Source organism: Larkinella soli (assembly GCF_003703975.1).
Lineage (GTDB): Bacteria > Bacteroidota > Bacteroidia > Cytophagales > Spirosomataceae > Larkinella > Larkinella soli.
Map to the genome: position 1 here is coordinate 1 of NZ_QTJY01000023.1, position 57671 is coordinate 57671.

General features: G+C 58.6%; 48 protein-coding genes (1 of these 48 running past the window's edge). 10 read left to right on the forward strand and 38 right to left on the reverse strand.

Going from position 1 to position 57671, the window contains the following annotated elements; translation table 11 throughout:
* Window positions 1–187 precede the first annotated feature (187 nt).
* The 6 genes from DX909_RS26615 to DX909_RS26640 all read right to left on the reverse strand — a co-directional run bounded on the left by DX909_RS26615 (window position 188) and on the right by DX909_RS26640 (window position 9161).
* Window positions 188–1501 (reverse strand): bile acid:sodium symporter family protein, encoded by a 1314-nt coding sequence (locus DX909_RS26615; RefSeq protein WP_128548296.1) that lies wholly within the window; start codon window positions 1499–1501, stop codon window positions 188–190.
* Between the two features lie 19 nt (window positions 1502–1520).
* Complete coding sequence (locus DX909_RS26620; protein ID WP_128548297.1) at window positions 1521–3062, reverse strand: SusD/RagB family nutrient-binding outer membrane lipoprotein; 1542 nt, start codon at window positions 3060–3062, stop codon at window positions 1521–1523.
* Window positions 3063–3082: 20 nt separating this feature from the next.
* The gene (locus DX909_RS26625) at window positions 3083–6514 is read right to left on the reverse strand and encodes a SusC/RagA family TonB-linked outer membrane protein (protein WP_229311210.1); all 3432 of its coding nucleotides are present in this window, start codon (window positions 6512–6514) and stop codon (window positions 3083–3085) included.
* A gap of 217 nt (window positions 6515–6731) precedes the next feature.
* Window positions 6732–7733, reverse strand: a complete 1002-nt coding sequence (locus DX909_RS26630; protein WP_128548298.1) for a FecR family protein — start codon at window positions 7731–7733, stop codon at window positions 6732–6734.
* Between the two features lie 35 nt (window positions 7734–7768).
* A complete protein-coding gene (locus tag DX909_RS26635) occupies window positions 7769–8326 on the reverse strand; it encodes an RNA polymerase sigma factor (RefSeq protein WP_128548299.1) in 558 nt (185 codons plus the stop codon).
* Window positions 8327–8738: 412 nt separating this feature from the next.
* Window positions 8739–9161: a Dabb family protein gene (locus DX909_RS26640; RefSeq protein WP_128548300.1), complete on the reverse strand. Its 423-nt coding sequence runs from the start codon at window positions 9159–9161 to the stop codon at window positions 8739–8741.
* Window positions 9162–9264: 103 nt separating this feature from the next.
* Here DX909_RS26640 and DX909_RS26645 point away from each other — a divergent pair, with 103 nt between their 5' ends.
* Window positions 9265–10140, forward strand: coding sequence for an AraC family transcriptional regulator (locus DX909_RS26645; RefSeq protein ID WP_128548301.1), 876 nt, complete (start codon window positions 9265–9267; stop codon window positions 10138–10140).
* 37 nt (window positions 10141–10177) lie between these two features.
* Here the strand turns inward: DX909_RS26645 and DX909_RS26650 are convergent, their stop codons facing one another.
* Entirely contained in the window at window positions 10178–10561 is a 384-nt protein-coding gene (locus DX909_RS26650) for a hypothetical protein (RefSeq protein ID WP_128548302.1), read from the reverse strand.
* 197 nt (window positions 10562–10758) lie between these two features.
* Window positions 10759–12723, reverse strand: a complete 1965-nt coding sequence (locus tag DX909_RS26655; protein ID WP_128548303.1) for a heparinase II/III domain-containing protein — start codon at window positions 12721–12723, stop codon at window positions 10759–10761.
* Window positions 12724–12894: 171 nt separating this feature from the next.
* Here DX909_RS26655 and DX909_RS26660 point away from each other — a divergent pair, with 171 nt between their 5' ends.
* Window positions 12895–14109 carry a sterol desaturase family protein gene (locus tag DX909_RS26660; RefSeq protein ID WP_128548304.1) on the forward strand — a complete coding sequence of 405 codons (1215 nt, stop codon included), beginning with the start codon at window positions 12895–12897 and terminating at the stop codon, window positions 14107–14109.
* 110 nt (window positions 14110–14219) lie between these two features.
* Here DX909_RS26660 and DX909_RS26665 read toward each other — a convergent pair whose 3' ends face one another.
* The gene (locus DX909_RS26665) at window positions 14220–14600 is read right to left on the reverse strand and encodes a hypothetical protein (RefSeq protein WP_128548305.1); all 381 of its coding nucleotides are present in this window, start codon (window positions 14598–14600) and stop codon (window positions 14220–14222) included.
* A gap of 462 nt (window positions 14601–15062) precedes the next feature.
* On the opposite strand from DX909_RS26665, the gene DX909_RS29670 reads away from it, so the two are divergent.
* Both DX909_RS29670 and DX909_RS29675 read left to right on the forward strand, forming a co-directional pair.
* Window positions 15063–15440, forward strand: coding sequence for a hypothetical protein (locus DX909_RS29670; RefSeq protein WP_164851419.1), 378 nt, complete (start codon window positions 15063–15065; stop codon window positions 15438–15440).
* Window positions 15437–15784 carry a LytTR family DNA-binding domain-containing protein gene (locus tag DX909_RS29675; RefSeq protein ID WP_164851420.1) on the forward strand — a complete coding sequence of 116 codons (348 nt, stop codon included), beginning with the start codon at window positions 15437–15439 and terminating at the stop codon, window positions 15782–15784. The genes DX909_RS29670 and DX909_RS29675 overlap by 4 nt, the downstream gene beginning before the upstream one ends.
* A 27-nt stretch (window positions 15785–15811) precedes the next feature.
* Here the strand turns inward: DX909_RS29675 and DX909_RS26675 are convergent, their stop codons facing one another.
* The 26 genes from DX909_RS26675 to DX909_RS26800 form a co-directional block, all read right to left on the reverse strand.
* Window positions 15812–17812, reverse strand: a complete 2001-nt coding sequence (locus DX909_RS26675; RefSeq protein ID WP_128548307.1) for a right-handed parallel beta-helix repeat-containing protein — start codon at window positions 17810–17812, stop codon at window positions 15812–15814.
* An 88-nt stretch (window positions 17813–17900) separates the two neighbouring features.
* Window positions 17901–19901 (reverse strand): right-handed parallel beta-helix repeat-containing protein, encoded by a 2001-nt coding sequence (locus DX909_RS26680; protein WP_128548308.1) that lies wholly within the window; start codon window positions 19899–19901, stop codon window positions 17901–17903.
* Window positions 19902–19923: 22 nt separating this feature from the next.
* Entirely contained in the window at window positions 19924–21006 is a 1083-nt protein-coding gene (locus DX909_RS26685) for a sugar transferase (protein WP_128548309.1), read from the reverse strand.
* A 20-nt stretch (window positions 21007–21026) separates the two neighbouring features.
* Window positions 21027–22127 (reverse strand): DUF354 domain-containing protein, encoded by a 1101-nt coding sequence (locus DX909_RS26690; protein WP_128548310.1) that lies wholly within the window; start codon window positions 22125–22127, stop codon window positions 21027–21029.
* 9 nt (window positions 22128–22136) lie between these two features.
* On the reverse strand, window positions 22137–22904 hold the full coding sequence (locus DX909_RS26695; protein ID WP_128548311.1) for an AglZ/HisF2 family acetamidino modification protein: 768 nt from the start codon (window positions 22902–22904) through the stop codon (window positions 22137–22139).
* Window positions 22861–23532 (reverse strand): imidazole glycerol phosphate synthase subunit HisH, encoded by a 672-nt coding sequence (hisH, locus tag DX909_RS26700; RefSeq protein WP_128548312.1) that lies wholly within the window; start codon window positions 23530–23532, stop codon window positions 22861–22863. The genes DX909_RS26695 and hisH overlap by 44 nt, the downstream gene beginning before the upstream one ends.
* Window positions 23533–23577: 45 nt before the next feature.
* Window positions 23578–24744: an N-acetyl sugar amidotransferase gene (locus tag DX909_RS26705; RefSeq protein WP_128548313.1), complete on the reverse strand. Its 1167-nt coding sequence runs from the start codon at window positions 24742–24744 to the stop codon at window positions 23578–23580.
* 15 nt (window positions 24745–24759) lie between these two features.
* Window positions 24760–25914, reverse strand: coding sequence for an N-acetyl sugar amidotransferase (locus DX909_RS26710; RefSeq protein ID WP_128548314.1), 1155 nt, complete (start codon window positions 25912–25914; stop codon window positions 24760–24762).
* On the reverse strand, window positions 25911–27776 hold the full coding sequence (asnB, locus tag DX909_RS26715; protein ID WP_128548315.1) for an asparagine synthase (glutamine-hydrolyzing): 1866 nt from the start codon (window positions 27774–27776) through the stop codon (window positions 25911–25913). The genes DX909_RS26710 and asnB overlap by 4 nt, the downstream gene beginning before the upstream one ends.
* A 24-nt stretch (window positions 27777–27800) precedes the next feature.
* Complete coding sequence (locus DX909_RS26720) at window positions 27801–28652, reverse strand: glycosyltransferase family A protein (RefSeq protein ID WP_128548316.1); 852 nt, start codon at window positions 28650–28652, stop codon at window positions 27801–27803.
* 2 nt (window positions 28653–28654) lie between these two features.
* Window positions 28655–29557 carry a polysaccharide deacetylase family protein gene (locus DX909_RS26725; protein ID WP_128548317.1) on the reverse strand — a complete coding sequence of 301 codons (903 nt, stop codon included), beginning with the start codon at window positions 29555–29557 and terminating at the stop codon, window positions 28655–28657.
* On the reverse strand, window positions 29550–30434 hold the full coding sequence (locus tag DX909_RS26730; RefSeq protein WP_128548318.1) for a glycosyltransferase family 2 protein: 885 nt from the start codon (window positions 30432–30434) through the stop codon (window positions 29550–29552). The genes DX909_RS26725 and DX909_RS26730 overlap by 8 nt, the downstream gene beginning before the upstream one ends.
* Window positions 30431–31708: an O-antigen ligase family protein gene (locus DX909_RS26735; RefSeq protein ID WP_128548319.1), complete on the reverse strand. Its 1278-nt coding sequence runs from the start codon at window positions 31706–31708 to the stop codon at window positions 30431–30433. Before DX909_RS26735 ends, DX909_RS26730 begins: the two co-directional genes overlap by 4 nt.
* Window positions 31709–31747: 39 nt before the next feature.
* Entirely contained in the window at window positions 31748–32428 is a 681-nt protein-coding gene (locus tag DX909_RS26740) for an acyltransferase (RefSeq protein ID WP_128548320.1), read from the reverse strand.
* A gap of 3 nt (window positions 32429–32431) precedes the next feature.
* On the reverse strand, window positions 32432–33616 hold the full coding sequence (locus tag DX909_RS26745) for a glycosyltransferase family 4 protein (RefSeq protein WP_128548321.1): 1185 nt from the start codon (window positions 33614–33616) through the stop codon (window positions 32432–32434).
* Window positions 33598–34959 (reverse strand): lipopolysaccharide biosynthesis protein, encoded by a 1362-nt coding sequence (locus tag DX909_RS26750; RefSeq protein ID WP_128548322.1) that lies wholly within the window; start codon window positions 34957–34959, stop codon window positions 33598–33600. Before DX909_RS26750 ends, DX909_RS26745 begins: the two co-directional genes overlap by 19 nt.
* A 39-nt stretch (window positions 34960–34998) precedes the next feature.
* On the reverse strand, window positions 34999–36153 hold the full coding sequence (locus tag DX909_RS26755; protein WP_128548323.1) for a Gfo/Idh/MocA family protein: 1155 nt from the start codon (window positions 36151–36153) through the stop codon (window positions 34999–35001).
* A gap of 69 nt (window positions 36154–36222) precedes the next feature.
* Entirely contained in the window at window positions 36223–36807 is a 585-nt protein-coding gene (locus tag DX909_RS26760; protein WP_128548324.1) for an acyltransferase, read from the reverse strand.
* Window positions 36808–37962, reverse strand: coding sequence for a DegT/DnrJ/EryC1/StrS family aminotransferase (locus DX909_RS26765; protein ID WP_229311211.1), 1155 nt, complete (start codon window positions 37960–37962; stop codon window positions 36808–36810).
* Window positions 37963–37973: 11 nt separating this feature from the next.
* Entirely contained in the window at window positions 37974–39377 is a 1404-nt protein-coding gene (locus DX909_RS26770) for a nucleotide sugar dehydrogenase (RefSeq protein ID WP_128548325.1), read from the reverse strand.
* 63 nt (window positions 39378–39440) lie between these two features.
* A complete protein-coding gene (locus DX909_RS26775; RefSeq protein ID WP_128548326.1) occupies window positions 39441–41771 on the reverse strand; it encodes a GumC family protein in 2331 nt (776 codons plus the stop codon).
* 672 nt (window positions 41772–42443) lie between these two features.
* Window positions 42444–45290, reverse strand: a complete 2847-nt coding sequence (locus tag DX909_RS26780) for a TonB-dependent receptor (protein ID WP_128548327.1) — start codon at window positions 45288–45290, stop codon at window positions 42444–42446.
* 120 nt (window positions 45291–45410) lie between these two features.
* Window positions 45411–45773: a hypothetical protein gene (locus DX909_RS26785; protein WP_128548328.1), complete on the reverse strand. Its 363-nt coding sequence runs from the start codon at window positions 45771–45773 to the stop codon at window positions 45411–45413.
* A 75-nt stretch (window positions 45774–45848) separates the two neighbouring features.
* Entirely contained in the window at window positions 45849–46370 is a 522-nt protein-coding gene (locus DX909_RS26790) for a Spy/CpxP family protein refolding chaperone (RefSeq protein ID WP_128548329.1), read from the reverse strand.
* The gene (locus tag DX909_RS26795; RefSeq protein WP_128548330.1) at window positions 46363–46692 is read right to left on the reverse strand and encodes a hypothetical protein; all 330 of its coding nucleotides are present in this window, start codon (window positions 46690–46692) and stop codon (window positions 46363–46365) included. The genes DX909_RS26790 and DX909_RS26795 overlap by 8 nt, the downstream gene beginning before the upstream one ends.
* 12 nt (window positions 46693–46704) lie before the next feature.
* The gene (locus tag DX909_RS26800) at window positions 46705–47268 is read right to left on the reverse strand and encodes an RNA polymerase sigma factor (RefSeq protein ID WP_128548331.1); all 564 of its coding nucleotides are present in this window, start codon (window positions 47266–47268) and stop codon (window positions 46705–46707) included.
* Between the two features lie 207 nt (window positions 47269–47475).
* Here DX909_RS26800 and DX909_RS26805 point away from each other — a divergent pair, with 207 nt between their 5' ends.
* Complete coding sequence (locus DX909_RS26805) at window positions 47476–48291, forward strand: TerC family protein (RefSeq protein WP_128548332.1); 816 nt, start codon at window positions 47476–47478, stop codon at window positions 48289–48291.
* 84 nt (window positions 48292–48375) lie between these two features.
* Here DX909_RS26805 and DX909_RS26810 read toward each other — a convergent pair whose 3' ends face one another.
* A complete protein-coding gene (locus DX909_RS26810) occupies window positions 48376–49050 on the reverse strand; it encodes a hypothetical protein (protein WP_128548333.1) in 675 nt (224 codons plus the stop codon).
* A 155-nt stretch (window positions 49051–49205) separates the two neighbouring features.
* Here DX909_RS26810 and DX909_RS26815 point away from each other — a divergent pair, with 155 nt between their 5' ends.
* Together DX909_RS26815 and DX909_RS26820 are read left to right on the forward strand one after the other, a co-directional pair.
* Window positions 49206–50687, forward strand: coding sequence for an NADH-quinone oxidoreductase subunit N (locus tag DX909_RS26815; protein ID WP_128548334.1), 1482 nt, complete (start codon window positions 49206–49208; stop codon window positions 50685–50687).
* Between the two features lie 149 nt (window positions 50688–50836).
* A complete protein-coding gene (locus tag DX909_RS26820) occupies window positions 50837–52729 on the forward strand; it encodes an amidophosphoribosyltransferase (protein WP_128548335.1) in 1893 nt (630 codons plus the stop codon).
* An 81-nt stretch (window positions 52730–52810) separates the two neighbouring features.
* Here the strand turns inward: DX909_RS26820 and DX909_RS26825 are convergent, their stop codons facing one another.
* A complete protein-coding gene (locus tag DX909_RS26825) occupies window positions 52811–53821 on the reverse strand; it encodes an SDR family oxidoreductase (protein ID WP_128548336.1) in 1011 nt (336 codons plus the stop codon).
* Between the two features lie 138 nt (window positions 53822–53959).
* Between DX909_RS26825 and DX909_RS26830 the strand changes: the two genes are divergently transcribed.
* Both DX909_RS26830 and DX909_RS26835 read left to right on the forward strand, forming a co-directional pair.
* The gene (locus DX909_RS26830; RefSeq protein ID WP_128548337.1) at window positions 53960–54979 is read left to right on the forward strand and encodes a sugar phosphate isomerase/epimerase family protein; all 1020 of its coding nucleotides are present in this window, start codon (window positions 53960–53962) and stop codon (window positions 54977–54979) included.
* A 217-nt stretch (window positions 54980–55196) separates the two neighbouring features.
* The gene (locus DX909_RS26835) at window positions 55197–55721 is read left to right on the forward strand and encodes a hypothetical protein (protein ID WP_128548338.1); all 525 of its coding nucleotides are present in this window, start codon (window positions 55197–55199) and stop codon (window positions 55719–55721) included.
* A gap of 53 nt (window positions 55722–55774) precedes the next feature.
* Here DX909_RS26835 and DX909_RS26840 read toward each other — a convergent pair whose 3' ends face one another.
* Complete coding sequence (locus DX909_RS26840; RefSeq protein WP_229311212.1) at window positions 55775–57058, reverse strand: vanadium-dependent haloperoxidase; 1284 nt, start codon at window positions 57056–57058, stop codon at window positions 55775–55777.
* Between the two features lie 210 nt (window positions 57059–57268).
* On the opposite strand from DX909_RS26840, the gene dnaG reads away from it, so the two are divergent.
* Window positions 57269–57671: the start of a DNA primase gene (gene dnaG / locus DX909_RS26845; RefSeq protein ID WP_128548365.1), read on the forward strand. The gene runs 1589 nt beyond the window's last position; 403 of the gene's 1992 nt are visible here — the first part of the coding sequence; it begins with the start codon at window positions 57269–57271; the stop codon falls past the right edge of the window.

A 57671-nucleotide genomic window follows, 5' to 3' on the forward strand; every position in this document is an offset into this window, starting at 1 on the left:
GGGCGGAGTTGCGCAGGAACTGACGCCGGTCACCGGCGGGCGGGGTGAGCGGCTGGCCGACGGGCTGCACCAGAGGTTGGGAAAGGGTTGAGGGTTCGGGATGCCGCTTGAGCATCTCCAGCAGGGTTTGCACCTTTTTCATCGTAGTGATTAGAGAAAGATTCGGGCAATAACTATCATTTACAGGTTAGAAATCAACTTTTGAGGCTTTCGGCCGGTCGGCGGGTTCGGGCAGCGGCTCCTCCTCTCGGGGCGGGCGGCTGCGCCACCAGTTGGCGAGCATCGACCCGGAGGTGTTCATCAGCGGGCCGAAAATGGCCGGAGCGAGACCGGTCGTAGCCAGTTGTCCCATCTGGAGCGCCAGCCCGGAAGCCATGCCCGCGTTCTGCATCCCGACCTCGAAAGCCACCGAACGGCTCGACTGATCGTTCAGGCCCACGACCCGGCAGGTCCAGTAACCCAGCAGATAGCCGAGGGTATTGTGCAGAAAACAGGCCAGAATCAGCAGCAGACCGACTTCCAGCAGGCTCTGCCGACCGGCCGCCGTGATCACCGTCACGATCACCGTGATGCCGACCATCGACAACAGCGCCAGCACCCGGTCGAGCCCCTCGCGCCGGCCGCCGGCGGCTTTGTGAAACGACCAGCCGGCCAGCGCCGGAAACACCAGGAACCACATCGCGTTCCAGACGGCGCCTTCGGCCAGGTCGCCCTCGCCCATGTTCGCACCAAGGAAGTTTTTCAGGAGGATGATCCCGAAGTAAACAATCAGTTGGATGCCCACACTCCGGCGCGTCTGGTTACCGTAGGCGAAGGCGTTGAACGTCAGGCCGGCCACGATGGGCAGAATGGTGATGTTCAGAATCTCCATGACCATCTTCCAGAAATCGACCGGAACGAGCTGGCCCGCCAGCAGTTTCAGCAGCGCAGGCGTCAGAAAGGGTGAAAGCAGGGTCGAGAAGGCGGTTACCGTCACGGACAGCGGCACGTTCGCCCGGGCGATGAACGCCATGACGTTGGAAGCCAGCCCGCTGGGTGAACAGCCGACCAGCACGATGCCCATGGCGATGGCCGGAGGCAGCGGCAGGAACGTCGCCAGCACGAACCCGATCAGCGGCATGATCACGTAATGGCTCACCACCCCGACCAGCACCCCCTTCGGATTCCGGAGAATCCCGGCAAAATCTTCCAGGCTCGACTGCGACCCCATGCCGAACATGATGATCTGGAGCAACGGGATGATCAGCCGCTTCAGTTCGAAGCCGCCCCAGCGCTGGAACCACTCGGGATGGTACATCGCCGTCGCGACGGCGGTCAGGATCAGTACCGTGAAGGTCAGGCCGCTCCAGACCGGGTCGTGCCGGATGCCGAGAGCCAGCAGCACCAGCCCGGCCAGAACCGGCCCGCCCGTCGCACTCCCCTGCCCGAGCAGGGCCAGGACGGCCGCCACCGTCAGCAGGATGACCCCAGCGCCCAGCAGGTAAGGATATAGTCTTTTCATCGTCGGATCAGATCGCCGGTTATTTATCCCAGAAAACGCGGGTATCCAGATCGTCGGGACCCTGCCGGGCCACGGCCACGTTGTAGTTCTCCGCGTTCACCGACTTCTCGTTCAGCGGATAGGTCAGCCGGCGGATAAATTCGCCCTGAAGCGTTTTGCTCGGGTATTTGTTCGGCGTCAGGGCCGGAAAACCGCTCCGGCGCCAGTTGGCCCAGGCTTCGGGGCCGTTCAGGAACGAGGCCACCCAGTACTGGGTGTTGATCTGCTCCAGGGCTTTGGCCGGGTCGAAGGGGTTGGCGGTCAGGTAGGTCGTGATGTCGGTGGCCGGGACGGAGGCCGCGGCATCGTATTCCCGCATCTGGTTTAGGTGGGCCGTGACGCCTGCTTTGTAAAAATCCTCGGCTTTGCCCTGAATCCAGCCGCGCTGGGCGGCTTCGGCCAGCAATAGCTGCGTCTGGGCGTAAGTGACGTAATGCTGCGGGGCATCCACTTTCGCCACCGTGCGCCGGTTGAGCTGCGAATATTTCCAGCCGCCGGAGCCGACGTTGCCCGGGTAACCCGTCGCCGTCGCCAGCGTGCCGTTGTCGAAACCCAGCGGCATTCCGACCTGGGCGGCCGGGTTGTTGTCTTCGGTCGTGGCGGCCGGGTCTTTCGACGGTTCGGCGTATTTGGTGGCGATCGCCTTCAGGCGCGGGTCGGCGGTTTTCTTCAGATAATCCACGAAGGGCTGCGCCAGGTAGAAATTGGCCTTTTCCGTCCCGTTGAAGAGGTTCGCGTACGGGCTGGTGTATATGCTCGAATACTGAATCTTCGCATTGTCGTCGTTCGACTGGAACACCCCGCCCTGCACGGCCTTCTGCACGTAGGTCTGTGCCTTCTGGGCGTCGACTTTCGTATACCGCATCGCCAGCCGCAGGAGCAGCGCATTGCCGAGCCGCTTCCACTGGGCAATGTTGCCTTTATAGAACAGGTCGCCGGCTTCGATCCGCTTCGACGCGTCGAGGGCGGCCGTGGCCTGCTCCAGTTCGGTCAGCAGGTCGTTGTAAATTTCCGGCTGGGGGTCGTATTTGGGCAGGTTGATGCCGCCCAGAAACGCCTGCCCGGCTTCCCGGTAGGGCACGTCGCCGTAGGTATCGACCAGCACGCTGAAAACATACGCCCGCCAGATGCGCGACATATTATACAGGTTGCTGCGGGCCGGGTCGTCCTTCGTTTTGGCCATCACCTCCGACAGCAGCTTGATCGGGCCGTTATTGCCGTTGTTGGTGCCGCTGAAGAGGTTGTTCCAGTTGGCGCGGGAGTTGTCGCGGTAGTCCTGGTTGTAGTTGCCGCCGGTATTGACCCCGCCGAAGGGCGTCACGATCTGCTGCACGATGGCCGACTCATACATGATGGTCTGGGCCGAGAGGGTGGTCGAAAACTGGGCGTTCGAGAACAGGTAAATGGGGTCGATGGTGGTCGACTGCACCGGGTTGCGGTTCACTTCCTCGAACCCTTTGTCGCAGCTGCTCAGGCCCGCTGCCAGGGCGGTGATGGTCAGGAGGGATAGTATTTTTTTCATAACAATCGGTCCGGGGGGGCTTAGAGTTTGACGTTCAGGTTGACTCCGAAACTCCGGGTGGTCGGCAGCGAGTGGGTTTCGATGCCCTGGATGTTATCCGAAGCACCCGAGAGGGCTTCCGGGTCCAGGTTGTCGAGGGACTTCCTGATCAGCAGCACGTTGTTGCAGATCGCCGATACCGTCAGGCCCTTGATGAAGGTCTTGTTGACGAACCGCGACAGGTCGTAGCCGATCGACAGGGCCCGCCAGCGCACGAAACCCGCGTCGTAGACGAACCGCTCGGCGTTGTTGGTGCTGCGGTAGCTGGAGTAGAAGTCTTCGGCTTCGACCTTCGTCGTGTTGGCCGAGCCGTCGGAGTTGACCCCGTCGAAGACCACCCCGCCCTCGCGGCCCACCAGCGACGCCTTCGAGAGGCCGTGCCGCAGGAAGTTCAGGTTCGAATTGGAAATCAGCTTGTGACCGGCCTTGAAGTCGACCTGCGTGAAGACACGGAATCCCTTGTAAGTGAGTGTGTTGAGCCAGCCACCGGTCCATTTCGGGATGGCGCTGCCGAAGGTGACGATGTCGCCGGCCACCGGCTTGCCGCCCGAGGTGATGATGCGGCCCTGCCCGTCGCGCTTGTAGGCGATGCCCCGCAGGGAAGCCATCGGCAGTCCGACCTCGTGCCATACCTCGCCGAAGAAGTCGCCCTGGCCCACCTTGAGCCGCTGCTGGCCGCCCGCCAGCGCCAGCACTTTGCTCTCGTTATAGGTGACATTGAAGGTGGTTTCCCAGTTGAATTTCGGCCGTTTGACCGGCACCAGCGTCAGCAGCACCTCGACGCCCTGGTTGCGCAGCCGCCCGACGTTGACCTTCGTCTTGTCGTAACCCGACGCGTTGGAGATGTCGACGTTCAGGATTTCATCGACGGTATTTTTCCGGTACAGGGCCAGATCGAGGCTGACGCGGCTGTCGAGCGCCCGCAGTTCCAGACCGACTTCGGCTTCCTTCACTTTCAAGGGCCGCAGGTTGGCGTTGGGGTTGACGCTGGTCGTCACAAACCCCAGCGCCTGTCCCTGCAGCGGGTTGGCGTTCAGGCTGTAATACAGGTTGTTCTGATACGGGTCGGTATCCCCGCCCACTTCGGCGTAGGCCGCCCGCAGCTTGGCGTAGTTCATCCAGACCGGCCGCTCGCGGAGGGCGTCGCTCAGCACGAGGCTCCCGCTGACGGACGGATACAGGTAGCTGTTTGAGGCCGGGTTGAGGGTCGAGAACCAGTCGTTCCGGGCCGTTACGTTCACGAAGGCGACGTTCTTGAACGAAAACTCGGCCGCGCCGTAGAGTGAGTTCACCTGTTTCTTGCTGTAGGCATACTGCGGGTCCTTGTTCTGCCCGTTCATGATCGTATACAGCCCCCGGATGTAAAAGTTGGTGGCCGATGCGCTGTTGTTGGTATACACCTGCTGAAGCTGGTTGCCGCCCAGCGTCAGGTCAAAGCCGAAATGGCCGAAGTTCTTCGTCGCACCCAGCAGGAAATCCATGTTCCGCTCCCGGAACGTGATCACTTCCTGATAATAATACCCGTTGAAGCCCGTCGCGGCCGCCGACACCGAGCGCGTCCCGGTCGGGCGGTTGTACTCATACGGGCGGGTGTAGTAGTCCTGTCCGATGCGGCCCTGCACGTACAGCCAGTCCGTGAACTGGTAGCGAAGGCTGGCGTTCCCGAAAATCCGGTCCCGGCGGGCGTTTTCGAAGCGGTCGTAGGCCACCCAGTAGGGGTTGTTGCGGTTTGTGAAGCGGGAGGTGGCCCGCTCATAGCCGTTCTCGTCGTAGCGATTGGCCTCCAGCACCTTCATCGACACCGTCGTGGCCGTGGTGTAGACCGTCGTGTTGGCGTTCAGGTCCTGCAAACCGACCTGCGGGGGGTTGTGGTTGAACTCGTTGGAATAGTTGGCGTTGAGCTGGGCCGTGAATTTCGGCGTAAACTGGTAGTTGAGGCCCAGGTTGAGGATTTTCTTGTGGAAATCGGAGTTCGGGATGATGCCGTTGGCGTCGGTATTGGAAAACGAGAGCCGGAAACCGCCCTTGTCGCTGCCGCCGGAGAGGGCCACAGTGTTGGTCCAGGTGGTGCCGGTGCGGTAAAAATCCCGGATACGGTTTTTATAGGCCTGGTATGGGCGCTGCACCCCGTCGAACTGGTAGGTCGGCTTGCCGTCGATCTTCTCGCCGAAGCTGAACACCCCCGAACTCTGGGCCTCGCCCACGGTGCCCGGCCGCTTGCCGAACTCACCCTGACCGTATTCATACTGAAAATCCGTATAATCCAGCGCCCGGTCGGCCGTGAAGTTGGAGTTGATCTCCACCCCGATGCCCTGGCCGGTGCGGCCGGTTTTGGTGGTGATGACGATGGCGCCGTCCTTGGCCCGGAAACCGTAGAGGGCCGCGGCCGTGGACCCTTTCAGGACGGTGATGGTTTCGATGTCGTCGGGGTTGATCGACTGGAGTCCGTCGCCGGCGTCGGCCGCCGAGCCGGAGCGGTTGGTGGTTCCGTCGGTGTCGCCCTGGCGGCTGGAGAAGTTCGTGTTGTTGATCGGCACGCCGTTGACGATGATCAGCGGGGAGTTGTCGCCCTTGAACGACGACTGGCCGCGAATCCGGATTTTGGACGTTCCGCCGGGGCCGCCCGTCGGGGCCGTCACGTTTACCCCGGCCACCTTGCCCTGGAGGCTGTTGCCGAGGTTGACGGTGCGGTTGGTCGTGATCTGCTCGGTATTGACGGTGGCGGTGGCATAGCCGACCTTTTTGGACTCTTTCCGGATGCCCAGGGCCGTCACAACCACTTCCTCCAGCCCTTTGGTTTCGGTCTGAAGAATGATGTCGATTACCGTCTGGCTGCCGACCGGCACCTCCTGCGTGGCAAAGCCGATGGAGGAGATGACCAGCACCCCGGTATTGTCGGGCAGGTTAAGGGTATATCTGCCTTCGCCGTTGGTGGTGGTGCCGACGCTGCTGTTGCCCCGGAGCCGGATGGTGGCCCCCGGCACGGGAAGGCCCGTATCGTCGGTGACGCGACCGGTGATGGTGACGGCCGCGCTGGCTTCCCCGCCGGCTTCCGTCTTCCGTAGCACGATGCGGGTGCCGATGACTTCGTAGGAGATGCCCAGCGGCACCAGCAGGCCGTCCAGCACCAGGGCCAAGCGTTCGTTGGCGACGTTCAGCGAGACTTTTTTACTGATCTGAACCGAGTTCGGGCTGTAGACGAACTTCACCCCGATCTGCTTCTCGATCCGGCTCAGGACGTTCCGGACTTCGACCGATTCAAGGGAGAGCGTAATGGTCTTGTTGAGTACTTCCTGTCCACGGGCATCGTGAGCGTAAGCGATTCCGCAACAGAGCGTTATGAGTAAAATCTGCGTCAATGAAATCCGCATCGCTTCGTAGAGAATCGTTTTAACGGAAAAGTTTTTTTTCATACTTTTACTACGTTTTCATTCAATTTTTGGGTAAAAACAAGCCCCCTGTTCATCTGCGAAGATGAAGCCGACAAGCGTTCAGGAAGGGGTTTTTGAAGCCGATGATGCTGGAACCATCATCGGCTTTTTCGTGAAGCGGGAATGTTACGTTTTCAAAAAAGGAATTAAGGGTTTAGGAACAAGTAATCAAGGTTTAAGGAATAAAGTAAAAGCTCGTTCAGGGGCAGCCTTTTCCGTTGATGAAAATGCTGGTTCCCCGGGTTTCATATTTGGCGTTCAATGATTTGCAGATGAGTTCAAGCTGCGTGAACAGGGGCAGCTCGTTGAGGTCGCCGTTGAACATGCAGCCGCTCAGGGCGTCGTTCTCCAGGAAGATGTCGATTCCGTAAGCGGCCTCCAGCCGTTTCAGCACGTCGGGCAGCGCCATGTTCTCAAACACGAAGCTACGGGTCGGACCGGGAGCCGCCAGTTTCTCCGGGCGCTCGATCAGGGTCGGGATGAGCTGCTTGCTCTGTTTATCGTACGTAATTCGCTGGTTCGGCTTCAGAATCACTTCCTTACGGTCGGGTATAGACGCTTCGGTGTTCTCATAGACCGACACCCGGCCCGTCGCCACGGCCACCTCGATGGTTTTGGCGCCCTCGTAGGATTTCACGGTAAAGCTGGTGCCCAGCACCTCGGTGGTCAGATCCCCGGCCTGCACGATGAAGGGCTTGGTGGGGTCTTTCGTCACCTGAAAAAAGGCTTCCCCTTTCAGAAACACCCGCCGGTTTTTCCGGCTGAAGTGTTCGGGGTAGCTCAGGACGCTGTTCGGCTGCAATACCGCCACGCTGCCGTCTTCGAGCCGAACGGGCTGGGGCTTGCCGGCGATGTTGCGGATTTCGATGCTGCCCTGCGCCGGGGCCGACTGCCCCACCGGAGCCGCCGACCGGCGGTATTCGCTCAGGACCCAGACCGCGCCGGCCAGCACGAGCAGCACGCAGGCCGCCATCGCCAGGCGGGCCCGGGTCAGCAGCGGACGAACCGCCGACGTTCCGACCGTTTTCGTATACAGCCGCTGCCAGATGCGCTGCCGGATGGCTTCCTTCTCCCCGGCTTCGACCGGCACCGGAACCTGCCCAACCCGCTCGTACCAGTCGAGAATGATCTTTTCCTCCTCCGGATCACAGGCTCCGGCGAGGTACTTTTCCAGTAATTTATCAAACTCGTGCTGTGACATTCGGATTCGGTTTTCGGCGTCCGGTGCAACCCCGGTTAATTATAGTTCTGATAGGCCCGCAACTGCTCTTTCAGCAATTTCATCGACTTGGTCAGATGGTATTCGATCGCTTTCTCCGACAGATTCAGTTCGTTGGCGATGTCGCGCACCGACCGGTTTTCGAAGCGGCTCAGGCGAAAAATCTCGCAGGTTTTCTCCGGCAGCTTCTTCATCACTTCCTCCACCGCCTGTGACAGATCGGCGAAATTCACCAGTTCCTCGGTGGAGAACGACTGCTGCATCTCGTGCAGAATCAAATACTCCTGCAGCCGCCGGTGGTTGATCTGCGACTTGATGTAATTGGTCGACAGGTGTTTGATGGACACCACCAGATACATGCCCAGGTGCCGCACCACCAGCTGCCGCCGACGGTGCCACAGGCTCTCGAACAGATCGTGAACCAGCTCCTCAGCCTCCTCCTTCGTTCCGATCTGGTGATAGGCCACCCCGAAAAGCTTGTACCAGTAGCGGTTGTAGATTTCCTCGAACGCCCCGGCATCGTCGTCCCGGAGAAAACCCACCAACTGCTCTTCGGGAATTAGTCGATAATTCATCCGAGATACGTTCTGCTGTGATTTCATGTATAGTCAATCTATCCGACGAAATCCCTAATTCATTTTAAATATTCTTTGAAAGATATAATTTTATAGAAGGAATTATAATTTTATCAGGATTCCTTCCGATAAATCCTATGTCATTTTTTCAGATGTGTTCCTGGTTTCAATGAGTTGGGGGGCGGGGCCGGGCTTCACCGGAGCCACCATTTTCCCTGAATGGCCGGCTTTCCGGAATACCTATCCTGACCTAACCCCCGAAAGGAACAAAATAGTGAAGCGGCCCCACCCCCCCAGACCACCCCCAGCCCCCTCCTTGCTAAGGAGGGGGAGCGCTCCGCCATTTTCAAAACCCTGCGAAGCCACCCCCTCCTTAGCAAGGAGGGGGCTGGGGGGTGGTCTGTTCCCCAACTCAGACCGTCACCGCATTGACCGAGTCATAGACGGTTACTTTCGTCCAGAGCCCGGAGCAGTCCTCGACAAACTTGAGGTGCGTCGGGTGGGTCTGGTAGATGTCCTGGTCCTTGCGGTTGTTGAACACCAGCAGCAGCGAAAACTGGTAGGTGGTGTCGATGACCGGCCGATTCGTGTCGGCCGGAACGCCGATGTGGGCGGTCTTGATGACTTCGATGGTCGGAAGCGTCTGGAGGCCCTTCAGGAGCCGGGCGCGGTCTTCCTTGCTGTCCGGATTTTTCATCCAGAAATAGACGTGGTGGACGAACATGTTGCTGACGGGTACGGCCTGGGCCTCGGTGGCGGCAGCGCCGGCCAGACCGGCTCCGGCCAGGGCCAGGGTGGATTTCTGTAAAAATTCGGAACGCGTTACCTTTTTCATCGGTCGTTGTACGGATTAAGTGGCTGTTATCCATACAAAGGTGGTAGGATATGCGAAGGATGTACTTGTAAAAATCCATCATTCCTCAGTATTTTGTCGTCTCATGAAGCGTTTCACCCAGCACGAGCCGTTCAACATTTTCCGCTTCGAGGAAAGCGAATGGCCGTATCCGCTCCACAACCACAGCTATTTCGAGATCATTTTCATCGACGAGGGGCACGGCCGGCACGTGGTCAACGAGTTTGAGTTCGACTACCGGCCGGGCGACGTGTTTCTGCTGGGGCCGGAAGACCATCACCTTTTCAAAATCGAGGCCCGGACCCGCTTCTGTTACCTGCGGTTTACGGAGCTGTTCTTCCGGAGCGAGTCGAGGGAGGGGGCCGGAAAATCCTGGGAGCAAACGATGGAATATCTCTTTCACGCGCCCTACCAGTCGGTCGGCAGCATCGTGAAGGACCCGGCGGAAAAGCAGCGGATCGACCATCTGCTGACGGTCCTGATCGACGAGTACGACCACCGCAAAAACCGGTTTGCCGACACCATCATGGGCCACCTCATGCGGTCGATTCTGAGCATTCTGGCCCGCAACATTTACCGGCACACGCTTCAGACCCGACCGGAGGGGCCGGTGTCGCTGCCCGCGCTGGAGGACCTGCTCGTCTACGTCCGGCAGCACATCGCCGAACCCGACAAACTCCGCATCAACCACCTGGCCCGGCAGTTTCATTATTCGCCCAACTACCTGAGCATCTTCTTCAAACGGCAGACCGGCGAATCGCTCCAGCAATATATCCTCCGCTATAAACTGAAGGTGGTGGAAACCCGGCTTCTCTACAGCAGCTGGAGCATTTCGCAGATTGCCTTCGAGCTGGGTTTCACCGACGAGAGCCACCTGAGCCGCATCTTCCGGAAATATTACCGGCAAAGCCCCGGCCAGTTCCGGAAAGCCCGGCCCGAACCACAAAAAAGCCGCCCCTGAGACACAGAGACGGCTTTCCGTTTTTTCTTAACCTAATTTATTGAAGCGAAGTCGGGAGCATCACGATCTGCCGATTGGTTTCCTTCGGGGTAACCAGGCTGATCTCTTTCCGGATGCTTCCCCTGGAAGATCGGATTTCAAGTTCATACTGCCCGTCGGCCAGGTCGGCCACTTTCATTTTCAGTGCGTATTTCAGGTCTTTCCGGCCGATTACCTCCCGGAAAAGCAGCTCGTTCCGTCGGTTCCGCAGCAGGACCGTCACGGGCTCCTCCGCCGTTTTTTCAACGGAAACCCGGATTTCATTCTTCACCGTGACATAGGCGCTGGCGTCGAATGAGAGGGCTTTCGGGGAAGCCGGATCGCTAACGGGTGACGTACTGAACAGGGCAGCGCAAACCAGAGAATTCAGGAGATTGAACATGACGTGATGTGTTTAGTATTTGTTGTTGGATGTCTTGGCAGTTGTTGTTAACCGTTCGCATAGACAAATTCCAAACGCCGTGCCAATCTCTTTAACCACCTGGTTATCAATAATCTGATTTTTTCGCCAATATTTTAGAATGTACGGAGTCGGACAAATTCTGTTCGATTGCGGACAGACCGGACGGACGGCCGGTCTCAGCGGGCGGCCACCGTAAAGTTGAAGCGGTCGGCGGTTTTCGGGGCCACGGCCTTGAAACTGATCCGGTAGATGGTATCGCCCCACTTGGTAACGATGCCCTGGTCCTCCGGAGCCTCCAGCTTCACCTTCTCCACCTGCGGCTGAAATTTCTTCGCATCATACCGCACCACGAAATCCCGGGCGGTGCCTTCTTTCGGCGCGTAGTGGATGATGAGTTCGCCGGGTTTGCCCGGTTCGGTCGGGTAGCAGGTCATCAGGTGCTGGGTCAGCGATTCGGCTTTTTCGAGCGTGACGGCATCGTCGACCTGCACGTTTTTGCCCCGGTTGAGCCGGATGGTCCGCTTCCAGCTGTCGATACCGGCCTCCTCGGGATAGGCTCCGGCGATGTCCAGGTCGAACTGGGTGACCGCCGGGCCGGTCTTGTAGGCGATAAGGGCGGCTTTGTATTTCGCCCCCGGCGGCTGGGTCCGGCCGTTGACGGTGGGCAGGTTGTGGTAGTCCGAACAGTTGTACCAGATCTCGTACCGCTTGCTGCTGAAGGTCTTGCCGGTGTACGTGCCGCGCCCCACGTCGATCAGCAGGGGCTGGCCGTCGTAATACACCACGTAGTTTCCGACGTCGTTGTGGTTGTGGCTCTCGTCGTTGTGGCCGCCCTTGGCCGCCACGTAAAAGCCCTTCGTCGACCCGACCTGGTCGCGGGCCGCGAACACCTGCAGGTCGGGCAGCCAGACGTCTTTCGGCAGCGGCAGGCCCTTTTTGGCCTTGCGGAACTCGTCCTGGATGAATAGGGCGTAGAAGTTCCGGAAATAATGAAACCGGCCGAGGCTGCCGTTCTCCGGCTGCCGGTAATAGGCCCCGAAACGCATCATGTCCGGGTCCTCGATGTCCTTGCCGAACCGGTAGATCATCGTGGCGGCCATGCCCGGCTGCGGGTCGGCGTCGGCAAAATTCAGGAAATACTTCTCGCTGATCTGGGCGCGATAGATGAACTTGCCCATATTCCGCACCTTCTCGTCGGCGAAAACGTACCGGAAGGCCTGGTTGGTGGCCTGGTTCAGCAGGGCGATGTTGTCGTAGAGCGACGCGGCCGCGGCCCCCCAGTAGCTTGGCCCCTCGTCGCAGCCCCCGTCTCTCGGGTACGGGTTCAGAAACTGGTCGAGCACGTTCAGGATTTTGGCGACGGCTTCCGTCCGCTTCGCGTCGTCCTTTTCGAGCAGCAATACCGTGTTGAGCCAGTTGGAGCAGATCCAGGGATTCCAGTTGTTGGGCGGGCGGCCGTTGGAATTCTTCGACATCCAGCCGTGAGGCTGGGTCATGAGCGGCTGAAAGATGCGGTAATTCGTTTCATGATAAATCCGCTTCCGGATCTGCGGGGAAACCGCATCGAGCCGGTCGCCCAGGTAATAATCCACCCAGGCCAAATAAGTGGCGGTTTCGGCCGCAAACAGATCGACGAACGGCTTCGACACGTCCATCAGGCCGGCGAAGTCCCTGCCGCGCGGCAGGTGCGCCGAAGACCCCCAGAACGACTCCTCACAGATCGACCAGACGCCGTCGATGATCGGGTCTACGAAACGACCCTGATTTTCATAGATTTCGGCCAGAAGCAGGGTGCCGAGCACCTCCCGTTTCTGAAAACTGACGGCTTCGTATTCGCTCCGGTTGGCGTTGCGCTCGATCAGCAGCGACTTCGTGGCCGGAACGCTGGGCCAGTTGTAGGTCAGGTAGCCCTCCGCCTTCTTCAGATATCCCTTCATCATCTCGGGGTCGGCCTTTGCCCAGCCGGCGCGGTCGTCCCGTTTCGGAAACGGTTTCCAGTCGGCCTGGGGAATCAGCACTTTGCCGAGTTCTTCCTTCGAATATTTGCCGCTCAGCAGGTCGGGCTGCGCGAGGAGGTCAACGGAGAGGCAGCAGAGAAAAAAGAAAAGAAAGAGGTAACGTCGGTGAAGCTGTAGCTGCATGGTCAATGGGTTTTACCCCAGAAAGTCGCCGGCGCCCGGTTTTTACTACCAACGGCTCCGAAACCGAACGACCGGCCGGAGTGCGATGAAAAACCGACGGAAAGTTGCAAATACCGCTTCGCTTCCTCATTTTTGCCCATAAGAATATATTTCCAATAGATTAACTATTTTATGGAAATCAATCTGATTGCGCTCGCCGTACCTTTGTTTCTGTTTTTCATGGGGTTTGAATACTTCCTGGCCCGCCGTTGGAACAAGCCCTATTTCCGCTTCAATCATTCGGCCGCCAACCTCACCATCGGCATTGCCGAACGCCTGGCCGACAGCTTCACGGTCGGGGCGTTTTATTTCGTCTACGACTACCTGCACCGGCATTACGCCCTCTTCGACCTGCGGCCGGGCATTCTGGGCTGGCTGGCCCTCTTCCTGGCGACGGATTTCGTCTGGTACTGGTACCACCGGCTGGCGCATGAGATGAACGTTTTCTGGAGCGTCCACGTCGTGCATCACCAGAGCGAGGATTTCAACTACACGGTTTCGGCCCGGATCACGGTCTTTCAGGCGCTGGTCCGGACGGGGTTCTGGTCCATCCTGCCGGTGATCGGTTTTCCGCCGGAGATGATCACCACGATGCTGCTGATCCACGGCCTCTACCCGTTCTTCATTCACACGCGCCTGGTCGGCCGGCTGGGTTTTCTGGAATACATCTTCGTGACGCCCTCCCACCACCGCGTTCACCACGCCTGCAACCCGCAGTACCTTGACAAAAATTACGGCGACGTGCTGATTTTCTGGGATAAACTCTTCGGGACGTTTGCGGAGGAGAAGGAGGAGCCGGTCTACGGGCTGACGAAGCCGCTCAACAGCCACAGCTTTCTGTGGCAGCATTTTCATTTTCTGCTGGAACTGCTCGAAACCGCCCGGCGCACGCGCGGCTGGGGCGCCCGGCTGCGGCTGCTGTTCAGCCGACCCGACACGGTGGACCCGACGGTCCGGACCGGGCTGGAAAAGCGATTTCTGCTGCGGTCGTCGGTTCATGCCACCAGCCGACGGTTTCGGGGTTACGTCACCGGTCAGTTGGCCGGCACGCTCCTGATCCTGTTCCTGGTGCTGCTGTTCGAACGCTCGATTCCTCTCTGGCCGCAGCTTTCGGCGGCTTTGTTCATTCTGATCACGCTCGTCAACTGCGGGGCGCTGCTCGAACAGCGGCAATGGGTGTTTTATCTGGAAATCAGCCGGGCGGCCGTGCTGGTACTGGCTCTGCTTCCGTACGTCGACCAGCGGGTCATTGCCCTGGTCTACATCGGCGGCCTTTCCCTCTGGGCTTACTTTTCAAATCTCCAGAAGCAGTACCTCCGGCTGGTGTATGGCCCGGCCGTAAATTGAGGAATAGGGAATAATGAATAGCGAATGTTGAATAACGAATACTGAAGTGGCTCCGCCCTGCTGAATCGGCAGCGCCATTTCGTTATTCAATGTTCAGCATTCGCTATTCATTATTTATAGACATAGCTTTTCCCAAACGCCCAGGACGGTGTCTGTACCGGCTGCTGCCGTTGCTGGGCGACCAGTTCGGTTTCGTAGGTTTCCTCGAACAGTACCTGCAATTCATGGACGAACCGGAGGTAGCGCCGGGTGCGGGCGCAGAGCCAGCAGTTGAGCCCCGGAACCAGCCGGATGTCCTCAAAAGACCAGGTATGCCCGGACGCATCGGGTTCGAAGCCGAAGGAAGTGAGCCATTGCCGGGTCAGGCGGATGGGTTGGGGTCGGGACGCCGGCCCCTGGCGGGTAAGTTCTTCAATGGCGGACGGAGTAAGCAGGGTGGGCACCCCATTTGTATAATAATAGTGCCCGGTCGTGGGATGGTTGAGTGTCATCGTGCGATCGTTACGGCGGGCCGGATCGCCCCTTGCAGACTACGACGACCGGCCGCTCAGGAGCATTCACTGATCAGGCCTTCCGCTTTTCCGTTTCTGCCGGCATCCACGATCCGTTCCCTGCCCTTTGTCCGACAAGTACTGTGCCAACCCCTAACGGCAAGCCCTTAAACGTTTCTTTTGAAGCCCCGCAGGCTAATTTCAAATTAAGATAAAGGCCGTCCTGCATAATTATTTTACCATTTTCATTAAAATTCTCTAAAAGATGAAGGAAGCGGGGAATATGGCATTGTAATTGGTAAAACCTGATTGAAAATGGTTACATCCCCTGCTGCCAAACCGCCAAAACCACCGTTTTTTGCGAGATTTCAGGGCTTTGGCAGAGTATTCAACGTGAAAAATATGTCTTTCTGGTTTACTCAACGCACTAGTATTCAAACAGAAACCAGGGAGTCGGAACCCTTGTCGACTCCTCATGTTCAGGAGGTTGCCGAACCGGGTCTGAACGGCCGGCCTCTCGACCGTTTCATGGCCTGGGAGCAACGGCGGCTGTCTCTGAATCAGATTCTGGCCCAGGCCCGCTGGTTCATCCTGTGGAACCACCCCTCCGGCGACACGACGCCCTATGGTTTCGCCGTCCTGGAAGAATGCCCGGAGGCCGTCTACGGGTACAGCCTGTGGGCCCGGCAGAACGGCCGCATTCAGCGGATCGCTTCCGTTACCGACAAACTGGTTCTGGCGGATTGCCTCGACGCCGACCGTTGCGAGCTGACGGCCGAAGCCGAAAGAGTACGGCAGTTTCTTCACGACGTCACCCGACAACTTACGACCGTTTCATGATACAGATGCAAACAGGCTCCCTGGTCCTGCGGGGTTTTAAACCGGCTCTTCCCCTGACCGAACTGATCTGGCTGGAAGGGAACGGCAACTATAGCCTGCTGCATATGAAAGAAGGCCCGGCCGTCATGATGGCCAAGACGCTGGCCCGCTGGCAGCGCATGCTGCCCGACTTTGTTCGGATCAGCCGGGGCGCCCTCGTCAACCCGCGGCATGTCGTCGACCTCCGCCGGATCTCCACCTATCACGTCCAGATCACCCTGACCAACGGCAAAGTGCTGCCGGTCGCCCGCCGTCGGATTTCACAGGTCTTTAAAATCATTCAGGACACCGGGAAGGTGTCCTGAACTTCGTTTTTTCATTCCTTTCCCCGCTCATTGCACCGCATACTTCAGGTCGACGCCGATGGCGTGTTCCGTTTTGGCTTTGTAGGTGGCTCCGTAAGAATTCGGCTGGGCTCCGAACATCACCTGCCCTTTGTCCGTAACCACTTTTCCCTTACAGGTTGAATTGTTGTTCAGCACCTTGAAGTCGAACAACTGGCTGAGGGCCCGCCCCGAGGAAGGCAGCCCGCTGAATACCGGCCGGTTCGGATTATTGAACATGAAGCCGAACTGCCCGGTCACCGTCACGACATTGTCTTTCTTGGTAATCAGCACCTTGTCGATGGAATTTTTGGCGGGCTTCTCGCCGGTTTCAGCAATGAGGGTCACGACATCGCTCGCCCGCAGCCCCTGCACGTCGCAGGTTCCCCAGTCGAGCAGGCGGCCGCCGGCGTAGGATCCGTGCCGCACCAGCGTCATGTGATTGGTGATTTTCAGCGAACCGGAGGCCGTGAATGTATTGTCGCGCACCTTCACGTTGACCAGCGGAGAGCGGATCTGATCGAAGAAGCACAGCACCGGCTCGGTATCGGCATCACCCAGGGCATTGAATACGAAGCGGTTGCCCTCGATGATACACCGCTGCCGGACGCCGTCGGCGTAGATGCCGTAATTCCGGACGAAGTCGAAGGTATTGTTCCGGATCGTCAGCGTACCTTCCGGATGCAGGGCCGCCGACAGCCCGATCACCGCATGGGGATATTTGTCGTAATTCACCCGTGCCGATTTGTTCTGGTCGAGCAGGGAGGTGTAGATATTATCGGTCACCGTATGGTTCTGCCCGCCCGAAAGGCTGATGGGCACCAGGCTCATGCCGATGATCCGGTTGCCTTTCACGGTGATGTTCCGGCCCCGGAGCTGAAAACCGGTCTGGCAGTTGACGGCGGTATTGCCTTCGATCAGGATGCCGTCGGCCCCGTTGTGGGTGGCTATGCAGAACGACTGGATCGTAAACAGGTCGTTGCCGAGGTTGGTTTCGCCTTCCCCCACGGCCACGTTGCCCGTCGCCCGGCTCTGGCGGCTGGGGCCGTGGTTGGCGTTGCCGGAGAAGTCGCAGAGTTTGCGGCAGCCGTAGGAACGGTTGTCATGCACATTGTACAGCATCCCGCCCACCAGCGCGACCCCGTATCCCTGCCCCTGCTCGTTGGCTTTCTCGAAGACACAGTTGCTGATCTCGATGTTATAACAGCCGTAGTATTCGCTGGAAGCATACTGGGCGTTGCGGATGGTGACCCGGTCGACGGTGCTGTTCTGGAGGTTCAGCAGGCCCAGACCGATCACCGATTTATTACCGGTTTTCCGGACGCGGAACTCCAGGTCCTGAAATTCCACGGACGCCGGCAGAAAATGGGCCACTTCCCGCATTTCGTTGGTCGAGTAGGCATCCTGGCACGCGTGCCGCAGATTGACGACCTTCCCTGAAACGGATTCGACGATGTTGTATTCCGCCTTTTTGGTATCCTCGTCGAGCGGCCAGTTGGTTTTGGAGCGGATGACGATCAGGTCACCGGCTTTGAGACCGCTGGTGCTGGCCAGGGTGATTGCCTTTTCGCCGGGCTTTATGCTTCTGGTGATCGTAGTCCGGAGCGGACCTTCCTGGGCCGAGAGCAGAATGGGATACAGTTCGTTGTCGGGCAGGTGAAAAACGGCCGGTTTCCCCACGGTTTTGGACTTGATGGCGATGGTACCGGTGAAGGCATAATCGAGCGCCGTTTTCAGGAAGTAAGACCGGGTCGGATCGACCAGCAGACCGACCTTGTTGTTCCGGCAATAATCCAGCGCCTGCCGGAATTTCGGAGAATCGTCGGTGGCCCCGTCGCCGGCGGGTTTGAACTGGGCGAAGTCTACCCAGTTGGTCGCGGCCAGCCGGTACCGCTGTTTGTCGGACGTCACCACCGCATTGCCGGTTTCGGGTCGGATCACGGGCGCCTGCTGGGCCTGGCCCTTCAGGGCGCTGATCAGAGCAAAAAAGAGAAAATAGTTCTTTTTCATAACATCGGTCGGGTTCTGATACCATTCGGTTCCTTAGCAAAGAACAGGCCAGAATTCCCGGCGGCTTAGACGCACCGACGTCCGACAATCAGGGCGTACGGTAACGAATGTCAACGACGAACGTGTATCTTGAGTCCCCGTTAAAAGTACCTCCAAAGGAGCCGGTCTGCGCTCCGAAACCAATCTGGCCGGCGCCTGCCGCCACTTTTCCCACCAGCAGCCCATCGGATTCGGTCGTTCCAAAGCCGAACTGAACCGGTGAGGCCGGCGGAGCCGCCCCGATCAGCACGGGTCGCACGGCCGTCCGAAACCGGAAGCTGAACTCGCCGGTCAGGGAAAATACGTGATCTTTCTGATCAATATACAGCTTTTCAAGCGAAACCTGCGTGGGCGTCTCTCCGGTTTCGGAACCCACCGTCAGCACGTCGGCGGCCCGTAGCCCCTGCACGTCGCAGGCTGCCCAGTCGAGGAGCGCCCCGGTCGGGTAAGCGGACGCATTCCGCACCAGCGTCATCAGACCGCTCCCCGGCCCGGCGCCCTCGGCCGACGGGTTGAACGTATTGTCGCGGACGCGCAGCCCCGATACCGGTGCCCGGACGCCGTCCCATAATACCAGCACCGGGTTGTTGGCCGCCCGGACCGGACCGGCAAATTCGAAATGGTTGTGCTGAATGACGCACCGCTGCCGCACGTGGTCGGCGTAAATACCGTAGTTACGGACGTAGTCGAAGGAGTTGCCCTTGATCGTCAGATAGCCCGCCGGCAGCAGCGTACCGGCCAGTTCGATGCCGGCGCCCGGATACGAAGCCGGGTCGGGACTGCCCCCGCCGGCCTTCAGCAGCGAGTGATAGGCGTTATTGGTCACGACGTGGTTCTGCCCGCCGGAGAGCGAAATCGGCAGCTGGCACTTGCCCAGAATGAGGTTGCCGTTGAGGGTGATGTCCTTCCCCCGAAGCTGAAAACCGGTCTGGCAGTTGGTGGCGGTATTTCCCTGAATCAGAATGCCCTCCGCTCCGCCGTGGGTAGCTATGCAGAACGACTGGATCGTAAACAGGTCGTTGCCGAGGTTGGTTTCGCCCTCTCCCACGGCCACGTTCCCCGTCGCCCGGCTGAGCCGCGTCGGCCCCCCGATGCCGCTGCTCGAAAAGTCGCAGAGTTTGCGGCAGCCGAACGAACGGTTGTCGTGGACGTTATAGAGCAGCCCGCCCACGGTGGCGATGCCGTAGCCCTGCCCCTCTTCGTTGGCCTTCTCAAACACGCAGTAAGCGATTTCGGTATCGTAACAGCCGTAAAACTGCGAGGAGGCATACTGGGCATGGCGGATGGTGACCCGGTTGATGATGCTGTATTGCAGATACCGGAGCGAAAGCCCGACCACGGGCCGGTTGCCGGTTTTCCGAACGCTGAGTTCGATATCCTGAAGAAAAAGCCGGGCCGGGCGGTAACTCGTCACGGATTTGATTTCCGAAACCGTATAGGCATCCTGGCAGGGCTGTTTCAGGGTAACGGTCGGGCCGGAAATCGCTTCCACGACGTTGAACTCTCCCTTTTTGGTGCCGGTTTCAATGGGCCAGTCGGCCGTCGACTGGATCAGGAGCAGGTCGCCGACGTTCAGACCGGCGGTGGAAGCCAGACTGACGGTGCGGTCGCCGGCCGCAACATCTCTGGTGATTCGGGTGTTGAGCGAACCGGCTCCTGCCGTAAACTGGAACGGAACCTGCTGGGTGTCGGGCAGCAGAAAAACCGCCGGTTTGCCGGGCCGCCGGGATTTGACGGCCACCGTCCCGGTAAACTGGAAATCGACCGGGGTTCGGAGCAGGTAGGTTTTGGCGGGATCGACCAGCAGGCCGAGGTTGCGGGCCCGGCAGAGGGTCAGGGCCTGAAGCAGTTTGGGCGTGTCGTCGGTGAGGCCGTCGCCTTTCGGCTGAAACCAGGTAAAATCCATCCAGCCCGACACGTCCATGCCTGATTGATCGACCGTGTCGCTCGCAATCGTCCGGTCTTCACTCGTCCGAACGGTCTGCCCCCGGCCGGCCAGAGACACGGCCAGCAGACCGAACAGCATCCATTGTCTGATCCCTCCCTTCATGATTCGCTTCCCGCGAAGCGATTTACTTGCTCCGGGCTCGTTTCCAGAAAATATTATATCCTATTTTTAAAAAATACCGCAGGTCCGTTTTGAACGGAGCCTGGGCGAAAGCCGCCAGATACCGCCGTTCGGACTCGACAATTTCATCGAAGTTCCGGGGCAGGTCGGCATAATACGGCGGCAGCAGCCCCGGCTTGTATCTGACCCGTTCGTTCCGGACCGACTCCGGATACAGGCTGAGGTAGTGCGCGCTGATGGGCCGGACGCCGATCAGCTTCATGTCGCCCTTCAACAGGTTGATCACCATCGGAATCTCGTCGATCCAGTATTTCCGCATGAGCCGGCCTACCGTCGTGATGCGGAAATCATCCCGGAATTTTCCGCCGGCTTCGAGCCCGCTGGTCCGGATCAGATATTCCTGGAGATGTTCGGAATACGGGTGCATCGTCCGGAATTTATAGACGTTGAACAGTTTGCCGCCCTGCCCGACCCGGGCCATCCGCAGCAGAACTCCTTCGGAAGAAGCCGGTTTCTCGACGAACGACCCCGCCGGACGCTGCGCCACGATCACCAGCCGGTTGCCCGACTCGAACACGGCGTTGACCGAAAAACCCGCATAATACAGCCGCCCGATCACCTCCGCCCTGGAGATGGTCCGGAGCGAGGGGAACAGCCGCCGGTACAGAACCTTGACCGGATACACACGGGGCGTAATACGGTGCAGCAGATAGTCGCCCGCATACAGGGATTGCCGGATACCGGCGGGCAGCGGGTCGAAAATCCGCCGTTTGCGCTGCCCGAGCGTCTCTACCCGGCAGATCAGGAAACCGTCTTTTCGGATCGCTCCGAAAGCCGCCCGAAACACCTGGTTCAGGTCGGTATGCAGTTGCAGCAGGTCGGGAATGACCAGCGCGGGCACCGGAATCTTGACGGAGCTGATCGCCTGTCCGTCCGGAGAGACGACGATCGGAGCCGCCCGGACGTTACCATTCGCGGCCACCCGGATGATCTCCACATCTTCGGGGGAGAAGCCGAAATCCAGCAGCGACGGCAGGTCCGGCCACGGGGCGGTTTCGGCGGCAGGTGTGGTTTGTAAAGCTTCCATATCTCGCAGTTGATTCGGGTTCAGACCGGATTCGCCGTCAGAAGAAAGCGGTTCTGTCGGGCCGGATTTTCTTTCAGTTCCTTCAGGCTGGCCGGGTAGTTACCCACCAGCCAGGCCATGAAGGCGGTTACGTCGATATTCTCCGACAGCATCCGCTGCCGTCGTTCCTGCCAGTCGGTGCGGGCCGGGCCGCTCAGGATCTCCACGGCTTTTTCCGTAACGCCGTCGAAGGTGACGAACAGTTCCTGTAAGCCGTACTGCTTCAGTTCGAGGTGGACGCCCGGACAGGTATCGGGCGCCAGCAGGCTGTTGACCAGGATGTTGGGTACCCCCAGCAGCGCACACTCACTGGCGGTGGTGCTGCCCTCGCCGATATACAGGCTCGCAAAGGCCAGCAGGTGGTGGAGTTTCTCCGGGGCGACCCGGATCCGGTGGCCCTCCAGCTCGGGCGGCAGGGCACCCTCCGACGAGATGAACACCCGGGCGTGCCGGCTCAGCCGCTCGACCAGGTCGATCTTCTGATTCCGGCTCAGGCCGTGCTGCCCGACGTCGTGGCTGGCGCCCCACGAGATGAACCGCAGGATCACGAACCGATCCTGGCGGGTCAGGCCCATTTCTTCCAGGACGCGCTCGTCGGGCTGGAAGCAGGTCGGGGCCAGATGGCAGAGTTCGATGTATCCCTGATACCGGATCTGTTTGGCACCCAAGTCCTTGCGGAAGCCGTTCGGCGTCACGACCGTGTCGGTGAAGGGCAGGTACATGAGGTGTTCGAAGCGGGCGTGCTCGGTGTCGTCGAAGGCGATGTGCGGTTTGCCGAACAGTTTGGACACCTGGGCCGCGTAGGGTGACCCGAAACTCAGAAACAGGTCGGGCCGGAACGAGCGGGCCACCCGGGCGATGGCCGCATTGCCTTTGAGCAGATACAGCATCTTGCCGACCAGCCCCCGGCCGCCCTTCCCGCGGGAGACATAGGGCAGGTTATAAGCTTTCAGCAGGTTAAAGGTCACCTCCTTATCGCGGGCCGTGATGGCGACCTGATGGCCCTTTTCCTGCAGCAGCCGGATGGCGTTCCGGAAGTAATGGACGTGGGCGGGGTGTCCGATGTCGATCAGAATTTTCATGGTCCGGGTTTAGCTGGCAAGGTTAAGCCGGCGCAGCTCGGTCTGGGTCGGGAAGTTGACCAGAACCGCCCGGCGCGGGCCGTGATAGACAAACATACTTCCGGCCGAGGCCGCCGACGCGCCCCCTTCCGTAACGATCTGCCGGACGTGGTCGAAGGTGCCGCAGCCGCCCAGCGCCACCACAGGCACCGGCACGGCACCGGCAATTTTCCGCACCAGCTCCGTATGATAGCCGTTCATCATGCCGTCGTGTTCGATGGACTGGACCACCAGCTCCCCGACGCCCAGATCGGCCATCTGTTTCGCCCACTCCAGCGGAGAGCGGCCGGTCGATTTGCCGCCGGCCTGCGCGTAGACGGATTCTTTCCGGAACAGGTTCTTCTTCACGTCCAGACAGACGACGATGGTCGAAGAGCCGAACTCGTCGGACGCCTGCCGGACGAAGTCCGGGTTTTCGAGCGCGTAGGAGTTCAGGCAGACGCGCTCGGCGCCGGCCTTGATGAGGGTTTCGATGGCTTTCAGCGACCGGATGCCCCCGCCGACCGTGAAGGGCATGTTGGTTTCGTCGCCGATCTGCCGCACGAGGTCCGGGTCGATGGTCCGGTTTTCGGCCGTGGCCCGGATGTCGAGAAAGATCAGCTCATCGGCCCGCAGGTCGTTGAACAGTTTGACGGCGTTGATGGGGTCGCCGATGTAGCGGTGGTTGCGAAACTGTACGCTCTTTACCAGCCCCTTATTCTGTAACAGAAGGCAGGGTATTACTCTCGGTCGGTACATAAGCCGTCTTTTTTACCAGATGGATGAAATTTCTGAACACCTGAATACCGGCGTCCTGGCTCTTTTCGGGGTGATACTGAAACCCGAAAATATTGTCGCGCTGGACGGCCGACACGAAATCGTAGCCGTAACGGGTCCGGTGCAGGGCATCGGCCGGGTCGGTGAGGCTGACGTGAAAGGAATGCACGAAATAGAACAGCTCGTCGGGCGCCAGGCCCTCGCAGATGGGGTGCGGCCGCACCTGCTCGATGCTGTTCCAGCCGATGTGCGGAATTTTGAGCCGGGGCTGGTCGTCGAGCCGGAACCGGACGGTATTGCCTTTGATCCAGCCCAGCCCTTCGGCGTCCCCTTCCTCGCTGTGTTCCATGAGCAGCTGCATCCCGAGGCAGACGCCCATGACGGGCACCCGCTCCTCCAGCACCCGCCGGTTGAGCAGGCTCAGCAGGTCCAGGCTCCGCAGCCGGTCCATGGCCCGCCCGTAATGCCCGACGCCGGGCAGAATGAGGGCATCGGCCGCTTCGATCTCGGCCGGGTCGGCGCTGATGCCGCACTCGACGCCCAGCTTCCTGAATTTATTATGCACCGAGCGAAGATTGCCCATGCCGTAATCGATGACGACGATATTCATTCTATTTTGAGTTTGGACCTCGCTCCCGGCCGGGGGTGAGATCAATCAGCTTGCATATTTCAGGTACAGAATGTGCGGCAGAATTTTCAGGCTGCACGCCACCTTGATGGGCCAGCGCAGAAACCGGATCAGCGGCAGGTAGGTCTGAAAATCTTGGTGCGAGCGCGGGCTGCGGTTGAAAATTTCCTCCCAATCTTCCAGCGTCCAGCCCAGCTTCGAGATGGCATAGGCCACCACCGACCGGTCGTACTCGTAGGGGCTGGCCTCCAGCTCCGCGACGGCTTCCTCCCGTGAAATCTGTCCCGAGCGGATCAGGGCCGACAGTTCGGTTTTGCGCTTGTCGATATTGAATTTGCCGGGCAGCAGATAAGACTGGAAGAACTTGGTATACAGGTTCTCATGGTGGTGACCCCCGTAGTAAACCCAGCCCAGTTCCCGGCCCAGCACCTCGTCGACCTTCTTTTTGTTATAATCGACGTATTCCAGCAGCCGCACCTCCCGGATGCGCCGGACGAAGCTGCAATACAGCAGATAGGGCAGCATCATCACCTTAAAGCTCCGGACCGATCCGCTGCCGTGTTTCCGGTGAACGCTCTTGAAATACCGCCCGTCCATGTAGGTCCAGCTGATGGGCGAGGTGCCTTCCGTCCGGAACGAGTGGCCGTTCAGGATGTAACCGACGCCCTCGCGGGCGGCCGTTTCGTACAGAACGGAGTAGATGGCGTAGTCGGTCGGGATGTCGGCGTCGGGCACGGAGGCTTTCAGGAACGACCGTTGCAGGTCCTTGAACTCCTCCCAGTCGGCCACGACCGTATGCAGGTCGACGCCGAGCAGGCTGGTGGCCTTTTTGATGTTCGAGACGGCGATTTCGGAGTTCCAGCCGTTGTCGAAATGCACCGCCAGGGGCCGCAGACCCAGCTTTTTGGCCATCAGCAGCGTATAGGTGCTGTCGCGGCCTCCGCTGACGCCCACGATGCAGTCATACGGTTTGCCGGCGCCGTCCTTTTTGATCCGGGCCACGATCTTTTTCAGATCGTCGTCCATGGTTTCCACCGGATGCCGGCGGTCCATTTCGTCGTGGATGTGGCAGTATTTGCAAACCCCCTTTTCGTCGAACCAGATGTCGGAGACGGTCGTATCCAGCACGCAGCGGCTGCACCGGCGATACCCGGTCTGGAGGGTGGTTTCTACAGGCTTGAACGTTGTTTCCATGTCGTCGCGGGGGGATTATGCGGCTCTTTCTTCCATTTCGTAAAAAATCTTCGGCTTGGTCGGCAGCACCCGCTTCAGCACCGGCACCACGAGGTGCAGCAGGCGTTTCATCATCGGGTAATACGAGGGGTAGTCCAGAAAGGACTTGTTGGGCGCTTTCCATACCGCCAGGAACTCTTCCGGGCTGATATCCAGCTTCTTCATCACGTACTCCCGGTCGGCTTCCATCTGCTCCAGGTCATAAGGCGGCTGCTTGATCTGTTCCAGCGCCTGCTCGCGGGTGATCTCTCCGCTGACGGCCTGGGCCGAAAGCGTGATCCGGCGCTTGTCGATGTTGAACTTGCGCGGCAGCCAGTAGGCCACGGTGAACTTCGTAAACAGGTTCTCGTGGTGATGACCGCCGTAGTATTCCCAGCCGTAGACGTCCTTCAGCAGTTGCTGGGCTTCTTTTTTCTGGTAGGGCAGGTAGTTGAAGGGCGAAATCAGCTTGATGCCCCGGGCGTACCCGAGGTACAGGATCTGCCAGAGCGAAAGCCGGGGGTAGGTTTTGAGCCGCCCGCTGCCGAACTGGCGGTAGATGTGTTTCAGCTGACGCAGGTCGGTATAGGTCCATTCGGTGGGCTGCTTGCCCTCCGAGCGGAAATCGCTCCCGATCAGCACGTATTTGATGTTTTCCTTGGCGGCAATCTTGTACAGCACCGACTGGATGGCGAGGTCCGTCGGGCCGTCGACCCAGGGCATACCGGCCAGCAGATACGACCGCAGGATGTCCTTGATCTCCTCGTAGTCGATCACGTAGGTTTCCAGGTCGATGTTGAGGGCCGACACCACCTTCTTGATGTTTTTGACCGAGATGTCGGAGTTCCAGCCGTTGTCGAGGTTGACGGCCAGCGGGTTGAGACCGTATTGTCTGGCGATGTGCAGCAGGTAGGAACTGTCCGTGCCGCCACTGACGCCGATCAGGCAGTCGTAGCGGGAGTTTTTGGGAGCCGCCTTTTTGATGCGCTCTACGATGCCCGACCACTCCTCCCGACCCTTTTCCCCTCTCGGGAAGGCTTCCGACAGCTTTTTCTGGATACGGGCATAGTTGGACACGCCCTGCTCGTCGAACCGGATGCCCGGCACCGACGTATCCCATATTCCTTCCTGACAGATCTGATATAAAGTCATACGCGTTGTAATTCCGTTTGGGGGTGAGTTTTCGCTGAGAATTTGCCCAGAAAATGAGCCGTTTCGATCCACTGCCAGATGTCGCGGGCCACGTTGATCTTTCCTTCGGTATGCAGCTTCAGCCGCTTCCGGCACTCGTCGATGTTGAAATAGCCCGACTGTACCAGCAGCGGGTCGTGCAGGGCCGCTTCGGCTTTCCGGCGGAACAGGTCGTGGCGCATCCAGGCGTCGGCCGGGTTTTCGAAGCCTACTTTATCCTGGCGCGTGCGGATTTTTTCCGGCAGGCGGTTGCGCATGGCTTCCCGCAGAATCCACTTGGTCGTGCCGTCCTTGATAAGCATATGGGAGGGCGACGCCAGCGTTTTCTCCACCAGCCGGTAATCCAGGAACGGCTCACGCAGCTCGATGGAGAAATACATGCTGTTCAGGTCGTTCCACTTCAGATTGTGTTCCAGCTTGCTCTCAAAATGCTGAAGCAGCGACTCCTTCAGCGACCGAGGGCTGAACAGCTTCTCGTGGATGGTGGAATGACGGCTCTGCTCGCGGAAAAAGCCGGGGTCGATGAACTGCGCCCGGCGGTGGCCGGCGGCCGCCTTCAGGCGGTTCGGAGCCATATAAAAGCCCAGGTACCCGAGGGCGCCCAGCGAATGATGGTTGCGGTAATAGCCCTTCCACTCCTTCAGGAACCGGCCGTACTGAAAGTCGGACAGGAGTTCGCGGAAGAAGCTGCCGAAGAAGTAGAGATACCCGGCCAGCTGTTCGTCGGCGCCCTGCCCGTCCATCAGCACCTTCAGGTAGCGGGAAGCGTCTTTCATCACCTTGAACTGGGAGTAGATGCTCAGCCCGCCGAAGGGCTCGAAGTGGCAGCGCATCAGTTCCTCGAAATCTTCGTGGAGGCTCTGCTCGGTGGGCCGGACATACACCAGATTGTCCAGCTGGTCTTTGTATTCGTCGATAAACCGGGTTTCGTCGCCGTGCTGCCCGTCGCCGTACACCGCCGAGAAGGCGTAGAAATCGGTTTTGCGGTGCCCTTTGATGAGCGTCGAGGCTACCGACGACGAATCGAGCCCTCCGCTCAGGCAGATGCCCACCGGAACGTCGCTGCGCAGCCGCAGCCCTACCGCCGACTCGAATACCTCGTAATATTCCTGCGGGCTGCGCCAGCCCTGGGTCAGCTGCTCGTCCAGTTTATACCAGCGGCTGATCCGGACCCGGTTCTGGCGGATGCTCAGGGAATGGCCGTGTTCGAGTTTTTTGATCTGCTGCACGAAAGTATGGCCGTCGAGGTCCGTCCGGCCGTACATCAGATAATTGTACAGGGAGGTATCGTCGGGGTTCAGCATCCCGCCCCGGCTGCGGACGTAGTCGAACACCGGCGGTATTTCGCTGGCGAACACGAAGCAGTCGTTCGAGAGGTAGTAATAGAAGGGCTTGACGCCGAAGCGGTCGCGGGCGGCAAACAGCGTCTGTTCGTGCCGGTCGTAGATCGCAAAGGCGAACATGCCGTTGAACCGGTGCAGGCAGTCGGGGCCCCAGTGCCGGTAGGCGTTCAGCAGCACCTCCGTGTCGGAGTGCGAGCGAAACCGGAAGTGCGGGGCGAGCTGCTGCTTCAGTTCGAGGTAGTTATAGATTTCGCCGTTGAAGATGAGCACATACCGCTCGTCGTCGGACACCATCGGCTGGTGGCCGGCCGGAGAGAGGTCGAGGATGCTTAGCCGCACGAACCCCAGCCCCACGTGGCCGTCGAGAAACGTGCCGCGGTCGTCGGGGCCGCGGTGTTTCTGCCGTTCGAGCATGGCGCCGAGGGCCGCCGGGTCGGCGGGTTCTCCGGTGAAGTGGACGATGCCTGCAATTCCGCACATAATAGCGTCGGGGTTAAGTTCTGTTTACGGTTTTCCGATCAGTCGCCGGCGCAGATACGCCCGTTGTTCCTTCCGGATCTGTGCCGTGATGTAACTCGGGAACGGGCGTTCGCGCCGGATGAAACGGGTTTTGATGTATCCCCACGACTGGACGAACGGTGCCAGGAACAGGGGGGATTCCAGGAGTTTGGAAAACGCCTTGATGAAAAAATACGAGCCGACATACGGAATACGCCCGTTGGCCAGACCCGTCCGGTAATGATTATACAGCTTCGAGCCGGCTTTGGAGCCTTCCGGTTTGAGGTGTTCGAATTCGTAGGGCAAAATGCGCGTTTCCCAGCCTTTGGCCCGGGCGGCCGCGTTGTCGATGGTGTCCCAGCTCGTGTAGGGATACAGCCCCCCGATGTCCGTCAGGCAGGTCTTCCGGTAGCATTTCGTCGCCCCGCGGGTATTGCCGGTGCTGATGTCGAATTTTTCCCGAATGCCGTTGATCGTCAGAAGGCCGGACGCGATGCCGAGCTGCGGATTCCTTTCAAAATCGCCGAGGATGCGGGCAAAGAAATCGGGGCTGAACTGCACGTCGCCGTCCAGCTTCACGATGATCTCGGCTTCCTTTTCGAGTTTCTTCAGGCCATAGTTGACCAGTTGCACGACCCGCGAACTGTAGTCGTTGCGGGGCATGTCGGGGGCCGCTTCGAGCCGGATCCAGGGGTGGTCGGGCAGATACCGGCGGACGATGTCGGCCGTCCCGTCGGTCGACTGGTCGTCGACGATGATCCACTGCACCGGCCGCAGGGTCTGGGATACAACCGACCGGAGCGTGGTTTCGACGCGTTCGGCTTCGTTCCGGACCGGGGTGATGATGACGTAGTCCATGGTTAAAACAGAGCGCGTTTTAGAGGCATCAGATAGAAATAAAACAGCGACTTCCAGAACGGTTTTTCCATATCTTCCCGCTCTTCGAGTTCGCCGGAGCGCAGCCGGGGCGTGATGCCGAGCGTAGCCTTCAGCGTCCGGCTTTCCTCCCTGACCCGGCGGTCCCAGTCGGGCCGGGGCCGACGTCCGAACGGATACGACAGAAACCGCACCGGCCGGTCGAACAGAGCGCTCAGGGCCGCCACCGCATCGACCGTCTCCTCGCGGAGTTGCTCCCACGAAAGCAGCGAACAGTCGGGATGGCTGCGCGTATGGGCGCCGATGGCGTGGCCCTTCCGGACCATCTCCGCGATCTGGGCGCGGGTCAGATACGGCTTCCGGGCCTCCAGAAACTCGGCGACGGTTCCGAGTCCGCCCTCCTGCCAGAGCTGGTCGGCCAGTTCGTCTTTCAGGGCCATCGGCCAGTACTGCGACCAGTCGAGCAGCGTTACGGCATGGGCGGGATGGGGCAGGCGGTATTTTTCGGAAAGTGACCGGATCAGCCGGGCCTGCTGCCGGGCGTCGAGCCGGTTTCCGGCCAGCAGGACCTTATTCCGCCACATCAGGTTGCGGTTATCGATAAAATCATTGTTCAGAAACAGGGTGAAGCGGGCCTGGTGGTTTTCCAGAATCTCGGCAAACCGCAGGTTGTCGGCCAGGCCGTCGTCGGTGGTCACGCAGAGCGTCCCCTTCAGTCCGTCCTTTTCCGTCGACCGGGCCAGAGCCTCGTCGAGAGAGATCAGCTCATACCGACGGCTCAGCAGACGAATCTGCCGCTCGAAATCCTTTAGCGTGAACGCCGGATTCGAGAACGACAGCTCGGGGCAGCTGCTGTATATGCCGTGGTAGTAGATGAGCTTACCCATTCCGTTTGAGCCTGTATTTGAAATAGGTATAAAACGAGCCGGCCACCAGCGCCGAGTAAGTGATCGGCAGCATCCACTTTCTTCCGTACCGCCGGACGATGTAGAACGTATTCTTCAGGTAGGCCGGCGAATAGCGGTTGAACATCATGCTGACGTAGGTGAAGAAGGCGGGCAGTTTGTAGACGCTGCCCTCGCCGGTCAGTTCTTCGTTGCTGTAGACGACGGCCAGCCAGCAGACACACACCTGAAAGCCGAATTTGAGCGCCCGCAGACAGTATTCATCATCGGACGAATACTGCACGAGGTTTTCGTCGAACAGCCCGATGGTGTCGAGTACTTTCGTATGGATCAGCATCCCGCGACCGGGCAGCACCTGAGTCGGCAGCATCCGGGCCTGGTCGTCCGGGCGGTAGGGCAGGCCGGGTTTCTGATAAAGCCGGTAGCTGTAAGTCAGCCAGTTGATGTCGCGAACGCCGGAAAACAGGACCGGGTGCGGGGGCTTCACGGATGCGGTCACCGACCCGACCACCGCCGGCTCCTGAAGCCGCAGGGCGTGGTCGACCAGCGTGGCGAGGTAATCCGGCCCCACTTCTCCGTCGTCGTTCAGGCAGAGGATGAAGTCCGTGCCCAGCGTCAGGGCTTTCCGGAAGCCTTCGTTCATGCTGCGGGTATACCACCAGTCGCCCGTTCCGAGAACGATATGCACCTGGGGGTAGTCGCTGCCCAGCATTTCCAGGGTTCCGTCACTCGAACCGTCGACCACGACGATGATTTCATGGCGGATGTCGGGCAATTGCTGGTCGTGCAGCAGGTCCAGCATCGTTTGCAGATGCCTTTTCCGGTTAAAAGTGGGAATTACGGTCGTTACGGTGATCATAGGGGTGCGACGGTTAAAGGGTTTTCCCGCCGTCCGGCCGGCAGATTCCAGCGTTCGATCTGGCGCAGCCGTTCCGCCAGAAACAGCAGGGCCAGCAGAACGGGCCGGTCCAGAACAACCTGTGAAAACGCGGAAGACATGACGGACAGAAAGCCGAACAGGGCAAACAGCTGGGGGCAGCCGGCCCGTCGGCAGTAGCGTCGGAAAAACAGGAAGACCAGCCACAGGTAGGCGACGGTCGCCGGAATCCCGTAAGTGACCAGCAGGTTGGTGATGCCGTTGTTCCGGTGGACGGCCAGGTCGTGGCTGCGGGCCAGCTGGCCGAACCGGTTCTCGATCAGCCGCCCGAAGCCGATGACCGGACTCCGGGCCAGATCGACGAAATCCAGATAGGCACTGCCGAAGCGCGAGGAATTGTCTTCCCGCGTCAGGCTGATATTTTCCTCCACCTTTCCGCCCAGAAAAGCCATCTGGCTGTAGGCGATAACCCCGACGGGAATCATCACCACCATCCAGCTGATCTTGACGATCGGCCGGATGGCCGGGCTGGCCAGCAGGTAGCCGATCAGGATGATGAAGAGGGTCAGGTAGCCCGCTGTGGAAAGCGTCGTGAACAGCGCAATGGCCATCCAGACGTTTTCCCGGTTGATCAGCGCCTTTTTCCGGATGATGTTGAATACCAGGGCCAGATTCAGAAAAATCCCGAACGCCCCCGGCTCCCAGAACGGGCCGGAATTGCGCTTGACCAGCACCGAACCCACCAGATCCTGGGCGAACGGGTTGAAGGTATAGATTATGATGTTCGGGTTATGGGAATAAAGTGAATCCGTGGATGCGATGAGGGGCCGGAAAAGGACCTGGGCGACGTTCTGGATCAGAAACTGCTCGGCGGCCGGGAAGAAGGTCAGCGCCCAGACCGGCAGGCTCAGCAGCGCCGAGACGTACAGAATGTCGATGTAACACCGGATGAACCGCAGGCCGCAGGTATGAACGACGAGGTAGACCATCGTCAGCCGGACCAGAATGGTTGCCAGCGACGTCGGCACGAAGTTATTGAAATGCAGCGCGTGGAGCATCTCCAGCAGGAAAACGACGGCGATGATCAGCAACGGTCTGACCGTCAGGTTCGGCTTCCGGAACCAGACCACGCCCAGCACGATCGCGAACAGAATAAAGCTGTACTGCTGCGGACGATAATAGTATTCCATCCCCGACACGGCCAGGAGGCCGTAAACGAGCAGATAATCGGTCCAGGAGGCTTTTCGTGTCGTCATCGTACAGTGTACTTCTTTCTTTTCTGCGGCAGGGAACTTTCAGGAGGCCGCCACCGAATTTTCGCGGGCGGCTTTGCCGGTATAATGCTGCAGAAATTCTTCATCGATTTTCCGGATAAACCGGGCCGGGTTGCCCGCCCATATTTCGTCCGGCGGTATGGATTTGGTCACGACCGAACCCGACCCGACCACCGACCGCGCCCCGATCCGCACCCCCTTCATAACCGTGCAGTGGCTGCCCACGAAACAGTTGTCTTCCAGCACCACGGGCTTCGAAACCACGCTGTCTTCATTTTCGGGAATGGCGATCCGGTCCGTATGCCGAAGCGAGTGAAAATCACTGTCGCAGATGCAGGTATTCCCGCCGATGCGGACATTGTTGCCGATGGTGATGCTCTGCGTACAGATCACGGCAAACGAGCTGACGGCCACATTGTCGCCGATGGTGAGCGTTCCGCCGGCTTCTACCGAGAAAAGACAGTCCTGCTCCCGGCCCGCCATGTTGTGATAGCGGCCGTTGTTCAACCGGAAGATGCGACCCACCTTCATTTTTCCGCCTTTCGCGATGTAAACGTCGGGAATGCCGCGGCTGTACAGGCCCTCACCGAATTCTACGCCGTTCATTTTGAACAGCCAGCGGGTGTAGGCGGGGTCGATCATCTGTCTGATTTTCCGATAGGCCCAGTGGAGGCTTTTGTAGAAGAAAAAGTCCGGTCTCATCGTCTACGATATGCTTTGATATGCCTGAAAGGTCTGATTCAAAATGGTTTGCTTGTCATGCCGTTGCCGCGCCATCCGGGACGACTCGGCCGAGATGCGGTGCCAGAGGCTGTGATCTTCCTGCAACATCCGGAGTCTCTGGGCCAGTGGGTGCCCCTCGAGGGGCGAAAGCAGGCCGGTTTTGCCGTCTTCGATCAGCGTCGGGACGCCCCCGACGGCCGAAGCCACCACCGGCAGACCTGCCACCTGGGCCTCACAAATCGAGTTGGGGCTGTTGTCGATGTAGGACGGATGCAGCAGGCAGAACGACTCCCGCATGGATTGCGCAATACCCTCGGCAGTCTGGAAGCCTTTGATTTCCAGCACCTCGTCGGTAATCTTCGAGAGCCGGTAGTCCCGAACGATCCGGCGAACACAGTCGGGATCGACAAAGCCGAGCACCGACATAACCGTGGGGCGGTGGTTCTGCAGTTCGTTCAGGGCGATGAGGGCTTCGCGCAGCCCTTTCAGCGGCTGACTGCCGCCCACGAAGAGGATTTTGCGGCCCGGTTTCTCCAGCGTAAGGTTGAAGAACTGGGTGCGGATCATTTCCCAGATGTTGAAGATCCGGGCATCCGGGACCTGCTCGTTGATATAGCCGTTATCGAAAATGGTCCGGCAGATGTAGTTCCGGAACCGTTTGACTTCAGCGGCTTCGTAATAAGCCGCGATTTTCCAGTCGACGAAATGCTTGGCCGCCACGATTTTGGACGAAAACCCGTATTTCACCCCCTTCGGCAACGCGTCCAGATACAGGTTGATCACGCCCTGAATGGAGGTGATCACCGGCACGTCGATCCCGGTTAGGGACGAGTGGTACTGGTGCTCGGTGCCGTGGACATGGATAAGGTCGTACTTCCGGGCGTGTTTCGCCAGGTAGGCGCTTAGCCGCCGGATGCGGATCGAGTACAGGGAAAGCGTTTCGACGCTGCCCCGGGGTGATTTCAGGTAGATGAACCGGATGCCGTTCCGCTCGAACTCCTCCATGTCGCTTTGCAGACCGCTATGGCAGCTCACCACGGTCAGACGAACGGCGCCGGATTCGGCCAGCGCATCGGAAAGCGTCTGAAGCCACGGGCCGGGGTGTCCGTCGCCCTTCGGATACGGAAACGGGGCCACCCAGAGAAGATTTAGCGGTCGGTTGTACATAGCGGTGAGGTCATTTGATTCAGTAGTTTCTTCACTTCGACAGGAGCGATCAGGGTGCCGTAGAGCGAGCAGATGGTGATGGCGGCCAGCACGCCGACCAGCCCGAGGCCGGCCACGCGAACCAGCAGCCACGTCAGCGGAAAAATCAGGGCGATGCCGGCAAAGGAGGTCAGCATCTGGTATCGCACCCGGCCGATGCCGTTCAGGATGCTGACGTAGATGCTGCCGTAGGCCGTGACGCTGTAGTAGATCATCATGGCGACCGCCAGTTCCGTCGATACCGAAACCGCATTCCCTACCCAGAGCGGTATCAGTCGGTCGGCGGCCACCACCAGCAGGCCCTGGCCCAGGGTGATCAGGAGCCAGATCTGCCGCGTCCGATGCAGCGTGCTGCGAATCCAGTCGGCGTCTCCGGTATGATAGGCATGACCGAAGGCCGACCACAGGGGCGTCAGGATGATACTGAACACCATCGACAGCAGACCGAAGTATTTATAGGCGACGTCGTATTCGGTCACCAGCGCCGGTTCCAGCAAGCGGGTGATCAGCACGTTGGCCGTCGTAAAAATGGCGACGTAGGCCAGCTGGATCACGAAGAACGAAAGCCCCAGACTCCCGAATTGACGCAGGTCGGCCGGACGGCTCCAGCGCCACCGCGGAAGAAGATAGTGCAGTTCGTTCCGAAAAAAATAGACGTGAAACCCCGCCAGCACCAGCACCTGCGGAATCAGCAGCACCAGACCGACCCGCAGAATCGAGCCGTCCACCTGCTCCCGGAAAACCAGCAGCAGCCCCAGCGTCAGTACGTTGGAAAGCAGCGGAAACAGCGACTGAAAGGCGGCTTTATGCACGGCCAGCAGCACGAAGTTGATGTTCCGCAGCACCAGTTGCAGTCCGAACGACGTAAACAGAATGTAGGCCAGCGTACTGACCTGATCCCGCTGCGAAGCCGGCACCTTCAGCAGTGAGCCCCAGTCCAGGAAGGGATGTACCCCGGTGTAAATCAGCCCGAAACCGAGGCTGATGAGCACCGTAACCGAATACAGGACGCTGACCGATTCCCGGGCTTCTTCGCGACGGCCGCCGGCCAGCATTTCGGTGACCTTGTTGCGCAGGCCGTTGCCCAGCCCGAAGTCGATGTAGGTAAACCAGGCGACGATGGAGCTGAGCGTCAGCCATACGCCGTACAGGTCCTTCGTCAGCATACTCAGCGTCAGGGGAACCAGCGCGAGGTTGAGCACCACGCTGGCGGCCTTGATGAGCAGCGAGTAAATGACGTTCTTCCTGACCGAAATCGTAAGGGCATCCCCACTCCGGTAGTACGTCCGCAGTTTAGCCAGCATTCGTCTTTGCGTTGTAAAGGTGTTGAATAGCGTTCGCGATTAGGGATACACTCGGCGCACTCCGTTGACGGGTCCGGTCAGCAGCGCTTCCGAATCCCGGTTTACCTTGAAAGGCATGATCGTCCGCGACTGTTCGGGAGCGGAAGCCGCCGGCCGCTGCTCTGCCTGTTCCACCTGGGCGGCCCGGTAGATCCGCTCGATGATGTCGACGACCTTCAGCCCTTCCATGGCGTTGGTGGTGATGGTGGCGCGGCCGCGAAGGACGTTCACGACGTTGTCTACCACGTAGTTATGATTCTGGGCCGAGCCTTTGTAGGCGCCGTAGTCGTTGCCGGGGTTGGTCGGAGCCAGTTCAGGCATGGTGTAGTTGCGGATGTGGCAGTACTCGACTTTTTCCATATACTGTCCGCCCACTTTCACGCTGCCGTTTTCGGCGATGACGGTGATGCTGCTTTCGAGGTTGCTGCCCCAGACCGAAGTGGAGAAGTTCATGCAGCCCATGCCGCCGTTCAGGAACTGGAACGACACGAAACCGCTGTCCTCGAAGTCGGTCAGGTGCTGGTGGTTGAAGTCCATGAGCCGGGCTTCGATCTTGGTCACGTCGCCGAACAGCCAGTACATGATGTCGATAAAGTGCGAAAACTGGGTGTAAAGCGTGCCGCCGTCCAGTTCGCGGTGGCCGTGCCAGCTGCCGGTGGTATAATAGCGCTCGTCGCGGTTCCAGTAGCAGTTGAGCTGCACGAGAAAGATCTTGCCCAGGACGCCCGAGTCGACCAGTTCCTTAAGCCAGGCCGAGGGGGGCGAATACCGGTTCTGCATGACGGCGAACACGTCCCGACGGCGCGAAAGGGCTTTGTGCAGGACCATTTCGGCGTCCTGCCGGCGCAGGGCCACCGGTTTTTCGATCACCACGTGCTTGTTGGCTTCGAGGCAGCGCAGCGCCTGGGAAGCGTGAAGCCCGTTGGGGGTGGCGATGGTGACTACGTCGACGTCCGGCTCAGCCTGGAGCATGTCGTCGAGCGAGCGGAAGAACGGCACGTTGTAACCGTCCAGATTCAGTTCACGGTGGTGTTTGACGTCCACCAGGGCGGCCAGTTCCGCTTCCGGGTGGTTATTGATCATCTGGGCGTGGCGTTTACCGATATGACCGCAGCCCACCACGGCGAAACGAATCGGTTTTTCTGAATTACTCATTGTATTTAAGACAGTTTAGAGGGTAGGGAAATGTTCCTTTCTTTTGTTAAAACCGGGCGGCACCGACACTCAGTGGACCCGGATGACACGGTCGTTTTCCAGCCGGTATTCCTGGCCGCTCTCGGGACAGATGGCCCGGTGGTCGGCATCGAAATGAAGCCGGTGGCCGTATTCGCTCACCCAGCCGGCGAACCGGGCCGGGTTGCCGATCACCAGGGCGTAGGCCGGCACCGATTTCGTGACGACCGCCCCCGCGCCGATCATGGCATACGGCCCGATCTCATTGCCGCAGACGATGGTAGCGTTGGCACCGATGGAAGCCCCGCGGCCGACGTAGGTCGCCCGGAACTGATCCTTACGAACGACGGCGCTTCGCGGATTGATGACGTTGGTAAATACCATCGACGGTCCCAGAAAAACATCGTCGTCGCAGACGACGCCAGTATAGATCGAGACGTTGTTCTGCACCTTGACGTTCCGACCAAGCACCACCCCCGGCGACACCACGACGTTCTGGCCGATGGAGCAGTTCTCCCCGATCACGCAGTCGGACATGATGTGTGAAAAATGCCAGATCCTGGTGCCGTTGCCGATGGAACAGCCGTCGTCCACGACGGCGGTGGGGTGAACCGATATGATTTCGAGCGTCGTCATCTATTCCTGAGTTGGGTGGTCTTTCATAAAATCGGCGACCACCGCAGCGATCGTTTCCTGTTGCCCGGCGTTCATCTCCGTGTGCATGGGCAGCGACAGCACCCGGCGGCTGAGCGACTCCGAAACCGGGAAGCTTCCTTCCGGAAACCGGCTGCTCCGGTAGGCCGGCTGAAGGTGCAGCGGCAGCGGGTAATAGATCATGGAAGGAATGCCGTGCAGCTGAAGGTGCAGCCGGAGCGCATCCCGCCGGTCTTCCGGTACCAGCAGGGTATACTGGTGAAAAACGTGGGTCGACTTCGGCGAGCGGACGGGCGTCGTGATGCCCGGCACCCCGGCCAGCAGCGCGTCGTAACGGTCGGCCGCCAGCCGGCGCCGGTGGTTGAAATCGTTCAGCTGCTTCAGTTTGACCGACAGAATGGCCGCCTGGAGCGTGTCGAGCCGTGAATTGATGCCGATGATCTCGTGTACGTACTTCTTCCGCTGGCCGTGGTTGGCAATCATCCGCAGCCGCTCGCCCAGTTCGGGATCGCTGGTGATGAGCGCCCCGCCGTCGCCGTAGCAGCCTAAATTTTTGGAAGGAAAAAAGGACGTACAGCCGACCTGCCCCATCGTTCCGGCCGAATGCAGGGTGCCGTCGGCAAAGCGGTATTCGCTGCCGAGGGCCTGGGCGACGTCTTCGATGACGGCAAGCCCCCGCTCGGCCGCCAGCTTCAGCAGCGGTTCCATATCGGCGCACTGACCAAACAGATGCACCGGCACGATGGCCCGGGTACGGGGGGTCAAAGCCTTCTCGACGGCACTAACGGTAAGTGTAAACGTCAAAGGATCTACCTCCGCCCAGACCGGGGTGATCCCGAGCAGGGCCAGCACCTCGGCGGTCGCCACGTAGGTGAAGGCCGGCACGATCACCTCGTCGCCGGGTTTCAGTCCCAGCCCCATCATGGCAATCTGGAGGGCATCGGTTCCGTTGGCGCAGGAAATGACCCGCCCGGCCGACAGATACTCCGCCAGATCGCGCTGAAAATCCCGCACATAGGTGCCGTTGATGAAATCGGCGTTATCGAGCGACTGCTGAATGGCCTCGTCGATCTCGGTTTTGAGCCGAAGGTACTGGCCCTTCAGATCGACCATTTGAATCGTATCAATCGTAGTCATGGAATGGAGTTCTACAGGCGGGCATCGACGATGGAGCGATCCAGGAAGGCTTTGCTGTCGAAGACGACGGCGACGTCATTTTTCAGACGGGAATAATCCAGGGCCAGAAACTGGTGGTGAGACACGGCCAGGATAATGACCTCATAGGGACCCCGGGGGCTGTCGATCAGCTGGATGTCGTATTCTTCGGCCACGACTTCCGGGTCGGCCCAGGGATCGTAGACGTCGACTTCGATGCCGAACTGGCGCAGTTCCCGGTAGATGTCCACGACGCGGGAGTTACGGGTGTCCGGACAGTTTTCCTTGAAGGTGATGCCCAGCATCAGCGCCCGGGCGCCTTTGATCCGGAGATCTTTCCCGACCATCAGCTTCACCACCTTGTTGGCGATGAACATGCCCATGTCTTCGTTGATCCGCCGGCCCGACAGGATCACCTGCGGATAATAGCCCAGACTTTCCGACTTGTGGGTAAGATAGTACGGGTCGACGCCGATGCAGTGGCCGCCGACCAGTCCGGGTTTGAAATTGAGGAAGTTCCATTTGGTACCGGCGGCTTCCAGCACGTCGGTGGTGTCGATGCCCATGCGGTCGAACATGATGGCGAGCTCGTTGACGAACGAGATGTTGACGTCGCGCTGGGCGTTTTCGATGGCCTTGCAGGCTTCGGCCACCTTCAGCGTCGGAGCGAGATGAATCCCGGCCGTTACGATGCTGCCGTACAGGTTCTTAAGCATCTGCCCGATTTCCGGGGTGCTGCCGCTGACCACCTTTTTGATTTTGGTGAGGGTGTTGACCTTATCGCCGGGATTGATCCGCTCCGGCGAATAGCCGCAGAAGAAGTCGACGTTGAAGGTCAGCCCGCTGATGGATTCCAGCACCGGCACGCATTCTTCTTCCGTACAGCCGGGGTACACCGTCGATTCGTAGACCACCACATCGCCTTTCTTCAGCACTTTCCCGACGGTTTCGCTGGCTTTGAGCAGCGGGGTCAGATTCGGGCGTTTATAGCGGTCGACGGGCGTCGGCACGGTGACGATATAGATGTTGCAGGCCTGCAGCGCAGTCACGTCGTCGGTCAGCACCAGACGGTCGGACGCCAGCAGTTCGTCCTGATCGGTTTCGCCGGTGGCGTCATTTCCGGCGCGCAGGTCCTGAATGCGTTTTGAATTGATGTCGAAGCCGACCACCTGAAACCGCTTGCCGAATTCCACCGCCAGCGGCAGACCGACGTAGCCCAGGCCCAGCACACCGATGACCGGCTGGGAACGTTCGACGGGAAGAGAGAGCGGTACGCCGGCCTGCACCACTTTTCGTCCGGTGTAGGGGGCTGTGATCAGATCGGATCCGGCGGGTTCTCCGGCGGGCTGGACCCCAGGGAGGGGTTCGATTACGGGGGAAGTAAAGGTGGTTTCCATGCGGAAAAATTTGAGTTGAGACAGAGGTTCTCCTTGGTTCCTGATCGATAGGCTTCCTGCCGGTTATTGCAGAAGGTATTTTCGCAAAAGATTGGGTTTACCGCTTCCGTTCCTTCGGTAGTAGTAATACCGATAATCGTAGGTGTATTTATTCTTTACTGAATTGAGAATCAGGTGCATGTTGGGCAACCGCTTTTCCTGATAAAGCCCGTCGATCAGGGTGAGGTAGCTGCGGTGCGTGACGTTGTGCCGGATGGAATACAGCGTGACGTCCGCATACCGCCCCAGCAACTGGGCGTCGGTAACCAGCCCGATGGGCGGAGAGTCGATGATGATGTTGTCGAACCGCGACCGCAGTTCTTCCATCAGAAGCCCCAGCCGCGGGCCGCTCAGCAATTCGGAGGGATTGAGCGGAATCGGGCCGCAGGAAATCAGGAACAGGTTGCTGAAACCGGGTACCTGCTGCAGCACGTCGTCCAGGGTGGCCTCGCCGGTCAGGTAGCTGCTGTTGCCCCGGAAATTGAGCATATTCAGGGCCTTGTGCAGTTTGGGTTTCCGGAGGTCCATGTCGAGCAGCACCGTCGGGCGGCCCACCAGCGCCAGGCTGACGGCCACGTTGAGCGACAGGAACGATTTGCCCTCCCCGCTCAGGCTCGACGTAAACAGCAGCACCTGACTGTCGTCGGGGTGCCGGCGCATGAACTGGAGGTTGGTTCGCAGGGCGCGGATCTGTTCGGCGGCCACCGACCGCTTGCGGCCGTTGACGATGACCGGAAATTCGTGCCGGACGTAGGCGATTTCACCAATCAGCGGCACGGCCGTTTTCTCCACGACTTCCGCCCGGCCGGAGACCCGCTCGTTGAACAGCTTGCGGGCGGTGATGACGGTAACCGGAATCAGGAGACCGATGGTCGAGAACAGCAACAGAATCAGCGGTTTGATGGGTTTCACGGGGTCGCTGCTGCTGCTGGCCGGGTCGATGATTCGGCTGTTGGAAACGATGGAGGCATACGCCAGCGCCGTTTCCTCCTGTTTCTGAAGAAGGTAGGTATACAGATTGTTCTTGATGGCCTGCTGCCGGGTGATGTTCATCAGGGCCCGCTCCCGACCCGGAATGACCCGGATCCGGGCTTCATACCGGCTGTTGGTCGCCAGGAGCTGGTTGCGGGTATTGGCCAGCACGTTGCGCAGGGTGCCGATCGTCTCGTTGATACTCGCTTTGGTTCCCCCGATCTGGTCTTCGACCGTCCGCAGCAGCGGGTTGGATTCGGAGGTGGTCCGGATCAGCAGGTCCCGCTGAAGTTCGAGGTCGGTGGCCTTGCCGATAAGGGCCGTCAGGGTCGGATCGTTGAAACCGAGGGTGGGCGGCACCATGCCCCGCTCCCGGCCTTTGGCCCGCACGTACCGTTCGACGTCCGCCAGGGCGCTGAGCTGAATATTGACCTGACTCAGCTGGGCGTCGTTGGCCTGCACGTTGCGAAGCAGCGCCTGGGCGTCCGAACTGATGTCGGTGATCCGGTAGGTAGCCTTGAACCGTTCGATTGCCTTTTCCAGACCGGCCAGTTCACCGGAAACCAGCCTCAGGCGGCTCTGGATGAAGTTCAGCGTATTGGAGATGACCCGGTTTTTATCGTCGGTGGCCGCCGAGTTGTAATCGGCAATGAGCTGATTCAGAATGGCTTCGCCTTTCGCCGGAACGGGATCTTCCAGCGTCAGGAGCAGGACGGTGGAGGTTTTGCTGCTCGGTTCCACTTTCAGTCTGCCCAGAAACTGCTGAACGGCCTGCTGGCGGGGTATTACCTGCACTACAAACGGCTCGTTTGAAAACACCGCCGACTCCTTTACCAGAAACTGAAGCCGGCCGAAGGGGGTTGTGATGATCTGATTAGCGGGATAAACGAAGTCGTTCACCCGAACGGTGGTGGGGCTGATGATGGAAACCTTCAGCTCGGCGCGGTAGATGTTGGAGAGGGCTTCTTTCACCACGAGCCGGAAGGGAATGTCGTCGTACAGCTCACGATTCCCGAAAGGCGTTGTACGACAATACCGAACGGTCAGGCCGAGCGAATCGACGACCTTCCGCATCAGCGTCTGGGAGCGCAGCACCTCGATTTCGTTCTCCACCACCCGGCTCTGGCTGTAGGTGTCGAGTTCTTTCAGGATGTTCTGTTCCGAAATGCCCCGCTGTTCATCCTTGACGAGCAGACTGGCCTGAATCCGGTAGATGGGCTCGGTAAACCAGATATAGATGTATCCGGCCACAATCATCGTGATCAGGGAAAGGAGGAACCATTTCCAGTGCTTCAGATAATCCCGTAACGTTCCCTGTACATCGGAGGAATTGATTTCACCCTGAGGATATATGGGGTAACTATACGAATTGGATGACTTCATGGGCTTTGCGCCGGTCGGCGCCGAAGTAATGAACTGATATTCAACTATTCATTGTGAAAAAATGGCTGCCTGCTGCCTCGCCGGAAGCCTCTCCGAAGCCGATAAATACCGGTCGGATCTGCCGTCTTCCCGAATCGTGGCCTACTAAAATGCACAAAAAAAGCAGCAGGGACGTATAAGTATTTTTTCTTAGTGATTCAGGTTGTTGAGAAGTTATTCAGTAGGCGTTGAGGTGGTGCTTCAGATGATCTTCTGTAAGATTATTCAGAGATTAATTTGGAGTTAATGATCGCTTCAAGCATGAATTTTAACCGAGTATGATCATTTAACTATGACAAATCTACATCAATCAGAATCTGTTAAACAAATCCTAAAAGCTAAATTTATTATATGGCGGCAAAAATATTTTACAATAATTTTGCATGTGAAAACAAGATGAACGGCGCTTGTCCAGTAATGCCGTGGTAAGTACCGGCGCAGGACGGAGTCCTCTCGAAACTGACCTTTCCGAACCAATCGATGTATTTACAGCGAGTTATATGAATAAATCAAACAACCGCCGGCTAAGTTTCCGGCGGCTGCACTGGTCGGTTTCGCAAAAATATTTTCTAAGTATCGTCCGACAATTCGGAAATGGTCGCAGAAGCTGCCCGGGTTACGCGTCGGCCGGAATCAGGACTTGTAATGGCGAAGGTTGTAAGTGAACGTCAGCATGAAATACCGCTTCAGCACCAGCGACCTGTTGTCTTCCAGATAGGTTTCCGAAAAGGTCCGGCTGATGCTGTTGTTCTGGTTAAGAAGGTCAAAAACCGACAGCCGAAGTTCACCGGACTGGTTTTTAAACAGCTTTTTCGCCAAACTGGCGTTCCAGAGGGTGAAATTCTGATTAAAACCGCCCGTCAGGCCCTGATAGCCCTGATGGCTCAGATCCGACCGGACGACGAGACCCTTCCACAACGTCCAGTTCAGCTGCGCCCCGGCGATCCGGGTCGTATAGTCGTTGTTCAGCTGCGCCTGAAGCGAATTAGCGACATTGCTGTAGTTGAATGAATAGGAAACCGTGAAGTCCAGCTTTTCGCTGATGTTACTGCCCAGCACAACCCCCTGCCCGAACGTATAGGTGTTGGCAAGATTAGTCCGGTTATTAATGAGGCTCGGTGTCCGGTTATAGTTGAAGGTCGTATTCAGGTTCAGATTGCTCTTGATGAAGGGCAGCGGAGTGCCGAAAGACACGAAGGTACGCAGGTTCAGGGCATTCTCCAGATTGACGGGACGAGTCAGCTGCGCGCCTTTGGGCAGAAAGATCCCGCCCGGCAGCCGGGTGGGCTCATCGGCCAGAAACAGCGAGGAACCGATGTAATCGCCGGTATAGTTCAGGTTTACCAGCCCGACCAGACTCCGTGCCTTTTCGGGGGTCGTCAGCGTATACCGGGCCGTCAGGAAATGGGAATACGTCTGTTTCAGGTCCGGATTCCCGGCCGTCAGCAACAGCGGATTCGAGTTATCGACCACATTTTGCAGCTGATTGATGCCGGGAGCCTGGGTGGAGGTCCGGTACATGAGCCGAAGGCGGCTTTCGTCGGTCAGCCGGTAATCGAGCATCAGCGACGGCAGAAAATTGTTGAAAGTCCGGTCGACCTCGTTCACCCGCGGAAACAGCTGGTTGCTCATCAGGTCGGCCCGCTGGTAGCCCAGGGTGGCGGATAAGCGCAGTTTTTTGCCGTTCAGGGTATAGCCTGCGCCCGCCCTCTGCGTCAGATAGTCGTTGTCGAAGGTGTTACTCAGCAGCGAATCAAGCCGGTCGTAGTCGTCCGTGGCCGGGTTCAGCCGGAAGGTCCGGCGGTCGGCATCGGTGTGGTTCAGATTGACGTTGTAGCTGAATTGTAGCAGCCCCTTGCCGACCGGTTCCGTGTAGGTTACATTACCGGACAGCTGGTAGCCTCTGTTTTCGTTGCGCGTCTGCTGGTTCAGCAGCTGCGTAGTCGTATCGCCGTTGAAATACCCGTTTTGCGACAGAAGGCTATTGTTGCCCAGACGGTTGGTCAGGGTGGTTCCGAGGTTCAGGGAAAGCGTCCGGCCACGTTTGGCAAACCGGTGCCGGAACAGAATGTTGTTGTCGAAATTATAGCCCCGGTTGTTCGACGAATACGTATTGTCGGACGTATTCAGCAACGTCGAATCGAGCAGGGTCCGGCTGTCGGTGACGCTGGTCGAACGGTTTTGCTGCCAGCTTAGCCGGGGCGTAATCAGAATGGAGTTGTTGCTGTTGATGCGGTAATCGAACCGGAAGTTGAGCCGGTGGTTGAAATTCTGGTTGTTGGTGAAGGAATTCTCCCGGTACGACTGCGTCGAATCGCCCGTAGCGTAATACTGCCGCAGCAGCGACTGCTCGTTGCGGTTCTGGCTGTTGTTGAAGAAATAGCTTCCCCGCACGGTCAGTTTGCTGCCCCATGTATCGGAGTAGTTGATTCCCAGCGAATTGGTGGTGTTGATGCCGTTCTGCTGGCCCACCAGGAAATTGTCGGAAACATTGCCGCCCCCGCCCCCCCCGGGCCCTCCGGAGCCTCCCCCGCCCCGGCGGCCCCCTCCTCCGCGCCCGCCCTGACCACCGCCCCCCGGACGCTGGCCCGAGCTGCCCAGCACCCCGAGCAGGTCCTGGCTGGAGAAGTTCTGCTGGTTGATGTTGTTCGACTGCCCGATGACGGAAATCCGCCGGTCCTTGTTGAACAGATTGACGCTGCCCCCGGCGGCATAGGTCCCCTGTGTCCCGACGCCCCCGTAAACCTTCCCGAACTGGCCGTTCTGGCGGTCGGGCCGGGTTACGATGTTGATGGTTTTGACGGTATTTCCGTCGTTGACGCCCGTAAACTGCGCCTGATCGCTCAGCCGGTCGAAAACCTCGATCCTGGAAATGACCTCGGCGGGCAGGTTCTTTAGCGCAATGGCCGGGTCGTCGCCGAAAAACGGTTTGCCGTCGACCAGAATTTCCTGCACGTTCTCGCCCTGTACTTTGACGGCTCCTCCGCTGACGTCCACCCCCGGCATCTTTTTCAGAAGGTCCTCGGCCTGCGCATCCCGGTTGACTTTGAAGGCGTTCGCGTTGAACTGGAGCGTATCGCCTTTCTGTTCGGCGGTCGGCAGTTTCCCGACCACCTTCACTTCCTTCAGCTGCCGGGCGCCTTCGACCAGCCGGATGAGGCCCAGATCCAGCCCTTCGCCCAGCACCATGACGGTGCGCGTATAGTCGTTAAAACCGATATAGCTGGCCCGCAGCTGATAAGGCTGTACGGGCAGGTTCGAAAACTGGAACACCCCGGCGGTGTCGGTGACGGTTCCGAGCCGGTCGGTGCTGTCTTTCTGGTTGATGAGCATGACATTGACACCGACCAGCGGCCGGCTCCTTTCATCCGTGATCGTTCCGCGCAGCTGGTTCGTCTGGGCGAAGGCGGACGCGCCGAGGAGGGTGGCCGCCAGCGTCAGCAGACTTTCTTTTCCGAAAAGGTTGAGCAGGAGTTTCATGGAAGAAAGAAGGTGTGGAGATTGCAGGGAAACGACTGGTTACTACTAAACCCGATTCCGGGAAATTAATCCCGGAAGAACCATTCCCTGAATCCGGGCGGTTCTTCCGGGACCGTTCGATCAGCGACGGCGTTGTCCGCCCCCGCGCGGGCCGCGGCCCATCATCTCACGGTTGTTGACCAGCGCTCCTTTGGCGTCGAAAGTCAGGACCCGGCGGGTGTCGCCACTGGCCAGCACGACAAAAAACTTACCTTCGGCATCCTTCGCCATCCGGCGCACTTCGGCGCTCGCATATTCCTTTTTAAGGTACGCGGAGGCTTCGGCGGGCAGGTCTTTGGCTTCGATCGGCGTCATGTCCCGGAACCGGTTGAACGAACGACCGTTGGCCGTACTGTCCGCCCGGCGGCCGGGGTTTTGCTGGGCATATCCTGAGGTTACACCAAGAGCCGTGATCACACACGCCCAGAGAATTACTTTTTTCATGATGAAGAAAATTTTGTTGTTACAATCACTTAGGTCGAATCGACGGGCAAAACCTGCGGTCCACGGGAAAAATTTTTACCGCCGGATCGAATCCTTCCGCTGAAAGTCGGGCCGGCGGCCGAAAGGCGGCCCTCCGCCCCGCCCCAGACCGCGCCGGACGAACGGCATGTCGACCAGAATCTTTTTCAGCTTCATACGCTGCTCGGGTGTGCAGATGGCGGCCACCTGCCGGAAGTGGTTCAGTGTCAGGACGTCGAGCCGGGTCACCTGCGCATTGACGGCCGCGGCTTTTTCGGCCAGCTGCCGGTCGGTGAGCGAATCGTCGATCTGTTGGTAAAAATCCTGCCGGGCAGCCCTCATCTGCCGCGCCAGGGGCAGACTCTCCTGAAAATAGGACTTGCGGAGCTGGTTGTACTGTTCACGCTGGCGGGCCGAGAACCCGAGCGTGTCGGCCAGAAACGTAGCCCGGCCGGTCCGCCGGAACAGGTGTCCCCGCCTTTCATGGCCGAAGCCCATCCAGGCCAGCAGGGCACCGTTCAGCAGGACCAGCGCCACCACGACGCCGATCAGGATGCGTATTTTTCGTTGGTCATTCATCGGCCGTGTCCCAGTTATATTGCAGGAGTTGGTATTCGGTTAAAAAGCCGTCGTAGGTTTCCGATTCGGCGGGGGCGGGGCTGTCGGCCGGGTTCTGATAGCCGACGGCGACGGCCAGATTCAGCAGCACCAGCAGCGCCAGTCCGGCCACCGCATAGGCCGGGCGAAACCACCAGGCCGGTACAGGCTGCTGCGGCTCCGACCGGCGAGCCAGCCGGGCCTGAACGCGGGCATAAAAGAACGGTTTGGGTTCGGCCGGTTCCACCTTCCGGAGCTTCCCGAAAAGCGCTTCCCATTGATCCGGTTTCTCATCCTTTTTCATCGTATCCTTCATTTACAGACTACCACTTAACTTCTTTTTCAGATTCTGTCGGGCCCGGTGGATCAGCGATTCGACGGCCGAGACCGTCAGCTGCTGCACGTCGGCAATCTCCTGATAGCTCAGCCCGTCGAGGTAATGCAGGGTAAAAGCCACCTTCTGTTTGTCGGGCAGACGGCCGATGGCCCCAAACAGCAGCTGCATTTGTTCCCGGTCTTCCAGCGCCACGCCCGGATGATGAAAATCCGGCGGGTGATAATTCACCTGGTTGTCGCTCCCGAACAGGCTGGTGAAGAAGGCAAACCGCTTTTTGGCCTTTCGTTTCTGAATCACTTTCAGGGCGTTGGAGGTGGCGATCCGGTAGAGCCAGGTCCGCAGAGCGGCCTCTCCCCGAAACCGGTCGATGGTTTCATACACTTCCACAAACACCTCCTGCGCCACATCTTCGGCCTCTTCCGCATTCTGCACCAGCGCCAGCACCGTATTGTACACCTGCCGCTGGTGGGTCTCCACCAGGTACCGGAAGGCTTTTTCGTCCTTCCGTTTCAGGTTTTCAATCAGTTCGGGTTCCGAATACAAAGCGTGCGGGATTATTACACGGGGTTAGGTCGAAAAAAGGCGTAAAACCTGCGGCTGGTTTGAAAAAATTTGCATTCTTTTTTCCTCCGCCCGGGGCCGGACCCGAACCTTTCCTCCTTTCGGCAGTTCATTCTTACAAAATAATTGTTCAACTGCCCGAAAGCCGGTAATTTCGGCCCTGTTCACCAACGTTCAACCGCATCACGAATGGATCAGCTCTTTTCAGCCGAGGGTATCATCAGTTTATTGACTCTGACCTTTCTGGAAATTGTTCTCGGTATCGACAATATCATCTTCATCTCTATTGCAGCCAACAAATTAACGGCCGCAGAACAGCCTAAAGCCCGGAACACCGGTTTGATTCTGGCCATGATTTTCCGGGTGGCCCTCCTGTTTGGAATTTCGGTGCTGATTTCGCTCAGCAAGCCGTTCATGACCATCGCCACCGGCTGGTTCGACGCCGAGCCGACCGGGCAGAGCATCATTCTGTTCGTGGGAGGTCTGTTTCTGCTGTACAAAGCCACCTCCGAGATTCATCACAAGCTGGAAGGTCACACGGGCGATGAGACCGAGCAGACAGCCACCAAAGGAAAAGCCACTATCAGCGGGGTGATTACCCAGATTGCCATCATCAACATCGTGTTTTCCATCGACTCCATCCTGACGGCGGTCGGGCTGACGCAGAATATCACCATCATGATCGTCGCGGTAGTGATTTCCGTCCTGATCATGATGTTCTTCGCCGGGCCGGTCGGCCGGTTCGTCAATGAGCACCCCAGTATTCAGATGCTGGGTCTGGCTTTCCTGATCATGATCGGCTTCATGCTGATCGCCGAGGGAGCGCATCTGGCCGAGGTAGTCGTTTTCAATCAGCACATCGGAACCGTCCCGAAAGGCTATCTGTACTTCGCGATCGCCTTCTCGCTGCTGGTCGAGTTCCTGAACATGCGGCTGCGCAAAACCATAAAACCCGTCCAGCTGCACGGCTATGAGGAACGGGCGAAACGGGAAGGCGTCATCTGATCGGCCCTATGACCGAAAAAGGGAAAAAAAGCCGGGATCCCGGTTTTTTTTCCCTTTTACCTATATATAATGTATTGATAGAATTTACTGCAAACCGTTGACGGCCGTTACGAGGGCGGACAGGCCGCTTTCCTCATTGAGGCTGATGTCTTTTTCCTTCATCAGCTTTTCAACCCGGTCTTTCTGCTCCGGGAAAGCCGCCAGCACCGATTTTTTAGTTTTCTGGATACGTTGCACCGACCCGTCCGGTTTAGCCACGAAATACCAGTCCTGCTTCTGAAACTCGCGGTTGCCGGTTGCCGAATTGTACGCTTTGCTTTCCATCAGATTTACCTTATACTGCTTCAGCAGCTTCGTCGGTCCGTCGACCAGGACCTGATAAAAGGTATTGGGGGTGTTGCTGCCGGTGGCGGCAAAGCCGTTCCGGAACACAAGCTCATTGCCGTCGGCAATCCGGAATTCCTTCACATTTTCGGGGTTGAGCCGGTAGGTCTGACCGTTTTGCAGGTATTCGAGTTCTCCGGCGTAGGTATCGAACCGGATCTTCAGCTTGTCGTACGAACGATTCGTAGCGGTCGTAAGCGCTCCGTTTTTCCAGGCTTCGTCCAGATAGGGCGAGCCCTGAATATTGACGTACTTGTTCTCAACGAGAACCTGACCGTTGGCGTCGGTCAGGAAGGCGGCCTGGGCCCGGCAGATGCCGGCAGCCGTCACGCTCAGGATGGCGATGAGCAGGGCGGAACGAACGATTTTCTTCATCTTGATAGGTCGAATGAACTACAGGTTGCAGGAAGAAGCCGGTCAGGCTAAAAGCAGTAGCCGGCCGGCAAGGTAAAGATAACGAACCGGCCCCAAATCCGGAACGCTTTTTTCGTACCTTTGCGGCCGTCAGAACCTGCCTATTTCTTTCCGCTTTGCAACTCATTGATCAACTGAATGATATTCTTCAAAGCCTGGCTGGTTTCAGGCCGGAGATGGCCCTGAGTGTTTCCCTGGTGATCGTGGTGCTGGCCGATCTGATCTATATGCGCCGTTCGGCCCTGCACCGGCCTCTGCTCTACGGCCTGACGCTGGCTCTGGTCGTTCTGGCGGGTGGTCTGGTCGTTGCCCAGTGGTTTCAGCCCAAAGGTTTTTTATTCAGTTCCCTGCTTTTTCTGGACAATCAGGCGGTTTTCTTCAAGCTGGTGGTGACGCTGGCCGCGGCTTTCGCGATCCTTCATGCTTGGTTTACCACCCCCGCCCGGCTGCTGATCCCCGACTGGCTGCCGATTCTGCTCGGGCTGCTGCTCGGGCTGTATCTGATGACCATGTCGGTCAACCTGCTGACGATCTACCTGAGCATCGAGCTGGTGTCGATCAGCTCCTACCTGCTGACGGCCCTTTCGGCCGACCGGAAAGCGTCGGAAGGCGGGTTAAAATATCTGCTGTTCGGGGCGGTCAGCTCCGCCATCATGCTTTACGGCATGTCGCTGCTCTACGGTCTGACCGGCACGCTCGACCTGACCAGTTCGGTGGTGGAAGCGGAGCTGGCCAAAAACGCGCCGTACGTCGTCTATCTGGCCGGTTTTCTGACGCTGGCCGGCATTCTGTTCAAGCTGTCGCTGGTGCCGTTCCATGTCTGGACGCCCGATGCCTACGAGGCCGCCCCGACGCCGGTCGTCGCCTTTTTCTCCGTCGGCCCAAAGGCGGCCGCCCTGCTGGTTCTGATGCGGGTTCTGACGGCCCTGCCGGCCAATTTCCAGACCCCGCTGGCCGTGGTGGCGCTGGCGAGCATCACGCTCGGTAATCTCTCGGCCCTCTGGCAGACCGACGCCAAACGCCTGCTGGCCTATTCCTCCATCGCCCATGCCGGTTTTCTGCTGGTCGGGGTCATCGCCTTCAACGAAACGGGTTTCCAGGCCGCCACGTTCTACATGGCTACCTACGTGTTCATCAGCATGGCCGCCTTCCTGCTGATCGACCTGCTGGGCGGTCCGAGGTCGGAAACGCATTCCAACCGGCGACCGGTTTTGCAGGACTTCCGTGGTCTGGGGCTTACCCAGCCTCTTTTCAGCATTTTTGTCACCGTCGTGATGATCGCCCTGACCGGGTTGCCGCCCACCGTCGGCTTTACGGCCAAGCTCCTGGCCTTTTCTTCCCTGCTGGAAGCGTATCAGACCAGCGGGAACGGCTGGCTGATCGCCCTGTTCGGCATCGGGCTGCTCAATGCGGTCATTTCCCTGTTTTATTATCTGCGGATTCCGTTCCTGCTCTTTTTCCGTCCGGCCCCCGAAAGCGCCGGGCCGGAAGCGTCTCCCTCCCGTCCGCAGCTGGCGCTGGCCGCGATTCTGACGCTTCCGATAATCTTGTTCTTTTTCAAGCCGGAATGGATTCTGCAATGGATTGAAGGATTATAGAATTTCATTTTACGAATAAACCCTGGTAATCGAAAAAAGAATTTCGGGCGAAAGCCGAAGCCCAACCAGCTTTTCGTAACTTTGTCTTAACATCCGCTGAACGAAAAACCCGGAGCGGCAGTTATCTTCTCAGCAACATAAGACCAAGCATGAGCGACGCCATTAAGCACGAGTGCGGGATCGCCCTGATCCGACTTCGCAAGCCGTATCAATATTACATCGACAAATACGGCACTCACCAGTACGGCGTAAACAAGCTGTACCTGCTAATGGAAAAACAGGTCAACCGGGGCCAGGACGGTGCCGGGGTAGCCAACATCAAAATCGACGTTCCGCCCGGGCACCGGTATATCAGCCGGTATCGTTCCGTGGAAAACCAGCCGGTGGCGGATATCTTCCAGAAAATCAACAAGAAATTTCGGAAAGCGCTCAAGAATAACAAGGACAAGGTCCGGGACGGCCGCTGGCTCCAGGAGAACGTCGCCTTTACGGGTGAAGTCTGGCTGGGTCACCTGCGTTACGGAACCCACGGCGCCAACGAAATCGAAAACTGCCACCCGATGCTCCGTCAGAACAACTGGCGAAGCCGGAACCTGGTCGTTGCCGGGAACTTCAACATGACCAATGTCGACGAACTTTTCGACAAGCTGGTGTCGCTCGGACAGCACCCCAAGGAGCTGGTCGATACGGTCACGGTCATGGAGAAGATCGGTCACTTCCTGGATGAAGAAAACCAGCGGGTGTTCGACCGGTTCAAGGGAATCTACGAAAACCCTGATCTCTCGGACATCATCGAGGATAACATGGACCTTCAGCGGGTTCTGCACCGCTCCTGCCGGGATTTTGACGGCGGGTACGCCATGGTCGGCATGACGGGTTACGGAGCCGCTTTCGTCGCCCGCGATCCGGCCGGGATCCGCCCGGCCTATTATTACGCAGACGATGAAGTGGTGGTGGTCGCTTCCGAAAAACCGGCCATCAAAACCGCCTTCAATGTCGATTACAGCCAGATTCACGAAGTAAAACCGGGTCATGCGCTGATCGTCGACAAATACGGCGAGTTCGACGAACGCCAGTTCGTGCAGCCTATTGAAAAACGCTCCTGCAGCTTCGAACGCATCTATTTCTCCCGGGCGTCCGATCCGGATATCTATAACGAGCGTAAAAAGCTCGGCAAACTGCTCATTCCCCAGATATTACAGGAAGTGGACTTCGACCTGGAGAATACGGTCTTCTCCTACATTCCGAACACCGCCGAAACCGCCTTCTTCGGGATGGTGGAAGGGATCGAGGAATATCTGGCCAAGCAGCGCAAAAAAGCCATTATGGAAGGCATCCTGTTCGAACAGGACCTCGACAAGCTGCTTTCCTTCCGCCCCCGCATCGAGAAACTGGTTTCCAAGGACGTCAAGCTCCGCACCTTTATTACCGATGACTCCCAGCGGGACGAGATGGTGGCGCACGTGTATGACACGACCTTCGAGGTGATCCGCAAAGGGGTCGACAACGTCGTGGTGATCGACGACTCCATCGTTCGCGGGACGACGCTCGAAAAAAGCATTCTCAAGATGCTCGACCGGCTGGGACCCAAGAAAATCATCATCGTATCGTCGGCTCCCCAGATTCGCTTCCCCGACTGCTACGGCATCGATATGTCGAAACTGAAGGAGTTCGTGGCCTTCCGCGCCACCCTCCAGCTTTTGAAGGAACGCGGTCAGGAGAACCTGGCCGACGAGGTCTATGCCGAGTGCGTGGCCGCCATCGAGTCGGGCAACGCCACGGTTAAAAACTACGTGCAGGCTTTGTATGAGCCGTTCACGCACGACGAGATTTCCCGCAAGGTGGCCGATATCGTCACCCCGAAGGATCTGCAGGCCGAAGTCGCGGTTATTTTCCAGACCGTCGAAAACCTGCACGTCGCCTGCCCCAACCATCCCGGGGACTGGTATTTTACGGGCAATTACCCCACTCCCGGCGGTAACAAGGTCGTCAACAAGGCTTTCGTCAACTTCATGGAAGGCAAGGTGGTTCGCGCCTACTGATTTCAGCTTTTTGTATATAAAGTAAAGAAGCCCGGCTGCAGCAGCCGGGCTTCTTTGTTTCGGTCTTCCGACAATCTCCGGTCAGGGCTGCCCACCCCCGCCGGCGGCTCCGTAGACCTGACCCGTGGCATAACTGCCGTCGCTGGCCGCCAGCTGCACGTAGATGGAAGCCAGTTCGACCGGCTGGCCGGGACGGCCCAGGGGGGTATCACCGCCGAAGTTTTTCAGTTTCTCCGCCGTGGCTCCCCCGCTGGGTTGCAGGGGGGTCCAGATGGGACCCGGCGCCACCCCGTTTACCCGGATGCCCTTCGGGGCCAGCTGTTTGGCCAGCGACTTGACGAAGTTCGTCGTAGCCGCCTTCGTCTGGGCGTAGTCATACAGGTTGGGCGACGGGTCATAGGCTTGCTCGGAGGTCGTGCCGATGATGACCGAGCCGGGCGGCATATGAGGCAAAGCCGCTTTGATGATCCAGAAAGGCGCGTAGATATTGGTCTTCATGGTGGCGTCGAAATCTTCCGAAGAAACCTCCAGAATGGACTGGCGGGTTTGCTGCCGGGCGGCATTGCTGACCAGAATATCCAGACCGCCCAGCCCTTTCACGGCTTCGTCGACGAGTCGTTTGCAAAAAGCTTCCTCCCGGATGTCACCGGGAATGGCGACGGCTTTGCGGCCTTCCTTCCGGATCAGCTCGATCACTTCCTTCGCATCCGGTTCTTCAGCCGGCAGATAGTTGATCGCCACATCCGCCCCCTCCCTCGCGTAGGCAATGGCCGCGGCCCGGCCCATCCCCGAATCTCCTCCGGTGATCAATGCCTTGCGGCCCTGTAAACGGCCTGAGCCTTTGTAACTGGATTCCCCATGATCCGGACGCGGATTCATTTTGCCCGCCAGGCCCGGCCAGGGCTGCATCGGCGTGTTGAACGGCGGACGGGGATACTTGGTGGTCGGGTCGACCAGGGGGGTCGGAGCAACTGCGCCGGGGGCCTTACCCGACGAATCGGCAAACGCCGGGGTAGCCATCACGGTGGCCGCCAGGCCACTTCCTAACCCTCCGATCACCTGGCGTCGGCTGAGTTGATTTTCATTGATCATTTCGTATTCGAACGTTGAGTAAAAGACGGAAAACTAACTACTATGGTTTTTCTGTAGGTTTTGTGATTAACCGCCTGTTACAGGGGATAGTTAATTTTTTTCCGGTTTTTAATGTAGCTTCACCGACCCTTTTCCGATATGCAGACAAGAAGAGAGTTTCTGAAAAATACCACGGTCGTCGCGGCCTCAGGGCTGACTTCCGCGGACCTGACTGCTTCAGGTGCTGCCCCGGCCAAACGAATCGGTATCCAGACCTATTCGATCCGGCGGCAATTGAAGCAGGACATGGCCGGTTCGCTGAAAGCGCTGAAGGACATCGGCTTTTCCCATGTCGAGCTGTACGGTTATGAACAGCAGGCGGGCAAAGGCTCCGTTCTCGGTTACTCGCCCAAAGACTACCGGAAGATATTACGGGATACCGGCCTGGAACCGACCAGCTCGCACCTGGAACCACCCCTGCCAAGCTTCTATAAATTTGGCGACGGCGGAGGCACCGGCAAGGGAGAGCGGAGCATTCAGATTGCGGCCTATACCAAAGAGAACACCGGCTCCATTCTGGAATTCTGGAAACGGGCCCTGGCCGACCACCAGGAGCTGGGAGTGCCGGTGGTAGTTCAGCCGGCCATGCCCCAGGTTAACAGCCTGGATGATGCGAAGCGGGTCTGCGAGGTCTTCAACCAGACCGGTGAACTCGCCCGGAAGGCCGGTATGCGCTGGGGCTATCACAACCACAGCGCCGAGTTCAAGCGGATCGGCGTGAAACGGGGCGAGGACTGGTCTCCGGAGATGGAAATTACCAAAGACTCCTACCCCAGCGAGATTTTCTATGATTTCCTGCTGAAAAACACCGATCCCGGCCTGGTTTTTTTCGAGATGGACGTGTATTGGGCGGTCATGGGCCAGTGCGACCCGGTGGCCTATTTCAACCGCTACCCCGGGCGCTTCCCCCTGCTGCACATCAAAGACCGGGACATTCTGGGCTCGACCGGGTTCATGAATTTTGAAAACATCTTCCGGGCAGGTTATGCGAAAGGCGGCCTGGAGCGGTATTATGCCGAGCTGGAGTATGCCAATCCGGCCGGAAGTTCGCCCCTTTCTCAGATGGAGTCGGTCCGGAAGTCGTATGAATACCTGGCGAACGCTGCGTTTGTGAAATGACCCTCACAACGTAGACGCCCATTCCGGAAAAACGGCCCCATCAAGGCAAGCACTCCCGTTGCGATTCAGTCATAAGATTCGACAGGTCGAACCCCCGTTCGGGCAACTCGGTCATCCGATGATTGGGCGGTGTGCGGTGTAATTGTTGTTTTGCACAGGTTTTTGAAAGAAATCCTCCAAACAACAACTACACTGAACACCGCACCAGCGGACGACTATGAAAAAAGTACTCCTCTCCCTCCTGGCACTCGTGTGCCTGACTGCCGCCTGTAAAAAGGACGCCGACACCATCGACCCCGCCATCCAGAGCAAAACGCCGGAAGAAGCTGTCGGAAAATGGATGTACGGCACGTTCTCGATGAGTAACTTCTGGACCTACGACGGCAAATACGGCGGAAAGCCCTATGAACAGGCCCTCGTGCTGGATTTCAAGGCTAACGGAACGTATGAGCAGTATATCATCAACGCGGTTACGAGTTACAACTGCAAAACGGAAGCCTTCACCTACATGAAAGGAAAGGTGAAGTTCGATGAGGAGGCCGGAACCTTCACCCTCACGCCCACCGAGGGCAATTACCGGGGCTTCTACTCCTGCTATCCCAGCCAAAACTTCAAACGGGATGCCCGCAAAGACGAACTCAGGCAGGAAACGTTCTATTACGAAACGGACGGAGGCCGGGGCGTTCATATCTCGACCGGCGGCAATCAGAAAGGTTATTACCTGAAAGGAACCGACTGGTAAAAACCGGCCGACTGAAGAACCCCCGGAGCCGGGGGTTCTTCATCATGATGCGGTCACATGGTTTTTTTCCATGGCAGGGCATTCACGTTCCGCCCGATTTTCCGGCCCTCCCGCAGTCCGGTTTCGTTATCCTGCCGTGTATGAATACCGCCCAGGAAACGGGATAGGGCCGATTCCTCAGCGGCCTCCCAGAACGAACTGAAAGACCGGGCTTTCAAGTCGATATTTCGTTTCGGGTCCCGCACCCGGCTGACGTGGGAATCGTCGGTAAAGGCGAACGATTCTCCGTACAGATCCGTCAGCACCGTGGCCGTGGCTGCCGACTGGGTGGCGTGTCCGGAAGGAAAGCCGGGAAAAGGCGGAGCCGGCCAGAAAGGAACCCAGGCGGGGTCGATGGCCCGGCGGACGAAGGTATACGGCCGCTCGTTGTTGAAGGTATATTTGCATTTCCAGCAAAGGGTGAAGGCATCGGATACGGCAAGGCCGGTCCGGGCGAGCGTCTCGGCGGCTTTGGCCAGATCGGCCCGGGCGGTTTGGATGGCGATGCGGGCCAGACTATAGGAGTGGCCCGGGGGCGTAAATGTTTCGCCCGGATCGTCGGCCCACCAGACCGCTATTTCTTTTTCGGACTGCGTCAGGGACTTGTTTTTGGTATACACCTCCAGATATTGGGCAAAATACTGGGATTTGACGTCGGTCGAAGCAGTCAGCGGCTGGGGCATAGGCATAGCGGAGTTGGCTCCCACCAGAGTCCGGTTTTTGCCCCAGAACGGCTGCATGGGAAATTTTCTGCCGTTTTCGGTCGGCTGCCAGCATCCGTTGCAGACCGGCACCGTATAGTTTTCCGGAAAATTTCGGGTGTACCCTTCGTGTCCTCCGTCGGTTCTGGACCATTCGAAGATGGCCTGGGCGACCTGTTTTCCGAAGGAAACCGACCGCTCTATTTCCTCTTTTTCACCTTCTCCCTGAAAGCGGGTCAGGAGAGTCCGTTCCAGCGAGTCGATCTTACTTTTATTTCGGGCATCGGTGCTGGCAAACAGGGAGCGCAGGATTTCGGCTTCGGCCGCGTTGCCGGCAGCCGCCCAGTGATACCCGGTTTTCGGATCGGCCTGTGGGAGACTGTTCAGATCCGGCAGCTGCCCTACCAGCGACCGGTGGGTCGGCGAGCCCGCTACGACGGCTTCGTACAGAGCCAGTCCGCCGTAGGCCAGCGAGCGTGATGCGACCGGCGGGGTAAAACCGGGCGTGTTCCGGATCAGATACAACTGCATGGCCGACCACTGGAGGGCTACATCCGGTTCAAACTGGTCGCTTGTTTTGACAGAGGGGCTTATCACCTCCTGTTCCTTTCCCTGACAACTGCTGAGATAAATCAGGAAAAGGAGCCAGAAGCATCTATTATTTGCTTTGGCAAGCAATTTAAAGGAGATGTTTTTTTCTGATGGGAGAAATGTCACAGCTTTCATGGCCTGGAAAAGTGATTGATTGTCTTTTCGCAATGAGCAAAAACGTTGCCAAAACCGGGGGGAGTTATGTACCTTTGGCTTATGCGCATCCCACAGGAAACCATCGATCGCATCCGTCAGTCGGCGGATATTATTGACATCGTCAGTGATTATGTTTCCCTGAAGAAACGGGGACAAAACTGGATCGCCTGCTGCCCGTTTCACAATGAAAAAACGCCCTCGTTCAACGTTTCTCCCTCCCGGCAGATTTACAAGTGCTTCGGCTGCGGTAAGGCGGGTGATCCGGTGCGGTTCATCATGGACATTGAAAACGTGAGTTACCCGGAAGCCCTCCGGCACCTTGCGAAGAAATACGGCATCGAGGTCGAGGAGGAGCAGCTGACGCCGGATGAACTGATCCGGCAGAACGAGCGGGAAAGTTTGTTTATCGTCCTGAACTTTGCCAAAGAATATTATCGGACCCAACTTCTTGAAACGGAGGATG

Excerpts from the sequence above, each read along its gene's own strand:
- DX909_RS26615 (WP_128548296.1), bottom strand. The coding sequence starts at position 1,501 with ATGAAAAGACTATATCCTTACCTGCTGGGCGCTGGGGTCATCCTGCTG.
- DX909_RS26620 (WP_128548297.1), bottom strand. The coding sequence starts at position 3,062 with ATGAAAAAAATACTATCCCTCCTGACCATCACCGCCCTGGCAGCGGGC.
- DX909_RS26625 (WP_229311210.1), bottom strand. The coding sequence starts at position 6,514 with ATGAAAAAAAACTTTTCCGTTAAAACGATTCTCTACGAAGCGATGCGG.
- DX909_RS26630 (WP_128548298.1), bottom strand. The coding sequence starts at position 7,733 with ATGTCACAGCACGAGTTTGATAAATTACTGGAAAAGTACCTCGCCGGA.
- DX909_RS26635 (WP_128548299.1), bottom strand. The coding sequence starts at position 8,326 with ATGAATTATCGACTAATTCCCGAAGAGCAGTTGGTGGGTTTTCTCCGG.
- DX909_RS26640 (WP_128548300.1), bottom strand. The coding sequence starts at position 9,161 with ATGAAAAAGGTAACGCGTTCCGAATTTTTACAGAAATCCACCCTGGCC.
- DX909_RS26645 (WP_128548301.1), top strand. The coding sequence starts at position 9,265 with ATGAAGCGTTTCACCCAGCACGAGCCGTTCAACATTTTCCGCTTCGAG.
- DX909_RS26650 (WP_128548302.1), bottom strand. The coding sequence starts at position 10,561 with ATGTTCAATCTCCTGAATTCTCTGGTTTGCGCTGCCCTGTTCAGTACG.
- DX909_RS26655 (WP_128548303.1), bottom strand. The coding sequence starts at position 12,723 with ATGCAGCTACAGCTTCACCGACGTTACCTCTTTCTTTTCTTTTTTCTC.
- DX909_RS26660 (WP_128548304.1), top strand. The coding sequence starts at position 12,895 with ATGGAAATCAATCTGATTGCGCTCGCCGTACCTTTGTTTCTGTTTTTC.
- DX909_RS26665 (WP_128548305.1), bottom strand. The coding sequence starts at position 14,600 with ATGACACTCAACCATCCCACGACCGGGCACTATTATTATACAAATGGG.
- DX909_RS29675 (WP_164851420.1), top strand. The coding sequence starts at position 15,437 with ATGATACAGATGCAAACAGGCTCCCTGGTCCTGCGGGGTTTTAAACCG.
- DX909_RS26675 (WP_128548307.1), bottom strand. The coding sequence starts at position 17,812 with ATGAAAAAGAACTATTTTCTCTTTTTTGCTCTGATCAGCGCCCTGAAG.
- DX909_RS26680 (WP_128548308.1), bottom strand. The coding sequence starts at position 19,901 with ATGAAGGGAGGGATCAGACAATGGATGCTGTTCGGTCTGCTGGCCGTG.
- DX909_RS26685 (WP_128548309.1), bottom strand. The coding sequence starts at position 21,006 with ATGGAAGCTTTACAAACCACACCTGCCGCCGAAACCGCCCCGTGGCCG.
- DX909_RS26690 (WP_128548310.1), bottom strand. The coding sequence starts at position 22,127 with ATGAAAATTCTGATCGACATCGGACACCCCGCCCACGTCCATTACTTC.
- DX909_RS26695 (WP_128548311.1), bottom strand. The coding sequence starts at position 22,904 with ATGTACCGACCGAGAGTAATACCCTGCCTTCTGTTACAGAATAAGGGG.
- hisH (WP_128548312.1), bottom strand. The coding sequence starts at position 23,532 with ATGAATATCGTCGTCATCGATTACGGCATGGGCAATCTTCGCTCGGTG.
- DX909_RS26705 (WP_128548313.1), bottom strand. The coding sequence starts at position 24,744 with ATGGAAACAACGTTCAAGCCTGTAGAAACCACCCTCCAGACCGGGTAT.
- DX909_RS26710 (WP_128548314.1), bottom strand. The coding sequence starts at position 25,914 with ATGACTTTATATCAGATCTGTCAGGAAGGAATATGGGATACGTCGGTG.
- asnB (WP_128548315.1), bottom strand. The coding sequence starts at position 27,776 with ATGTGCGGAATTGCAGGCATCGTCCACTTCACCGGAGAACCCGCCGAC.
- DX909_RS26720 (WP_128548316.1), bottom strand. The coding sequence starts at position 28,652 with ATGGACTACGTCATCATCACCCCGGTCCGGAACGAAGCCGAACGCGTC.
- DX909_RS26725 (WP_128548317.1), bottom strand. The coding sequence starts at position 29,557 with ATGGGTAAGCTCATCTACTACCACGGCATATACAGCAGCTGCCCCGAG.
- DX909_RS26730 (WP_128548318.1), bottom strand. The coding sequence starts at position 30,434 with ATGATCACCGTAACGACCGTAATTCCCACTTTTAACCGGAAAAGGCAT.
- DX909_RS26735 (WP_128548319.1), bottom strand. The coding sequence starts at position 31,708 with ATGACGACACGAAAAGCCTCCTGGACCGATTATCTGCTCGTTTACGGC.
- DX909_RS26740 (WP_128548320.1), bottom strand. The coding sequence starts at position 32,428 with ATGAGACCGGACTTTTTCTTCTACAAAAGCCTCCACTGGGCCTATCGG.
- DX909_RS26745 (WP_128548321.1), bottom strand. The coding sequence starts at position 33,616 with ATGTACAACCGACCGCTAAATCTTCTCTGGGTGGCCCCGTTTCCGTAT.
- DX909_RS26750 (WP_128548322.1), bottom strand. The coding sequence starts at position 34,959 with ATGCTGGCTAAACTGCGGACGTACTACCGGAGTGGGGATGCCCTTACG.
- DX909_RS26755 (WP_128548323.1), bottom strand. The coding sequence starts at position 36,153 with ATGAGTAATTCAGAAAAACCGATTCGTTTCGCCGTGGTGGGCTGCGGT.
- DX909_RS26760 (WP_128548324.1), bottom strand. The coding sequence starts at position 36,807 with ATGACGACGCTCGAAATCATATCGGTTCACCCCACCGCCGTCGTGGAC.
- DX909_RS26765 (WP_229311211.1), bottom strand. The coding sequence starts at position 37,962 with ATGACTACGATTGATACGATTCAAATGGTCGATCTGAAGGGCCAGTAC.
- DX909_RS26770 (WP_128548325.1), bottom strand. The coding sequence starts at position 39,377 with ATGGAAACCACCTTTACTTCCCCCGTAATCGAACCCCTCCCTGGGGTC.
- DX909_RS26775 (WP_128548326.1), bottom strand. The coding sequence starts at position 41,771 with ATGAAGTCATCCAATTCGTATAGTTACCCCATATATCCTCAGGGTGAA.
- DX909_RS26780 (WP_128548327.1), bottom strand. The coding sequence starts at position 45,290 with ATGAAACTCCTGCTCAACCTTTTCGGAAAAGAAAGTCTGCTGACGCTG.
- DX909_RS26785 (WP_128548328.1), bottom strand. The coding sequence starts at position 45,773 with ATGAAAAAAGTAATTCTCTGGGCGTGTGTGATCACGGCTCTTGGTGTA.
- DX909_RS26790 (WP_128548329.1), bottom strand. The coding sequence starts at position 46,370 with ATGAATGACCAACGAAAAATACGCATCCTGATCGGCGTCGTGGTGGCG.
- DX909_RS26795 (WP_128548330.1), bottom strand. The coding sequence starts at position 46,692 with ATGAAAAAGGATGAGAAACCGGATCAATGGGAAGCGCTTTTCGGGAAG.
- DX909_RS26805 (WP_128548332.1), top strand. The coding sequence starts at position 47,476 with ATGGATCAGCTCTTTTCAGCCGAGGGTATCATCAGTTTATTGACTCTG.
- DX909_RS26810 (WP_128548333.1), bottom strand. The coding sequence starts at position 49,050 with ATGAAGAAAATCGTTCGTTCCGCCCTGCTCATCGCCATCCTGAGCGTG.
- DX909_RS26820 (WP_128548335.1), top strand. The coding sequence starts at position 50,837 with ATGAGCGACGCCATTAAGCACGAGTGCGGGATCGCCCTGATCCGACTT.
- DX909_RS26825 (WP_128548336.1), bottom strand. The coding sequence starts at position 53,821 with ATGATCAATGAAAATCAACTCAGCCGACGCCAGGTGATCGGAGGGTTA.
- DX909_RS26830 (WP_128548337.1), top strand. The coding sequence starts at position 53,960 with ATGCAGACAAGAAGAGAGTTTCTGAAAAATACCACGGTCGTCGCGGCC.
- DX909_RS26835 (WP_128548338.1), top strand. The coding sequence starts at position 55,197 with ATGAAAAAAGTACTCCTCTCCCTCCTGGCACTCGTGTGCCTGACTGCC.